The 55,184-nt window shown below is 64.0% G+C and carries 56 protein-coding genes, 3 tRNA genes and 1 pseudogene (1 of these 60 running past the window's edge); 46 read left to right on the top strand and 14 right to left on the bottom strand.

Translation table 11 applies throughout. The features are described from left to right. The 4 genes from JQ586_RS33135 to JQ586_RS33120 all read left to right on the top strand — a co-directional run. Positions 1-1,267, top strand: the 3' portion of a protein-coding gene (locus tag JQ586_RS33135) for an NAD(P)H-hydrate dehydratase (protein WP_212398839.1). 233 nt of this gene lie to the left of the window's left edge; only the last 1,267 of its 1,500 coding nucleotides appear in the window; its start codon lies off the left edge, out of view; it ends in the stop codon at positions 1,265-1,267. 19 nt (positions 1,268-1,286) lie between these two features. Continuing rightward, complete coding sequence (locus JQ586_RS33130) at positions 1,287-1,718, top strand: N-acetyltransferase (RefSeq protein WP_212398845.1); 432 nt, start codon at positions 1,287-1,289, stop codon at positions 1,716-1,718. Further along, a complete protein-coding gene (locus JQ586_RS33125) occupies positions 1,715-2,245 on the top strand; it encodes a GNAT family N-acetyltransferase (protein ID WP_212398838.1) in 531 nt (176 codons plus the stop codon). The genes JQ586_RS33130 and JQ586_RS33125 overlap by 4 nt, the downstream gene beginning before the upstream one ends. 893 nt (positions 2,246-3,138) lie before the next feature. Next, entirely contained in the window at positions 3,139-3,972 is an 834-nt protein-coding gene (locus JQ586_RS33120; RefSeq protein WP_212398837.1) for a tetratricopeptide repeat protein, read from the top strand. A gap of 27 nt (positions 3,973-3,999) precedes the next feature. Here the strand turns inward: JQ586_RS33120 and JQ586_RS33115 are convergent, their stop codons facing one another. The 3 genes from JQ586_RS33115 to JQ586_RS33105 form a co-directional block, all read right to left on the bottom strand. Then, positions 4,000-4,707, bottom strand: coding sequence for a hypothetical protein (locus tag JQ586_RS33115; RefSeq protein ID WP_212398836.1), 708 nt, complete (start codon positions 4,705-4,707; stop codon positions 4,000-4,002). Between the two features lie 108 nt (positions 4,708-4,815). Beyond that, the gene (locus tag JQ586_RS33110) at positions 4,816-5,901 is read right to left on the bottom strand and encodes an enolase C-terminal domain-like protein (RefSeq protein WP_212398835.1); all 1,086 of its coding nucleotides are present in this window, start codon (positions 5,899-5,901) and stop codon (positions 4,816-4,818) included. Positions 5,902-5,918: 17 nt separating this feature from the next. Continuing rightward, a complete protein-coding gene (locus JQ586_RS33105; protein WP_212398844.1) occupies positions 5,919-7,244 on the bottom strand; it encodes a multicopper oxidase domain-containing protein in 1,326 nt (441 codons plus the stop codon). A 135-nt stretch (positions 7,245-7,379) separates the two neighbouring features. Between JQ586_RS33105 and JQ586_RS33100 the strand changes: the two genes are divergently transcribed. The 5 genes from JQ586_RS33100 to lon all read left to right on the top strand — a co-directional run bounded on the left by JQ586_RS33100 (position 7,380) and on the right by lon (position 14,338). Beyond that, positions 7,380-7,464 (top strand) — tRNA-Leu (locus JQ586_RS33100). 167 nt (positions 7,465-7,631) lie between these two features. Beyond that, positions 7,632-8,993, top strand: a complete 1,362-nt coding sequence (gene tig / locus JQ586_RS33095; RefSeq protein ID WP_212398834.1) for a trigger factor — start codon at positions 7,632-7,634, stop codon at positions 8,991-8,993. Positions 8,994-9,243: 250 nt separating this feature from the next. After that, the gene (locus tag JQ586_RS33090; protein ID WP_076857756.1) at positions 9,244-9,879 is read left to right on the top strand and encodes an ATP-dependent Clp protease proteolytic subunit; all 636 of its coding nucleotides are present in this window, start codon (positions 9,244-9,246) and stop codon (positions 9,877-9,879) included. A 456-nt stretch (positions 9,880-10,335) separates the two neighbouring features. Further along, entirely contained in the window at positions 10,336-11,610 is a 1,275-nt protein-coding gene (clpX, locus tag JQ586_RS33085) for an ATP-dependent Clp protease ATP-binding subunit ClpX (protein ID WP_024515407.1), read from the top strand. A 301-nt stretch (positions 11,611-11,911) separates the two neighbouring features. Further along, complete coding sequence (lon, locus tag JQ586_RS33080; RefSeq protein WP_212398833.1) at positions 11,912-14,338, top strand: endopeptidase La; 2,427 nt, start codon at positions 11,912-11,914, stop codon at positions 14,336-14,338. A gap of 59 nt (positions 14,339-14,397) precedes the next feature. Here lon and JQ586_RS33075 read toward each other — a convergent pair whose 3' ends face one another. After that, positions 14,398-15,609 carry an MFS transporter gene (locus JQ586_RS33075; protein WP_212398832.1) on the bottom strand — a complete coding sequence of 404 codons (1,212 nt, stop codon included), beginning with the start codon at positions 15,607-15,609 and terminating at the stop codon, positions 14,398-14,400. A gap of 1 nt (position 15,610) precedes the next feature. Next, positions 15,611-16,279 carry a GntR family transcriptional regulator gene (locus JQ586_RS33070; protein WP_212398831.1) on the bottom strand — a complete coding sequence of 223 codons (669 nt, stop codon included), beginning with the start codon at positions 16,277-16,279 and terminating at the stop codon, positions 15,611-15,613. A 130-nt stretch (positions 16,280-16,409) separates the two neighbouring features. Here JQ586_RS33070 and JQ586_RS33065 point away from each other — a divergent pair, with 130 nt between their 5' ends. The 5 genes from JQ586_RS33065 (at position 16,410) to JQ586_RS33045 (ending at position 18,632) form a co-directional block, all read left to right on the top strand. Continuing rightward, positions 16,410-16,814 (top strand): GFA family protein, encoded by a 405-nt coding sequence (locus JQ586_RS33065; RefSeq protein WP_212398830.1) that lies wholly within the window; start codon positions 16,410-16,412, stop codon positions 16,812-16,814. A 56-nt stretch (positions 16,815-16,870) separates the two neighbouring features. Next, positions 16,871-16,945: transfer RNA gene (locus tag JQ586_RS33060), tRNA-Val, on the top strand. 202 nt (positions 16,946-17,147) lie between these two features. Then, positions 17,148-17,453: a hypothetical protein gene (locus JQ586_RS33055; protein ID WP_249148500.1), complete on the top strand. Its 306-nt coding sequence runs from the start codon at positions 17,148-17,150 to the stop codon at positions 17,451-17,453. Between the two features lie 16 nt (positions 17,454-17,469). Continuing rightward, positions 17,470-17,775: a YciI family protein gene (locus tag JQ586_RS33050; RefSeq protein ID WP_212398829.1), complete on the top strand. Its 306-nt coding sequence runs from the start codon at positions 17,470-17,472 to the stop codon at positions 17,773-17,775. Next, the gene (locus tag JQ586_RS33045; RefSeq protein WP_212398828.1) at positions 17,775-18,632 is read left to right on the top strand and encodes a class I SAM-dependent methyltransferase; all 858 of its coding nucleotides are present in this window, start codon (positions 17,775-17,777) and stop codon (positions 18,630-18,632) included. The genes JQ586_RS33050 and JQ586_RS33045 overlap by 1 nt, the downstream gene beginning before the upstream one ends. Positions 18,633-18,856: 224 nt before the next feature. On the opposite strand, the gene pepT is transcribed toward JQ586_RS33045, so the two are convergent. Beyond that, positions 18,857-20,113, bottom strand: coding sequence for a peptidase T (gene pepT, locus JQ586_RS33040; RefSeq protein ID WP_212398827.1), 1,257 nt, complete (start codon positions 20,111-20,113; stop codon positions 18,857-18,859). 133 nt (positions 20,114-20,246) lie between these two features. Next, positions 20,247-20,558: pseudogene (locus JQ586_RS33035) on the bottom strand (HU family DNA-binding protein); the annotation flags it as partial. A gap of 314 nt (positions 20,559-20,872) precedes the next feature. On the opposite strand from JQ586_RS33035, the gene JQ586_RS33030 reads away from it, so the two are divergent. From JQ586_RS33030 to JQ586_RS33020, 3 genes are all read left to right on the top strand, one after another. Next, a tRNA-Asp gene (locus JQ586_RS33030) sits at positions 20,873-20,949 on the top strand. Between the two features lie 510 nt (positions 20,950-21,459). After that, positions 21,460-21,723, top strand: a complete 264-nt coding sequence (locus tag JQ586_RS33025; RefSeq protein WP_212398825.1) for a hypothetical protein — start codon at positions 21,460-21,462, stop codon at positions 21,721-21,723. A gap of 995 nt (positions 21,724-22,718) precedes the next feature. Continuing rightward, complete coding sequence (locus JQ586_RS33020; protein WP_212398824.1) at positions 22,719-22,886, top strand: hypothetical protein; 168 nt, start codon at positions 22,719-22,721, stop codon at positions 22,884-22,886. Positions 22,887-22,916: 30 nt separating this feature from the next. Here JQ586_RS33020 and JQ586_RS33015 read toward each other — a convergent pair whose 3' ends face one another. Together JQ586_RS33015 and JQ586_RS33010 are read right to left on the bottom strand one after the other, a co-directional pair. Next, positions 22,917-23,132, bottom strand: coding sequence for a hypothetical protein (locus tag JQ586_RS33015; protein ID WP_212398823.1), 216 nt, complete (start codon positions 23,130-23,132; stop codon positions 22,917-22,919). A gap of 36 nt (positions 23,133-23,168) precedes the next feature. Next, positions 23,169-23,450, bottom strand: coding sequence for a hypothetical protein (locus JQ586_RS33010; protein WP_212398822.1), 282 nt, complete (start codon positions 23,448-23,450; stop codon positions 23,169-23,171). Between JQ586_RS33010 and JQ586_RS33005 the strand changes: the two genes are divergently transcribed. The 4 genes from JQ586_RS33005 to JQ586_RS32990 all read left to right on the top strand — a co-directional run bounded on the left by JQ586_RS33005 (position 23,449) and on the right by JQ586_RS32990 (position 27,217). After that, positions 23,449-23,694, top strand: a complete 246-nt coding sequence (locus JQ586_RS33005) for a hypothetical protein (RefSeq protein ID WP_212398821.1) — start codon at positions 23,449-23,451, stop codon at positions 23,692-23,694. The genes JQ586_RS33010 and JQ586_RS33005 overlap by 2 nt on opposite strands. A 424-nt stretch (positions 23,695-24,118) precedes the next feature. Continuing rightward, positions 24,119-24,295 carry a hypothetical protein gene (locus JQ586_RS33000; protein ID WP_212398820.1) on the top strand — a complete coding sequence of 59 codons (177 nt, stop codon included), beginning with the start codon at positions 24,119-24,121 and terminating at the stop codon, positions 24,293-24,295. Between the two features lie 1,439 nt (positions 24,296-25,734). Next, positions 25,735-25,926 (top strand): hypothetical protein, encoded by a 192-nt coding sequence (locus JQ586_RS32995; RefSeq protein WP_212398819.1) that lies wholly within the window; start codon positions 25,735-25,737, stop codon positions 25,924-25,926. 1,087 nt (positions 25,927-27,013) lie between these two features. Continuing rightward, positions 27,014-27,217, top strand: coding sequence for a hypothetical protein (locus JQ586_RS32990; RefSeq protein ID WP_212398818.1), 204 nt, complete (start codon positions 27,014-27,016; stop codon positions 27,215-27,217). A gap of 15 nt (positions 27,218-27,232) precedes the next feature. Here the strand turns inward: JQ586_RS32990 and JQ586_RS32985 are convergent, their stop codons facing one another. The 3 genes from JQ586_RS32985 to JQ586_RS32975 form a co-directional block, all read right to left on the bottom strand. Further along, positions 27,233-27,400: a hypothetical protein gene (locus tag JQ586_RS32985; protein WP_249148499.1), complete on the bottom strand. Its 168-nt coding sequence runs from the start codon at positions 27,398-27,400 to the stop codon at positions 27,233-27,235. A 33-nt stretch (positions 27,401-27,433) separates the two neighbouring features. Beyond that, complete coding sequence (locus JQ586_RS32980; protein ID WP_212398816.1) at positions 27,434-27,634, bottom strand: hypothetical protein; 201 nt, start codon at positions 27,632-27,634, stop codon at positions 27,434-27,436. 153 nt (positions 27,635-27,787) lie between these two features. Next, a complete protein-coding gene (locus JQ586_RS32975) occupies positions 27,788-27,988 on the bottom strand; it encodes a hypothetical protein (protein WP_212398815.1) in 201 nt (66 codons plus the stop codon). A 190-nt stretch (positions 27,989-28,178) separates the two neighbouring features. Here JQ586_RS32975 and JQ586_RS32970 point away from each other — a divergent pair, with 190 nt between their 5' ends. Both JQ586_RS32970 and JQ586_RS32965 read left to right on the top strand, forming a co-directional pair. Next, on the top strand, positions 28,179-29,201 hold the full coding sequence (locus JQ586_RS32970) for a TRAP transporter substrate-binding protein (RefSeq protein ID WP_249148498.1): 1,023 nt from the start codon (positions 28,179-28,181) through the stop codon (positions 29,199-29,201). A 127-nt stretch (positions 29,202-29,328) separates the two neighbouring features. Next, entirely contained in the window at positions 29,329-30,228 is a 900-nt protein-coding gene (locus JQ586_RS32965) for an alpha/beta fold hydrolase (RefSeq protein ID WP_212398814.1), read from the top strand. 4 nt (positions 30,229-30,232) lie between these two features. Here the strand turns inward: JQ586_RS32965 and JQ586_RS32960 are convergent, their stop codons facing one another. Both JQ586_RS32960 and JQ586_RS32955 read right to left on the bottom strand, forming a co-directional pair. Then, on the bottom strand, positions 30,233-31,528 hold the full coding sequence (locus JQ586_RS32960) for an MFS transporter (protein ID WP_212398813.1): 1,296 nt from the start codon (positions 31,526-31,528) through the stop codon (positions 30,233-30,235). Positions 31,529-31,570: 42 nt separating this feature from the next. Further along, positions 31,571-32,761, bottom strand: a complete 1,191-nt coding sequence (locus JQ586_RS32955) for an aromatic ring-hydroxylating dioxygenase subunit alpha (protein ID WP_212398812.1) — start codon at positions 32,759-32,761, stop codon at positions 31,571-31,573. Positions 32,762-32,888: 127 nt separating this feature from the next. On the opposite strand from JQ586_RS32955, the gene JQ586_RS32950 reads away from it, so the two are divergent. The 23 genes from JQ586_RS32950 to dapD all read left to right on the top strand — a co-directional run bounded on the left by JQ586_RS32950 (position 32,889) and on the right by dapD (position 54,689). Further along, complete coding sequence (locus JQ586_RS32950; RefSeq protein WP_212398811.1) at positions 32,889-33,404, top strand: MarR family winged helix-turn-helix transcriptional regulator; 516 nt, start codon at positions 32,889-32,891, stop codon at positions 33,402-33,404. Between the two features lie 214 nt (positions 33,405-33,618). Beyond that, positions 33,619-33,984 carry an NADH-quinone oxidoreductase subunit A gene (locus tag JQ586_RS32945; RefSeq protein WP_212398810.1) on the top strand — a complete coding sequence of 122 codons (366 nt, stop codon included), beginning with the start codon at positions 33,619-33,621 and terminating at the stop codon, positions 33,982-33,984. After that, positions 33,975-34,559 carry an NADH-quinone oxidoreductase subunit B family protein gene (locus JQ586_RS32940; protein WP_212398809.1) on the top strand — a complete coding sequence of 195 codons (585 nt, stop codon included), beginning with the start codon at positions 33,975-33,977 and terminating at the stop codon, positions 34,557-34,559. Before JQ586_RS32945 ends, JQ586_RS32940 begins: the two co-directional genes overlap by 10 nt. An 11-nt stretch (positions 34,560-34,570) precedes the next feature. Then, positions 34,571-35,188, top strand: coding sequence for an NADH-quinone oxidoreductase subunit C (locus tag JQ586_RS32935; RefSeq protein ID WP_212398808.1), 618 nt, complete (start codon positions 34,571-34,573; stop codon positions 35,186-35,188). Further along, positions 35,185-36,381 carry an NADH-quinone oxidoreductase subunit D gene (locus JQ586_RS32930; RefSeq protein ID WP_212398807.1) on the top strand — a complete coding sequence of 399 codons (1,197 nt, stop codon included), beginning with the start codon at positions 35,185-35,187 and terminating at the stop codon, positions 36,379-36,381. Before JQ586_RS32935 ends, JQ586_RS32930 begins: the two co-directional genes overlap by 4 nt. Positions 36,382-36,422: 41 nt before the next feature. Beyond that, complete coding sequence (gene nuoE, locus JQ586_RS32925) at positions 36,423-37,034, top strand: NADH-quinone oxidoreductase subunit NuoE (protein WP_212398806.1); 612 nt, start codon at positions 36,423-36,425, stop codon at positions 37,032-37,034. A 45-nt stretch (positions 37,035-37,079) separates the two neighbouring features. Next, positions 37,080-38,405 (top strand): NADH-quinone oxidoreductase subunit NuoF, encoded by a 1,326-nt coding sequence (gene nuoF, locus JQ586_RS32920; protein ID WP_212398805.1) that lies wholly within the window; start codon positions 37,080-37,082, stop codon positions 38,403-38,405. Positions 38,406-38,409: 4 nt separating this feature from the next. Beyond that, positions 38,410-40,485 (top strand): NADH-quinone oxidoreductase subunit NuoG, encoded by a 2,076-nt coding sequence (gene nuoG, locus JQ586_RS32915; RefSeq protein WP_212398804.1) that lies wholly within the window; start codon positions 38,410-38,412, stop codon positions 40,483-40,485. A gap of 10 nt (positions 40,486-40,495) precedes the next feature. Beyond that, the gene (gene nuoH, locus JQ586_RS32910; RefSeq protein WP_212398803.1) at positions 40,496-41,566 is read left to right on the top strand and encodes an NADH-quinone oxidoreductase subunit NuoH; all 1,071 of its coding nucleotides are present in this window, start codon (positions 40,496-40,498) and stop codon (positions 41,564-41,566) included. A gap of 7 nt (positions 41,567-41,573) precedes the next feature. After that, positions 41,574-42,068, top strand: coding sequence for an NADH-quinone oxidoreductase subunit NuoI (gene nuoI / locus JQ586_RS32905; RefSeq protein WP_212398802.1), 495 nt, complete (start codon positions 41,574-41,576; stop codon positions 42,066-42,068). Positions 42,069-42,077: 9 nt separating this feature from the next. Continuing rightward, positions 42,078-42,716 (top strand): NADH-quinone oxidoreductase subunit J, encoded by a 639-nt coding sequence (locus tag JQ586_RS32900; RefSeq protein WP_212398801.1) that lies wholly within the window; start codon positions 42,078-42,080, stop codon positions 42,714-42,716. Beyond that, positions 42,713-43,021 carry an NADH-quinone oxidoreductase subunit NuoK gene (gene nuoK, locus JQ586_RS32895; RefSeq protein WP_212398800.1) on the top strand — a complete coding sequence of 103 codons (309 nt, stop codon included), beginning with the start codon at positions 42,713-42,715 and terminating at the stop codon, positions 43,019-43,021. The genes JQ586_RS32900 and nuoK overlap by 4 nt, the downstream gene beginning before the upstream one ends. A gap of 7 nt (positions 43,022-43,028) precedes the next feature. Continuing rightward, the gene (gene nuoL / locus JQ586_RS32890; protein WP_212398799.1) at positions 43,029-45,116 is read left to right on the top strand and encodes an NADH-quinone oxidoreductase subunit L; all 2,088 of its coding nucleotides are present in this window, start codon (positions 43,029-43,031) and stop codon (positions 45,114-45,116) included. After that, positions 45,116-46,630, top strand: coding sequence for an NADH-quinone oxidoreductase subunit M (locus JQ586_RS32885; protein WP_212398798.1), 1,515 nt, complete (start codon positions 45,116-45,118; stop codon positions 46,628-46,630). The genes nuoL and JQ586_RS32885 overlap by 1 nt, the downstream gene beginning before the upstream one ends. Positions 46,631-46,641: 11 nt before the next feature. Beyond that, a complete protein-coding gene (nuoN, locus tag JQ586_RS32880; RefSeq protein ID WP_212398797.1) occupies positions 46,642-48,078 on the top strand; it encodes an NADH-quinone oxidoreductase subunit NuoN in 1,437 nt (478 codons plus the stop codon). A 61-nt stretch (positions 48,079-48,139) separates the two neighbouring features. Next, entirely contained in the window at positions 48,140-48,946 is an 807-nt protein-coding gene (locus JQ586_RS32875; RefSeq protein ID WP_212398796.1) for a biotin--[acetyl-CoA-carboxylase] ligase, read from the top strand. Further along, positions 48,946-50,616, top strand: coding sequence for a ribonuclease J (locus tag JQ586_RS32870; protein ID WP_212398795.1), 1,671 nt, complete (start codon positions 48,946-48,948; stop codon positions 50,614-50,616). Before JQ586_RS32875 ends, JQ586_RS32870 begins: the two co-directional genes overlap by 1 nt. Before the next feature lie 37 nt (positions 50,617-50,653). Then, positions 50,654-51,058: a methylmalonyl-CoA epimerase gene (gene mce / locus JQ586_RS32865; protein ID WP_212398794.1), complete on the top strand. Its 405-nt coding sequence runs from the start codon at positions 50,654-50,656 to the stop codon at positions 51,056-51,058. Between the two features lie 6 nt (positions 51,059-51,064). Further along, positions 51,065-51,340 carry a DUF1467 family protein gene (locus JQ586_RS32860; protein ID WP_212398793.1) on the top strand — a complete coding sequence of 92 codons (276 nt, stop codon included), beginning with the start codon at positions 51,065-51,067 and terminating at the stop codon, positions 51,338-51,340. Between the two features lie 27 nt (positions 51,341-51,367). Continuing rightward, on the top strand, positions 51,368-51,715 hold the full coding sequence (locus JQ586_RS32855) for a hypothetical protein (protein ID WP_212398792.1): 348 nt from the start codon (positions 51,368-51,370) through the stop codon (positions 51,713-51,715). Positions 51,716-51,755: 40 nt separating this feature from the next. After that, on the top strand, positions 51,756-53,060 hold the full coding sequence (gene mtnK, locus JQ586_RS32850) for an S-methyl-5-thioribose kinase (RefSeq protein WP_212398841.1): 1,305 nt from the start codon (positions 51,756-51,758) through the stop codon (positions 53,058-53,060). A 77-nt stretch (positions 53,061-53,137) separates the two neighbouring features. Continuing rightward, positions 53,138-53,272: a hypothetical protein gene (locus JQ586_RS41230; protein WP_283815509.1), complete on the top strand. Its 135-nt coding sequence runs from the start codon at positions 53,138-53,140 to the stop codon at positions 53,270-53,272. Between the two features lie 445 nt (positions 53,273-53,717). Then, a complete protein-coding gene (gene dapD, locus JQ586_RS32845) occupies positions 53,718-54,689 on the top strand; it encodes a 2,3,4,5-tetrahydropyridine-2,6-dicarboxylate N-succinyltransferase (protein WP_212398791.1) in 972 nt (323 codons plus the stop codon). Positions 54,690-55,184 lie beyond the last annotated feature (495 nt).

Raw genomic sequence — 55,184 nt, 5'->3', positions numbered from 1 at the left:
GCTGTGCGAGCGCGACAGCCTGCAGGGCGATGCGGCGCTGGCGGCGAAGGGCTGGAAGTTTCCGGTGCTGCCGTTCAACCCGCAGGCGCTCGGCAAGCCGGCGCTGATCATCGACGCGCTGCTCGGTGCCGGCCTCAACCGCGCGGTGAAGGGCGATCCGCTCGAGATGATTGCAGCCATGAACGCCAACGGCGCGCCGGTGCTGGCCGTCGACCTGCCGAGCGGCGTCAACGGCACGACCGGAGCCGTGATGGGCGCCGCCGTGCGGGCGACCGAGACCGTGACCTTCTTCCGCAAGAAGCCGGCGCATCTGCTGCTGCCGGGACGGATGCATTGCGGCCGGGTGCGGGTCGCCGATATCGGCATCGATCCGCAGGTGCTCGACGAGATCAAGCCACTGACCGCGGAGAATGTGCCGCACGCCTGGCGCTGGTCGTTTCCGGTGCCGCGGATCGACGGCCACAAATACGCGCGGGGGCATGCCGTGGTGGTCTCGGGCGATATCGCCTCGACCGGCGCGGCGCGGCTGGCGGCCCGCGGGGCGCTGCGCGCGGGCGCCGGGCTCGTGACACTGGCCTCGCCGCGCGACGCACTCGCGGTCAACGCCGCGGCGCTGACCGCGGTGATGGTGCGCCCGATCGACAATCCGATCCAGTTCGCCGAGCTGCTCGATGACAAGAGGCTCAATGCCTGCGTGATCGGCCCTGGTGCCGGCGTCAGCGCGCGCACCCGCGATATCGTCCACACGGCGCTTGACGCACGGCGCCACCTCGTGCTCGACGCCGACGCGCTGACGAGCTTTGCCGGGATGCAGGACCGGCTGTTCGACGCGACCAGGGCCGCCGATGGCCTCGGCGTGGTGCTGACGCCGCATGAGGGCGAGTTTCCGCGGCTGTTCAGCGATATCTCCAACAAGCATCCTGGCCGCTCCAAGCTCGAGCGCGTGCGCGCCGCGGCCGAGCGCTCCGGCGCGGTGGTGCTGCTCAAGGGGGCCGACACGGTGGTCGCATCGCCCGACGGCCGCGCCATGATCGCCGCCAATGCGCCGCCCTGGCTCGCCACCGCCGGCGCCGGCGACGTGCTGTCAGGCATCATCGCGGGCATGCTGGCGCAGGGCGTACCGGCCTTCGAGGCCGCCGGCATCGGCGTGTGGATGCATGGCGAGGCGGCGAGCGAGGCCGGCCCCGGCCTGATCGCCGAAGATCTCACCGAGGTGCTGCCCGCGGTGTTCCGCCGTCTCTATAACGAGTTCGGGATTGAGTATTAGGCAACTCGCACTGGACGACATGGACGCCGCCGCGCGCGTGCATCGCGCCGCCTTCGATCACGCGTTGCCATGGCTCGCCGGCCTGCATACGCCGGACGAGGATCGCTGGTTCTATCGCGAGCGGATGTTTGCGACGTGCATGCTGTGGGGCGCGTTTGCAGCTGATGTGATGACCGGCGTGATCGCGTTCCATGATGACTGGATCGAGCAGCTCTACGTGCTGCCATCAGCGCAGCACCACGGCATCGGCGGCGCGCTGCTGGAGGTCGCGAAGCGGCACTCCGACCGGTTGCAGCTCTGGACCTTCCAGCGCAACGCCGCCGCCCGCCGCTTCTACGAGGCGCGCGGCTTTCTGCTGGCCGAGGAGACCGATGGAGACCGCAACGAGGAGCAGGAGCCGGACGCGCGCTATCTCTGGACGCGCAATGGACGGCGAGGGGCGGGCGGATGATCGAAACGCCGCGGCTGCGATTGCATCGATGGGACGATCGGCATCGCGCTCCGTTCGCGGCGATGCATGCCGATCCGGAGGTGATGGCCGATCTGGGCGGGCCCATCGGCCCGCCCGAGAGCCAGGCGAAATTCGCGCGCTATGTCGCCGCCGAGCGCGATCACGGCGTGTCGCGATGGGCCGTCGAGGGGCGGGACGGTGCGTTCCTGGGCTATGCGGGCGTGATGCCCCGCTCGTCGAACGATCATCCGCTCGGCGCGCATTTCGAGGTCGGCTGGCGGTTCGTGCGCCTCGCATGGGGACAAGGCTACGCAACGGAAAGCGCTCGAGCCGCGCTGCTGCATGCCGTCGATCGGATCGGCATGCGCGAGATCCTGTCCTATGCGAGCCCGGACAACAAACGGTCGCAAGCCGTGATGGCGAGGCTCAATCTGATCCGCGATCCCGCGCGCGACTTCGTGACGCTGACCTCGCGCGGCGAAGCGTGGCGGGGACTGGTCTGGGTCGTGCCATCGCGCTTCTCGTAGCTCTGCACGTTGCAGGAGATCCAGGCCAACGCTGAATCGAAAAGGGTCACCACGCGAGTGACCCTTTCCTGCCGGTTGAAACAGGCTTGTAAAAACACATCCGTGAAAAAATGCTCTGCAAGTTATGGCAACGCCGGCAGAGATTGCATTACGACCATCGTCGCTCATTTGGGAGTCCGGACCAGTACGGTGTTCCTGCACCGGAACCAGCAGCACATCATGGCGACCGGAAGGAATCATCATCGCTATATTGGATGATCTATAACCGTTGGGGTGCGACGTTAACCTGTGTTACTGCCGGTTTCCTTGCGGCCGGCGTCGTGCCTGGCAACGTCGCTGGAAGTTCAAGGCCATGCGTCCGGGCACCTGGTTGGAAACAGCCTGAAACACAGGCTGCTGGCCTTGCTGCCAGCCAGGAGTCAACCCCGAATCATTCGTAATGATTTGGTCGTCCGACTGACATATGCTGCGTGCATTTCCACGCAGTGAGTTTGCCATGAAGTCCTTTTCTCAGACCCACACCACGGGACAATTGAAGTGGATCGCCATTGCCCGAGAACTTGCGTCTGGCGACCCGATCCGCTGTCCGTTTTGTGAGCTGGCGTACGTCCACGTGTTTGACAGCGCCAGGACGGAGACGACGATCGATAGCTGGGTGACCTGTCCGGCGTGCCACGAAGCAACCACCATCCGAACCGCAACATGAACCGATCTCGCTTCAGCCTTGTGGCGTTTGCGGCATAGGGCCGCGAGCGCGGCGCGGCGCGTCGCTGGAGCCATTTCCATCCCGATGGACTGGGAGGCAGGCTTTCACCCGCAATGGTTTGGGGTGGACGGTCGGTGGGGTGCAGGCTAAGGCTCATCGATCGTTTGCATCGCAAAGACATGACACCGTGAGTGGCAGACAGACCAGTTTCCTCGCCCAGGCCCTGCAACAAGGCGCCGGCGCGCTGCGCAGTCGGCGGTTCGACCTGGCCGAGCGGATCGCAGGCGACATCCTGAAGTCGAACCGCACCGACCGGAATGCGGTGCTGATCCTGGCGCACGCCCTGGTCGGGCAGGACCGGGCAGGCGAGGCGATCGCGCCGCTCGAAAGGATCGCACGCCGCAGCGATGACGGGGAAGTCGAGACGCTGCTTGGCGCGTTGCTCTGCAAGTCCGGACGCGCGGCGGACGGGATCGCGCAGTTGCGCCGGACGATCGCGCGTCGCCCGCCATATCTGCCTTCCTTTCAGGAACTCGCGGGTCAGCTGTCCAAAGCCGGTCAACTCGGCGAAGCCATCAGCGTCATCGAATCCGGCCTTGCCCTGGTTCCCGAGAGCGTCGATCTGAAGGTCGATCTGGGCCGGCTTCTTCACGAGAGCAACGAGTTCGCGAAGGCCCTGGAAGTCCTGACGATCGCTCGTGACGCCGCGCCGGGACGTCCGGACGTTCTGATCGAACTCGGGCGGGTCCTGATCCTCAGCGGCGACTACACGGCTGCCGCCGATGCGTTCCGCCACGTGCTCGCCCAGCGCCCGGACGACGGCTCGGTCCGCGCCTATCTCGCCACGTGCCTGCTCGAGCAGGGCGAGCGCGATGCCGGCGAGGCGGCTCTGCGCGCGGTCATGCGGGGCGGACCTCATTTGCTCGGACGAGCGGCCTTCGTGATGGCGGCGTCATCGCATGGCCGTTTCTTCTTCGACATGAGTGAGGCGACGAAGTTCCTGGGCGGGAAATCGACGTGAGCGGCTCCGGCGGAATCCCGTCGCCCCTCAGATCCTGAAATTTCTCCGGTAGAGATTGGGCTGCCGTCGCAGCTCCGACCGGAAATCGTTGACGCGCTTCTCGTCCTCCGCTGTGAAAGGAGACGACTGCGCGATCCAGTCGCCTCGCTTGACGGGAATGCATTGCGCGATCGGGGTCCCCTTGGGGAGGACACCGCTGAAACTCTTGTCGTGCCAGTACGCTGGAAAGTGCACCCAGGTGTCGGTGTAGACGTCGCAACTGACCAGCCCGCTCAGCGTGGTGAACGGCAGATCGAAGCGGTTGACGGGATGCGTGAAGTAGACGTCGTATCCTTCCGGCGCCTCGACGGTCCACAGATTGTGGAATTTCATGACGAAGCGGCCGGCTTCGAACAGCGGCGTGCCGGTGACCTGACCCGGATCGTGGAAGCCGATCGGCGAACGGGGAAACTCGACCGCGCCTCCGGGCGGGATGTCCTGGTCCCAGGTGATCTCGCCGTTCTCGACCCTCAGGTCGCAAACCAGCGGAATCAGGAAGCCCGAGGTCATCGCGTCGACGAAGGGCGGGCAGCGCTTGACGGTGTCCTCGTCGCGCAGATTGATCGAAGAGAAGGCCATCGCCGGCATCGCCTTGAGCCAGTCGGGGACACCCTGGGCGGCCGGTACGGGCGCCGGAATGAGCCCCTCGAGTTCTGCCGGGCAGCGAAATTTGAGCGTCAGTTTGTTGTCGGACATTGATCGTTCCAGCGCTCTGATCGGTAGTTGAGAAAGGCGCGTGTCAGCGTTAATCGCAGGCGCCTGCGTGCATGACAAGCGCCGGTCGGGGGTAGCAGGTTGTAGGTCCTAACTGACCAGATATTTCGTGATCGCCGGCTCGTTCCACTCGATGCCGAGCCCGGGACCGCGGGCGCTGACAGCGCCGTCGACGACCTCGGCAGGGTTCGCCAGGATCGTGCCTGCGAAGTCGAGGAATTCGAGCCAGTGCGCGGTCGGCGTAACCGCGAGCAGGTGGGAGCTGACCTCCGCGAACAGGTGGCTCGACATCGGGATCGACGCGGCGTCGGCCTGGCCCGCGACCTGGAGCCAGCCGGTGACGCCGCCGACCTTCATCACGTCGGGCATGATGAAGTCGGATGCGCCGGCCGCGATCGCCTCGGCAAAGCCGCGCGGAAACCACCAGTTCTCGCCGGCCTGGATCGGGGTCGGCGAGGCCTTGCGCACCCTGGCATGGCCGGACAGGTTTTCCTGCGGCACCGGCTCCTCGATCCAGTGCAGGCCGTAGGGCGCGAGCCGCGCAATGCGGCTGATGGCCTCGGCCGGATCGAGCGACTGGTTGAAGTCGATCATCAGCGCGATGTCGGGACCGAGCAGGGCGCGCACGCCCTTGACCACGCGCTCGTCATTGGCAGCGTCGCCGTCGCCGACCTTGATCTTGATGCCCTTGAATCCCTGGTCGAGTGATCGGCGCAGCGCGCGCTCGTCAGTCGCGGGATCGACCGCGCCGTAGCTGTCATACGCCTTGACCGGCTTGACCGAACCGCCGAGCAGCTCGGCCAGTGGCCGACCGGCTATTTGCCCGATCACGTCCCAATACGCCATGTCGAGGCCTGACACCGCCATGCCGACGAGGCCCTGCCAGCCGAGCAAGCGGAATTTCGCATCCATCGCCTTCATCAGGTCGAACGGCGCGACCGGCTTGCCGATCAACTCGCGGCCGATCTCTTCGATCAGATACACGAGAGGTTCAAGTGTCAGCCTGCTGTAGGCGAAGATGTAGGTGCGGCCGGTAACGCCTTGATCGGTCTCGACATCGATCAGGACCAGCGGACCGGAATCGATCACGCCGAAAGCGGTCTTAACAGGGCGCTTGAGCGGCACCACGACGCTTCGCGCCTTCACTCCGCGGATCGCTGCAACTGTCTGGCCCATGATGGTTTCCTCTCATGCTACTGGACACTGTACCATCGCAGAAGTCGCGGAGCGGCCCAATCGGTCGCCGCAGTCTCGATCAGATAGCGCCCCGGATATTCGGCGAGGAAGGCGATGCGCTGGGTCTGGCCGGGCTCTACCGCCAGCGTGTCGAGCCAGAAGGGCTTCCAGCCGTCATCGAGCCGGTCGAGCAGGCGGAAATGATGCCCGTGAAGGTGAAAGACGGTGGTGTCGGGCGCGCGGTTGATCAGGGCCAGCACCACGGGGCGGCCGGCCTTGACCTGGAACGCCGGCGCCGCCGATGGCTTGAACTCGGCCGCCTTCACCCAATCGGCAGACGCACCCAGCGCGAGTTCGATTCTGGCGGCGGCCTTGAGGTCGAGCTGTGCCGGCAGGTCGTTGCCGGGGAGCGGCGGGGCTGGCGCGAAGGGCGCGGGGCGAATCGCCGTGTCGGCCGAGACCGTCAACTTGCCAATGCCGCGGGCCTGCGTTCCGTCATGCAGCAGGATGGGGAAAGTCGTTCCGGCCGGCCCGACCGCATCGATAAAGACGTCGGTGCGATTTCCCGGCGCCAGCACCAGGGCACCGTTGCGGGCGGAAAACGGTTCAGCCGCCTGGCCGTCGATGGCCATCACCCGGACGTCGATGTTTTCCAGCTTCACGGCCAGCACGCTGCGCGGGCTGCCGTTGATAAAGCGGAGTCTGAGCCGGGTGTTGGCCGGAGCCGAAATCTCGAACGAGGTTTTGCCGTTAACTGTATGAATCGGCGTGGTATCTTTTGGGTCGGATCCCGGTGGAATCGCGCTCCCGTCAGCGCGCAGCCGCCACTCCTCGATCAAGAGGATCTCGTCGCGGTCGACCGCGACCGGCGAAGTGCCTGCAACGATCACGGGACGCGGCCGCACCGGCTTGTCGCCGCCTTCGCCCGGGAGGGCCAGGTCGCATAGGAAGGTTCCGGCGTGCCGCAGCGGGAGCTGGAAGCTGTCCTTTGCTCCGGCCGCGATCGGCATCCGGGAGGTCAGCGGCTCCGCCGCCGGGACACCATCGAGCCCGCGGCAATTCAGAGCCGCCGGCGCCGGCAGCTCGCTGTCGAAGGTCACATCGAGGGTCTCGCCGCGCCTGAAGCGAAGGTCGCCGCTGCCGAGTGACCAGACCGCGGTTTCGGGACCGCCCGGGCGCAGCGAAAGCCGCTCGGGTCTGGCCTCGAGCGTGACGGAGGTGCGCCCCTGAGCGAAGGCCGTGGCCGGGAGGACAGGACATAGCGCCGCGGCGCCGAGGCCGGCGATCAGGTCGCGTCGATTGAAGCGATTTATCGGGCTTGCCATCGGTCCGATGCGGACCATTTTCATTGGGGTCTGTCCAGCTGCGATGGGTCGCAGGCCGGTATGCAGAATCGGCCATTTTTTTGCTGCGAACCGGTGGGCCCATGTTATAAGCCCGCCGCCCGCGGCACCGCGGCCGGATTGGATGCTTTTCACGCGGGCGTGGCGGAACTGGTAGACGCGCTGGATTTAGGTTCCAGTGACGAAAGTTGTGGGGGTTCGAGTCCCTCCGCCCGCACCAAGCGCTTACCGCGTTTGCATGACGATTCCTTGGAGAACCTTGAGCCCCCTGGAGGGCCGCGGGTTCGCCGAACCACCGGCGTCAGGCTTTAACCGGCCGCACGTCGACTTGATTGAACACTGCCTCGGCCGCAAGGCTCGTGGCGAAAGCGGAAGAAGATTGACACCATGCAGGTCACCGAGACCCTCAACGAGGGACTGAAGCACGAATTCAAGATCAACGTCCCGGCATCCGATCTCGATGCCAAGGCGGATGCCAAGCTCGTCGATCTCAAGGACAAGGTCCGTCTCAACGGCTTCCGTCCGGGCAAGGTGCCGGTGGCGCACCTGAAGAAGGTGTACGGCCGGTCGGTGATGGCCGAGACCATCGACCAGACCATCAGCGACACCAACAAGAAGATCTTCGAGGATCACGGCTACCGCCTCGCGGGCGAGCCGAAGATCACGATGCCGACCGAGAAGAGCGAGGTCGACGAGTTGCTCTCGGGCAAGACCGATCTGACCTACACGGTCGCCTTCGAGGTCGTGCCGCAGATCCAGCTGGCGGACTTCAAGACCTTCTCTGTCGAGAAGCCGGTGGTCGACGTCTCCGACGCCGATGTCGACGAGGCCATCCTGCGTGTCGCCGAAGGCAGCCGTCCCTACAACGCCAAGTCCGAGGGTGCGAAGGCGGAAAAGGGTGACCGCGTCACCATCAACTTCAAGGGCACCATCAATGGTGAGCCGTTCGAGGGCGGCACCGGCGAGGGCATCCAGGTCATCATCGGCGCCGGCCAGTTCATCCCCGGCTTCGAGGACGAACTGATCGGCATCGGTGCGAACGAGACCCGCACGCTGAAGGTCGGCTTCCCGAAGAACTACCTCAATGACAAGCTCGCCGGCCAGCCGGCCGAGTTCGAGACCACCGCGACCCTGATCGAGGCGCCGGGCGAGGCCAAGATCGACGACGATTTCGCCAAGACGCTGGGCCTGGAATCGCTCGACAAGCTCAAGGAGCTCATGCGGGAGCGCCTGAAGGGTGAGTTCGCCGGCGCCACCCGCCAGCGCGTCAAGCGCGCGCTGCTCGATCGCCTCGACGAGAGCCACAGGTTCGAGGCTCCGCCGTCGCTGGTCGCCGAGGAGTTCAACCTGATGTGGACCTCGATCAAGGCCGAGATGGATTCCTCCGGCAAGACCTTTGCCGACGAGAACACCACCGAAGAGGCGGCCAAGGACGAGTACCAGAAGATCGCCGACCGCCGCGTCCGCCTCGGCCTCGTGCTGTCGGAGATCGGCGAGAAGAACAAGATCACCGTGACCGACGACGAGGTCTCGCGCGCCGTGATCGAACGCGCCCGCCAGGTGCCCGGCCGCGAGAAGGAAGTCTGGGACTACTACCGCAGCAACGCCCAGGCGCTGGCCCAGCTCCGCGCGCCGATCTACGAGGACAAGGTGGTCGACTTCATCCTGGAGCTTGCCAACGTGACCGAGAAGAAGGTCACCAAGGAAGAGCTGTTCAAGGATGAAGACGCCGAGAAAACTGCCGCTTAAACCCGGCACCTCGCGTTAATGATGAACTGCGAAAGCGTGGCCTGCGACGGACCTCCGTCGCTAGGCGCGCCGCCGCGAATCAGCTTGAACTCGGACCTTGTCATTTGGACCTGCCCAAATGGCTAGTCCCGGTCGGCTGGCGCCGGTCTTGCCGGCCGGAAATTGGCCTATATCTGGGTTGAGCTTTTCAAGTCGCCTAACCAGTTCGCCTAACCAAGTCCTGCATCACCCCTAACCCCTGGGTCTTCTCATGCGCGATCCCGTTGAAACCTACATGAACCTCGTGCCGATGGTCGTCGAGCAGACCAATCGCGGCGAACGCGCCTACGACATTTTCTCGCGCCTCCTGAAGGAGCGCATCATCTTCGTCACCGGTCCGGTGGAAGACGGCATGTCGACGCTGATCGTCGCGCAGCTGCTGTTCCTCGAGGCCGAGAACCCGAAGAAGGAAATCTCGATGTACATCAACTCGCCGGGCGGCGTGGTGACGTCGGGCCTCGCGATCTACGACACCATGCAGTTCATCCGCCCGCCGGTGTCGACGCTGTGCACGGGGCAGGCGGCCTCGATGGGCTCGCTGCTGCTGGCGGCTGGCGAAAAGGACATGCGCTTCACCCTGCCGAACTCGCGTATCATGGTGCACCAGCCCTCCGGCGGCTTCCAGGGCCAGGCCACCGACATCATGCTGCACGCGCAGGAGATCCTGAATCTCAAGAAGCGCCTCAACGAGATCTACGTGAAGCACACCGGCCAGACCTACAAGGCGATCGAGGATGCGCTGGAGCGCGACAAGTTCCTGACCGCCGAGGATGCCAAGGCCTTCGGCCTCGTCGACAAGGTGATCGACAAGCGTCCGGAAGACCCGGCATCGGCGAAGGCCGCCTAGGCGTTCCAGGCGTCCCAAACTGCGTCAAAAGGGGCGTCGACGTGACCTTCCACATTGACGCCTCACATAAGGGGCAAAAGCGGCTCAGGACTGGCCCACCGGTGCAGCGTACGGGGCAGCAGGTTCCGCTTTCGTGCTCATTGGCCGGCGTGGTAATCCCGCAACGATTGGCGGATTTCGACGCGTAATACACGTGCTAATGCTGGAAATCACGGTATTGTCACGGTCTTGAGCTGGCGGCCCGATTAGCGAATTCTTGATAGTCGGATGCCAGCATGGTTGGCTGTGACGCATCGGCTATGATCGCGGGAGATTCGAATAAACCGTGATTCGCACGGGCAGTACTGCGTAGGGTCTTTTTTGGTACGATATTTGCTCTATCTACCCTAAAGCCCGGTCTTGTGCCGGAATAGGGCGATCTGGCAAACGAGATCGAACGGCGGACGGAGATAATGAATGAGTAAGGTCGGCACGAGCGACTCCAAAAACACACTGTATTGCTCGTTCTGCGGCAAGAGCCAGCACGAAGTCCGCAAGCTGATTGCAGGACCGACCGTTTTCATCTGCGACGAATGCGTCGAACTCTGCATGGACATCATCCGTGAGGAGAACAAGTCCTCGCTGGTGAAGTCGCGCGACGGCATCCCGACGCCGAAGGAAATCTGCAAGGTGCTGGACGACTACGTGATCGGCCAGAGCCATGCCAAGAAGGTGCTGTCGGTTGCCGTCCACAATCACTACAAGCGGCTCAACCACCAGACCAAGCACAACGACGTCGAACTCGCGAAATCGAACATCCTGCTGATCGGTCCGACCGGTTCGGGCAAGACGCTGCTCGCGCAGACGCTGGCCCGCATCCTTGATGTTCCGTTTACCATGGCGGATGCGACAACGCTGACCGAAGCCGGTTATGTCGGCGAGGACGTCGAGAACATCATCCTGAAGCTGCTGCAGGCCGCCGACTACAATGTCGAGCGCGCGCAGCGCGGCATCGTCTATATCGACGAAATCGACAAGATCAGCCGCAAGTCGGACAATCCCTCGATCACCCGCGACGTGTCGGGCGAGGGCGTCCAGCAGGCGCTGCTGAAGATCATGGAAGGCACGGTGGCCTCGGTGCCTCCGCAGGGCGGCCGCAAGCATCCGCAGCAGGAGTTCCTGCAGGTGGATACCACCAACATCCTGTTCATCTGCGGCGGCGCCTTCTCCGGCCTCGAGAAGATCATTTCCGCACGGGGACGTTCGACCTCGATCGGCTTCGCGGCGCAGGTGCTCGCGCCCGAGGATCGCCGGACCGGCGAGATCTTCCGCCACGTCGAGCCCGAGGATCTCCTGAAATACGGACTGATCCCGGAATTTGTCGGCCGTCTGCCCGTCGTTGCGACGCTGGAAGACCTCGACGAGGCCTCGCTGAAGAAGATCCTGACCGATCCGAAGAACGCGCTGGTGAAACAGTACCAGCGGCTGTTCGAGATGGAGAACATCGAGCTGACCTTCGCCGACGAGGCGCTTGGCGCGGTCGCCCGCAAGGCGATCGAGCGCAAGACCGGCGCGCGTGGGCTGCGCTCGATCCTGGAGAGCATCCTGCTCGAGACCATGTTCGACCTTCCGGGGCTCGAAGGCGTCGAGGAAGTCGTGATCTCGCGCGAAGTGGTCGAGGGAACGGCCCGTCCGCTCTACATTTACGCGGATCGTTCCGACCGCGCCGTCGAGAGCAGCGCGAGCGCCTGACGGCGCCCGTCTCGACCCCTGTGAAAATGCACGGCTGCCGGGCGTCCCGGCGGCCGCTGTTGCATAGACACAACCCGCTGTTTCGCCTGAATTTACGGGCACTTCTCAGACTTGACACCCCTGTGCCCGATAGCCACCTAATGCTATCGGTGACCGGTCTCGTGCGTTGAGATTCGTCGCTTCACGATGCGGAATGAGCGGCTGCTGACGGCAATCTGATTCCGGATCATCAAGGCACCTTGTGGCGGTTGCGCAAGCAGGCGGGCTGCGGGCAAGGGGGCAAAACAAAAGGGAATAGGCCATGACGACTTCCAAACCCCGGCCATCGATCGTTCACGGCGAAAGCCATTCCTATCCGGTGCTGCCGCTCCGCGACATCGTTGTCTTCCCGCACATGATTGTGCCGCTGTTCGTCGGCCGCGAGAAATCGATCCGCGCGCTCGAAGAGGTGATGAAGAACGACGCGCTGATCATGCTCGCGACGCAGAAGAACGCGTCCGATGACGATCCGGCACCCGATGCCATTTACGAGACCGGTACGCTTGCCAGCGTCCTGCAACTGCTCAAGCTGCCCGACGGCACCGTGAAGGTGCTGGTCGAAGGCCTCGAGCGCGCGCGCGTCGAGAAATACTCCGAGCGGGCAGAATACTACGAGGCGACCGCAGTTGCGCTCGCCGACACCGACGCCAACTCGGTCGAGGCCGAGGCGCTGGCGCGTTCGGTGGTGTCCGACTTCGAAAGCTATGTGAAGCTGAACAAGAAGATCTCCGCCGAGGTCGTCGGCGTGGTCCAGGCGATCACCGATTTCGCCAAGCTCGGCGACACCGTCGCCTCGCACCTGGCCGTGAAGATCGCCGATCGCCAGGCCATCCTGGAAACGTTGTCCGTCACGCAGCGCCTGGAGAAGGTGCTCGGCCTGATGGAGAGCGAGATCTCGGTCCTGCAGGTCGAGAAGCGCATCCGCTCGCGCGTCAAGCGCCAGATGGAGAAGACGCAGCGCGAATACTACCTGAACGAGCAGATGAAGGCGATCCAGAAGGAGCTCGGCGACGACGAAGGTCGCGATGAGCTGGCCGATCTGGAGGAGAAGATCTCCAAGACCAAGCTTTCCAAGGAAGCGCGCGAGAAGGCCCAGCACGAATTGAAGAAGCTGCGCCAGATGTCGCCGATGTCCGCGGAAGCGACCGTGGTGCGCAACTACCTGGATTGGCTGCTGTCGATTCCGTGGGGCAAGAAGTCCAAGGTCAAGAAGGACCTCGAGGCCGCGCAGGCGGTGCTGGACTCCGATCACTACGGGCTCGAGAAGGTCAAGGACCGTATCGTCGAGTATCTCGCCGTGCAGTCGCGCGCCAACAAGCTGACCGGACCGATCCTGTGCCTGGTCGGGCCTCCCGGCGTCGGCAAGACCTCGCTCGGCAAGTCGATTGCGAAGGCCACGGGCCGCGAGTTCGTGCGCGTGTCGCTCGGCGGCGTGCGTGACGAGGCCGAGATCCGCGGTCATCGCCGCACCTATATCGGCTCGATGCCCGGCAAGATCATCCAGTCGATGCGCAAGGCGAAGACCTCGAACCCGTTGTTCCTGCTGGACGAGATCGACAAGATGGGCGCCGATTTCCGCGGCGATCCGTCGTCGGCGCTGCTCGAGGTTCTGGATCCCGAGCAGAACTCGACCTTCAACGACCACTATCTGGAGGTCGACTACGACCTGTCCAGCGTGATGTTCATCACGACCGCGAATACGCTGAATATTCCTGGCCCGCTGATGGACCGCATGGAGATCATCCGGATCGCCGGCTACACCGAGAACGAGAAGGTCGAGATCGCGCGCAAGCATCTGATCCCGTCAGCGATCTCAAAGCACGGCCTGGATTCCAAGGAATGGTCGATCGACGACGACGCCTTGCTGTTGATGATCCGCCGCTACACCCGCGAGGCGGGCGTGCGTAACCTGGAGCGTGAGCTCTCGACACTCGCCCGCAAGGCGGTGAAGGAGCTGATGATCTCCAAGAAGAAGTCGGTCAAGGTCACCGAGAAGAACATCGAAGAGTTCCTCGGCGTTCCGAAGTACCGCTTCGGCGAGATCGACAGCGAGGATCAGGTCGGCATCGTCACCGGGCTTGCCTGGACCGATGTCGGCGGCGAGCTGCTGACCATCGAAGGCGTGATGATGCCCGGCAAGGGCAGGATGACGGTCACGGGCAATCTGCGTGACGTGATGAAGGAATCGATCTCGGCGGCGGCGTCCTATGTCCGCTCGCGCGCGATCGTGTACGGCATCGAGCCGCCGCTGTTCGATCGCCGCGACATCCACGTCCACGTGCCTGAAGGCGCGACCCCGAAGGACGGTCCGTCGGCGGGCGTCGCGATGGCCACCGCGATCATCTCGGTCATGACCGGCATCCCGGTCCGCCACGATGTCGCGATGACCGGCGAGATCACGCTGCGCGGTCGCGTGCTGCCGATCGGCGGTCTGAAGGAGAAGCTCCTGGCTGCCGCGCGCGGCGGCATCAAGACGGTGCTGATCCCCGAGGACAACGCCAAGGATCTCACGGAGATTTCCGATGCGATCAAGGGCGGCATGGACATCATCCCGGTCTCGCGCCTGGATGAGGTCATCGCCCGGGCGCTGGTCCGTGTGCCGACGCCGATCGTCTGGGAAGAGGACACCAAGGTCGACGTCAAGCCCGACGCGTCCGATGAGGCGTCCGGCGGCCTGACGGCGCACTGAGCGAAGATCGACAGAGATGGAAAACGGCGCCTTCGGGCGCCGTTTTTGTTTTTGCGACGTCAGCGCTTCCGTTCGACCAGCCAATTGCCGATCGCGCCCAGCGCCATCAGCACGCTGGTCCCCAAAAACACCGCGCGCATGCCGATATGGCCGCCGACGAAACCGCCGGCCAGCGGCCCGATCACCTGGCCGGCATATTGCGCCGACACCGAATAACCCAGCATGCTGCCGGTGACGGCGTCTGGGACGTTATGCCTGATCACGCTCGCGATGCACGGCAACAGGCCACCGAGCGCAAGCCCCATCAGGAAGCGGAGCAGGATCAGTTGCCAGCCTGAGACCACGAAGGCCTGCGGGATCAGCAGAAGCGCCGAGACCGCAAGGCAGATGATGATGATCCGCCAGTGTCCGACGCGATCGGCGAGCTTGCCGAGATGGGACGACGACAACAGGCTGCCGAACGCCGCCGCCGACATCACGAGGCCGGCGACGAACGTCACCTGCGGCGCCTCGACCAGCTGTGCGACATAGACCGTGATGATCGGCTCGATCGACATGTTGGCGACCATCAAGAGCAGGCCCGTCACCCACATCGCCGCCACCGGTCGCTTGTCCGGTACGAGTGCCCAGCCGCCACGCGATTTGCCGCCGCGCGCTGCCTTCGGCGGCGCGCCTTCGCGGATCAGGAAGGTGGTTCCGAGGAAGGTGATGAAGATGACGCCGCCGATCAGGAAGAAGGTCGTGCGGATCCCGATCAGCGGCGGCAGCACGCCGCCGATCAGCGGGCCGACCAGGCTGCCGGCCATGATGCCCGCGGACAGCACTCCGATCGCCCAGCCGGACCGCGCCTTCGGCGTTTGTGCCGCGACCAGCACCGTCGAGCCCGAGGCGTAGCCGCCGAGCAGGCCGGTCAACAGGCGCAAGCCCACCAGCTCGTAGACGTTGTGCGCCATGCCGATCAGCGACATCGCAACTGCCATGCCGAGGCTGGCGCGGATCAGCATCAGCTTGCGGCCGTAACGGTCGGCGAGCCGTCCCCACAAGGGCGCGGTCAGCGCGGCGCTGAAGAAGGTTGCGCCATAGGCGACGCCTGACCACTGCACGATCGCGGCATGATCCGACACCCCAAGCTGCTCGACATAGAGCGGCAGGAACGGCAGCAGCAAAGTCATGCCGACGATCGTGGTGAACGAGCCGAACACGCAAACGATCAGGTTGCGCCTCCAGGGGCCGGCGTCCAGGGCGGCCTCGCGGTCGATGTGCGCGTCCATGTCAGCGCAGTCCGATCACGGCGAAACCGCGCGCCTTCAGGCCGCGGCGATCCTCGTCCAGCGAGCGGAGCAGGCGGTCGCGGGTGTCGCCGATATGGTCGGCGGCTTCGCGCGCGGCTGCGTCGGGCTGGTTGCCCGCGATGAATTTGAGGATGCGGCGATGCTCGCTCCAGGCCTGCTCGCGCGACGGCTCGGTCCACACCTCGAGCCAGCGCGCCCGTGACAGGCGGGTCATCGCCCCCTCGATCGCCTTGACGATGAACGGGTTGCCCGAGAGGCGCGCGATCTCGACATGGAAATCGGTGCCGACGCGGTGCCATTCCTCGCGTGGCGCACCGGCCTGGCAGGCATCCAGCATCGCTTCGACGGCGGCGATGTCGGCTTCGCTCGCCCGGGCGCAGGCCAGCCGCACCGCAGTCGTCTCCAGCGGCACGCGGAACTCGGCCAGCGCCTTGAGCTCGCCGAGGTCGATGGGAGCTACGATCCAGTTGCGCCCGTCGCGGCGGACCAGGTCTTCACCTTCGAGCCGCACCAGCGCGGCACGGATCGGCGTGCGCGAGCCCTCGAAACGGCTCTCCAGCCAACGCTCGGTCAGCCGCTCGCCGGGGCCGAGATCGAGCGAGAGGATCATCTCCCTGATCTGGTCGTGAATCTGGAGCATTTGGGACATTGGGGACTCGATGCGAGGATGGATGTGTCGGGCTAATATCCCAATTTGGTATCCCAAAAAAGCCAATTTTGGGATACCAAAAAGCATGGCAGCTGGGCGCCTTTCAGGTGACCGGGAAGGGAGGATCGCGATGCAGATCGACGGGCAATGTCACTGCGGCGCCGTGACCTATCGGGCGGACGTCGATCCCGAGCGGGTTTCGGTCTGCCACTGCACGGACTGCCAGGCGCTGACGGGATCGCCGTACCGGGTCACGGTGATCTGCGATGCCGCGCAGGTCCAGTTGAGCGGGCTGGCGCCGAAGATCTACGGCAAGACCGGCGACAACGGCCGGACCCGCTTCCAGCATTTTTGCGGCGATTGCGGTTCCCCGCTGTTCACCAGCGGAGAGGATGGCGGACCCGACGATTGGGGAATCCGCTGGGGCAGCATCCGCCAGCGCAGCCAATTGACGCCGCGCCGCCAGATCTGGTGCCGCTCGGCCGCACCCTGGATCGACAACCTCCGCGGATTGCCGGGGCGCGAGATGGATTGAAGTTCGGCGACCTTGCACCACGGGGGCAGGCGAGGCTAAAGAGGCGCGGCAGGTGCGGGCGGTTAGCTCAGCGGTAGAGCACTGGTTTTACACACCATTGGTCGGGAGTTCGATCCTCTCACCGCCCACCATCCTTCGCTCCTGTCGGGCTGCGGCTTGGCAGGCCAACCATCGCGGACTTTCACCACGAACACGCGTTGGCGGGGCGAAGGCGGACCGTTCCGTCAATCATCGCGCCGCGCCGGTCGCGCGTCATATCTTCGTCATCCTGCACGGGATTGGTACCGCCCTGATCGCAATGCTATTCTCGCCTGCAGAACCGGGAGCCTCTCAATGCGCAAAGTCGTCGTCGCCTTCATGTTTGCCGTCACCGCGGGAGCTGTCCTGATCGCCCGCCCCGTTCTGGCGCAGGATCACGTTCAGAAATATCGCGAGGAGGACAAGGAGAAGACGCCGGCGCAGGAGGAAGCCGACAAGCGGGCCCAGCGCGCCTATCAGCGTTCGCTCAATGCGGTTCCGGACCAGAAACCTGTCGACCCCTGGGGGATCGCCCGGCCCGAGAACAGCACGCCGAAGGCGGCACCCAAGAAGACTGCCGCACCGAAGCAGGCCAAGCCCAAGGACGCCGCCGCCAACTGATCCACGAGAGCGGCCGATGAAATATTACGTCTGCCGATTGACCGGTCCGCGTCCGACCTTTCCGCAGGACATCACGCCGGAAGAGGCCGTGATCATGCAGGCGCATACCGCCTATTGCGCCGAGTTGCTGCGGGCCGGCAAGGCGCTCGTGTTCGGGCCGGTGGCCGATCCCGCCGGAGCCTGGGGCCTCGGCGTCCTGCAACTGCCCGACGATGCCGATCCGCAAGACATCGTCGCCAACGATCCCACGATCAAAGCCAATGCCGGCTTCACCTACCAGGTGATGCCGATGCTGCGCGCAGCCACGAAAGAGACCTGCTGATGGAAGCCTCCCACGGTCACGAGCGGAACGCCGACCAGATTGCGTATTGGAACGGACCGGGCGGCCAGCGCTGGGCCGATCGCCAGGCGGTGCAGGACATTGTGCTGAAGCCGGTGCTCGACGTGCTGCTCGATCGCGCCAGGCCACGAGCGGGCGAGCATGTTCTCGATGTCGGCTGCGGTAGCGGTGCCTCGACGAAGGCGTTCGCGAGCAAGGTCGAGCGGTCCGGCCGCGTGCTCGGTATCGACGTCTCGGAGCCGATGCTGGAGCGCGCCCGGCAGTCGACGCCAAAAGAGGCGCCGGTCGACTACGCACTTGCGGACGCGACCATCTATCCGTTCGATCCGGCGAGCTTCGACCTGCTGGCATCGCGCTTCGGCGTGATGTTCTTCGCCGAGCCTGCGGTCTCCTTCGCCAATCTCCGCAAGGCCCTGAAGCCGACGGGACGGCTCGCCTTCGCCTGCTGGCAGGAGCCGCGCCAAAATCCCTTCTTCATGGCGCCGTTGCAGGCGGTCTACAAGCACGTGCCGAAGCTGCCGCAACTCGGGCCCGAGGATCCCGGACCGTTTTCGTTTGCCTCGGAAGCGCGGGTGAAGCGGATCCTCGGCGAAGCCGGATTTTCCGCCATCGCCATGGAGCCGAGCGCGCTCGAACTCGACATCGCGGTCGGTCGCGGCATCGACGCCGCCATCCAGGGCGCGCTCGAGATCGGCCCGGCCAGCCGCGCGCTGGACGGACATCCCGAGGACGTGCGGGCCGCCGCCGTCGCCTCGATGCGCGAGGCATTGTCGCACTATGCGAAGGGCGATTCCGTGTCGCTGCCGGCTGCGATCTGGATCGTGACGGCGCGGGCCTAGAGCATGATCCGGAAAAGTGTGTAGCGGTTTTCCCTCGCGACAAACGCGGAACGCGTTTGCGCGGAGATCATGCTCAAAACGAAGAACCAAAGCGCGATGACGATTCAGCCTCATCTCATCGCGCTTTAGTCACCGCGGCGTCATTGCGAGCGAAGCGACGCACAAAATTGCTTTGCAATCTTGTCGCGAGACCTCGCCATGAACGGTGAGGAGCCGGCTCTTCCTTACGCCCGCTCTTCCCAGATCATCGCCAGATGCACGATGGTCTGCACCGCCTTTTCCATGTCCTGCCGGCTGACCCATTCCAGCCGCGAATGGAAGGCGTGCTCGCCCGCAAAAATGTTGGGGCAGGGCAGGCCCATGAACGACAGCCGCGATCCGTCGGTGCCGCCGCGGATCGAGCTCTTCACCGGCTTGAGGCCGGCGCGCTGGATCGCCTCGATCGCGTAATCGACGATCTCGGGGTGACGATCGATCACCTCTTTCATGTTGCGATACTGCTGCTTGACCTCCATCCGCCAGGTCGAGCGCGGATAGGATTTCATGACGTCCTTCACGATCGTCTCGAGCAGCGCTTCCTTCTGCTTCAGGCCGTCCTCGGTGAAGTCGCGCACGATGAGGTCGATCCGCGCCTTTTCCAGCGCGCCCGAGATCGCGACCGGATGCAGAAAGCCTTCCTTGCCTTCTGTGGTCTCCGGAGAGCAGGTGTCCTTCGGCAGGCGATCGACGATCGCGGCCGCAATCTTGATCGCGTGCTCCATCTTGCCCTTGGCAAAGCCGGGATGGGTCGCGACGCCTTCGATGGTGATGCTGGCACCGTCGGCGGAGAAGGTCTCGTCCTCGATATGGCCGGCGCTCTCGCCATCCATGGTGTAGCCGAAATCGGCTTCGAGTTTCCTGATGTCGACCTTGTCGACGCCGCGGCCGATCTCCTCGTCCGGCGTGAACAGGATCTTGATGGTGCCGTGCTTGACCTGCGGATTGGTGACCAGGAAATGCGCGGCATCCATGATCTCGGCGAGGCCGGCCTTGTTGTCGGCCCCGAGCAGCGTGGTGCCATCTGACGTGACGATGTCATGGCCGATCTGGTCCGCCAGCGCCTCGTGCTCGGCGGCGCGGATCACCTGCGAAGGGTCGCCGGGCAGCACGATGTCGCCTCCGCGATAGTTGCTCACGATCTGCGGCTTGACGTCCTTGCCGGTGCAGTCGGGCGAGGTGTCCATGTGCGAGCAGAAGCAGATCACCGGCACTTTCTTGTCGGTGTTGGCCGGGATCGTCGCGTAGACGTAGCCGTGCTCGTCGAGATGGGCGTCCGATATCCCGATCGCCTGCAACTCGCTGACCAGGACGCGGCCGAGATTCTTCTGCTTTTCGGTGGACGGGCAGGTCGGCGAATCCGGATCCGACTGGGTGTCGATCACGACATAGCGCAGCAAGCGCTCGGTGACGGTGTGCTTGAAATCGAGGACCGGTGCCAGCATGAAGACCGCGCAAGGTAAGGGAAGGGTCTGATTCAATCAGAACACAGGCCCGCGGTTTCTAAAAACAAAAAGCGCCGTCCCGGAGCCGCGTCGCGAGCCGGAATGGCGCTTCTTTTGGCCGGATGCCGGGCGCCTAGACGGCTTCCTTGAGCTCCTTTGCGGCGCGGAAGGCGACCTTCTTGCTCGCCTTGATATGGATCTGCTCGCCGGTCGCGGGGTTGCGGCCCATACGGGCGGCGCGCTTGCGGACCTGGAGGATGCCGAGGCCGACGATGCGGATGCGCTCGCCCTTCTTCAGGTGCTTGGTGATCCGGGTGACCATGTCGGTCAGGATCGCCTCGGCCTGCTTCTTGGACAGCTCCTGGTCCTCGGCGATGGCCGCCGCAAGGTGCTTCAGCGTGATGGTCGCCGGGGTCGCTGCTTTCTTCGCCATGTGTGGCCCTCCTTGTTGCTGATTGGCTGGGGTGGCGCTTTCGCGCGAATGGCGTGCCGTTCGCGCCGGGAAACACGTCCGGATGAGTCCCGAAACGGCCGGTTCTGACAAGGGCAGCCGTCACGCCGGTGTCAGGAACCCGGACGTAGCAGGCCTTATTCGATTCGGGGCTTTGCTGACTACGCTGTTTTGCCTGAAAACAGGCCACAAGTCGCACCGGCGGCACAAAATCGCCAGTCCCGCGCTGACATCGGCAACCTCCTTGACTAACGGGATGCGGGCCTTTATGCCCTCGGTCCTGCGCGGATCAGTCCTGATCGGCATCCGCGGGAGTAGCTCAGTTGGTTAGAGCGCCGCCCTGTCACGGCGGAGGCCGCGGGTTCGAGTCCCGTCTCTCGCGCCATCATTTCAATGGCTTAGCGCTTCTCCCATCATTCAACGTGTCGCAAGGGGCATCGCTGCGACACTTTTGCATACCCTCGTTCCGGGCACCTCGTTCCGGGCACTTCGCGCCAGAGCGGAGTTGGAATAGGGGCGGGCGGCGATATGCCGATCGCCCGCCCCAACGGCCCTGTCGCGCCAACACGGCTCACAGCACACCGCCGCAGGTCCAGAACAGCGGCGTGGCGCCGAACAATTCGGCGCCGCAGTGGAGCCGAGCGCCACTCATGCTCAGCGAGGTAGGTTGCGTGTCGGCGCGACTGCCGAGCAAATGCGGATGGAATCTTCTGCAACTTATGGGTGAGGCGGCGTTGATCGGAGGAAGCGTGAGCAGCAGCCGACGCCGAGCTTGACGCGCCGACGACGTTCGGCGGCGCGTCGAACGTATGCTGGGTGTGGACTCTTAGAAGCTTGCGTAGGCGTTTCGAAATGCTATGGCGCCTGCCAGTGACCGCGGTCGCGCGCGGACTGCATGGCCGTCGTTTCCGCTCTGCACGATCCACTGACCGTTTTGCTGCCCTACGATCTTGCCGACGTGGTGCCGCCAAACGACGATTGTGCCGATCGATGGGCCACCTGCGTTGGTGCCGTATCGAGCCCACGATCTTGCGAGATTGAACTGCGGGCCCGGATCACCGCCGACTTGAGTGCGCATGTACCATCCGCACCAAGCCGCTGGACGGCCTGCATGTGCGTAATGTCGATGATGACGGTAACTGTGGGCTTCGGCGGATGAAGTGAAGGCTGAAAGCACGGCAATCGCCGCCAGCAATTTACGCATTACACTGTCCTTCTAGTTCGTTGAGAAATATCCTTGTCAGGGGGAGACGCAGCGAAATCTGCGATGAGCTTTGCGAAGCGGCCGCTTGGGTCCGACGACGCTAGGAGTGGCGGGGGGACATGGCCCGCTTCGGTGTTTAAGAAATCGCCTATGGCCAAAATATGGCGAGGTTGCGCGTGCGGCGAGGGCGATTAATCCATGTTAAGGGCGTCAACGCGAGCTGGACTGGTGGCGATCTGAAGACGTACATGCCTTGGCGCCGCGACGTTGCCCTGCGTGGGACGGAAAGCACGATCAGCTTCGGCGGGGTGACGCTTGCGATCGTCGCCGGCCATTGCATCGCAGGCTGGAGTTGGCGATGGCGTGCGACGTACGGGATCGCTGCGCAATCCGGCGATGCGGAATAGGTCCCGTCCTTCAACCGAGGACGGCGTACCATCACCAAAGAGGCGCGCTGCGTTGCGACGCGCTGAACGAAACGTCACGTCTATCGGGTTCACAATCTGGCGGCCGAGATCGCTTGGGTCGGATGCGCTCCGATCCCGTTGCCGCGTCATGAAGAACTGGCCATGAACCTTTGGCCGCTTCATGCCGACTAATACGCGTCAGGATTTTGCCGTTTCCTTCCTGGGGCTAGCAACCGCCGTCCGCGACAGATTTAAGCGGGCGGCGTTTTTGCATCCGAAACTTCCAAAAAATCGGCCCCCGCGCCCCGGGGAGAGCACTGAGGCCAGATCATTGTCCCACTCCTGTCAGAGTGGATGGCTAACAACGGCAATTGCCAGTTGTTCCCGGCTATACATGTGCATGTCAGGGGAATTGTTGGCCGGCTTGCTGTGTCTTGATTTGTCCAGTGTTCGGACAGTGCCGGGCCTGCTTGCGGCTGGCGGAGCGCCAACTTGCTCTCCATATCTCCACCGGGTGGGCTAGCCGGGATCGCGGAGGTACCGATGGCGAACCCTATGGAACTCAAAGCTCGCGCCGCCATGTTTGAAAGGCGGGCCGATGACGCCCAGGATCCTATCTCCCGTGCTCACTACAGGGAGATGGCCGCGCATTATCGGGCTCTCGCGGTCGAGCATTCGCGCATTCGCGAAGGCGCCGAGGAGGAGGCCTAGGGCGCACCGCCGCGGCTCTTGCGGGCTCGCCTATCCTTGCGCGGCGCGTTGCTTGTTTGCCTGTTCCTCGACAACGGCCTCGGTTTCCTCCAACCCCTTCTCGTAATTGCCCGCCAACCTCTCGATGCTGTCGGCCCACATCCTCAGCATCGAGACCTGAAAGCGCATGATTGGCCTCAGGGCATTCATGCCGAATGCCGTCGCTGCAGTGATGCGCGTCGTTGCGTTCTTGATATCGTCTGCCATGCTGTCTGTTCCGTCTGCTCTGTTGTTTTTCCGAGGCTACGCATCGCCCTGCGGGCGTCGCGCTTCCAAATGCTTGGCCAAGGCTTGATCTGCCGCGATCCTCGCGCCTCGCTCATCACGCAACTCATCCAGTTTTTCCAGGTAAGCGACTGCCGCGATTTGCAAGAGATCGAAATCATATTGACCGGTGTCACGAACGTTGGCGACGTAGCGATAGAGGGCTGAACGCCTGCTGTCGTCCTCGCCAATGCTGCTGTGAACCAGCAAGTAGTTCCTCCAGGCGAACGCGCATGCGCCGTCTATGGCGTGAGAATTCATGGGCACCTCCCTAATGCCAAAGAAAGACTGGCGCGCCGTTTCGTTCCGCGAATTCTCAGATGTAATGCTGTTCCGCAACGGCCCTGCAAAACAAGGCGGCGAGAACATCGACGTTCTCGCCAAGGGCAGCGCGAACAAGAATGCGGCCCGCGAAGAAGGTTTCGACAACAGCCGTTCGCGAGAACAACCTCAGGCTCGGCATTCCGCCCGTAGATTGACGGAATTTACGCAGTTGCAGTCATGATGTTAGAGAGCCTGATGAAATGGGGGCTCATATGATTCTGGTGCAGGTCGTCCTTTTCATCACAGCGGGCGCATCTCTGTTCGGCCTGGCTATTTATCTTCTGGGTGATCAGATCACGAGCAGACGTTGATCTGGCGGCTGGCAACTGAGTTGCCTTCAGGAGCTTCCGGGCATGACACCGGAAGATTGACGCGTCGGCCCGCATTTTGCGAAGCAGCCCAAAAGGCGGTCCCGCGGACCGCAATTGCATGTGAATATCGGGTGTTCGGCCAAACAAGGGATTGGTCAATCGTACAGCGCGGCGCTATCGTCGTCCCGGTTCGTATTGCTGCTAGTATTGCTGCGTTGCGCCCTGGCTGGAACCCAATTGAGCTGAAGGACGTTGAGTCCTCGTAGCTCAGGGCAGGGACAACCCGGAGTCATCATGTCAACCGTGCAGGCCATTGCATTGGGAGCCATGCTAGCTTGGACCCCATCGCTCGTCATCCTGGCGTTCCTGTTGTGGGATATTCCTGAACGGGAGGACGATGAGCTTCCTTTCCAAGGGCGCCACACCCCGTCCAAAGCAGCCACCGCGTTTCACAGCGAAGACGCGCGGTAACGCCGATCCCAACTGGCGATCGTCAAGAAGATCCTGTGTATCTCCCGGTGAGCGCCTGTGTTCACGGGGAGGGTCTCCGGAATCGTACGGGCGCGATTTTCATCGCATCGCAAGTGGCGTGAGGCTTTAATCACCGCATCTTAGTACGTGCTCATATTTGCGAATTGCCCGGCGCACTACTGCCGGGCTTTTCGTTTGTGCCCAGCCCCTGATCGTAGATCGTCGGCCGCGATCCAGGCGCACCGGCAAGCGCTAACCCTGGTCCCGCGAGGTGAGACGAAGCGCGTCGCCGCGTCTAGCCCGATGACCCAAGGAAGGCCTTGATAGGTCCCAAAGCGTCAATAGCCGGAATGCCCTCGTAGGCTCGGTCGTTCGAACACCAGGGATATGGCAAGGCCGCGAGCCAACGCATTATCGGATCGGCAGTCTCGGCAGGAAGCACGCACATGACCTCTATGTCGATCGCGAGCTTTTTCACGCGCTTGTCGACGTCGGAATTGAAATGCCAGTTGTATCGTCCACATCCAACGCGAACGGCGCCTCCATGCTTCGCCGACATTCCGACCAGCCAATCGCAACGGAAGCGTCGAAGGTAGTCTGAACCAGGTCGTGAGAGGCAAAACGTGCGCACATCCGCGTATTGATCTCCGAAGCTTGTCACCAAAACCCGAGTAACCTCGTCCAATCCGTTTGCTGAGTCTGGAAATGAAATGGCGTCCGTTTTCACAGCCATTTCCAATCGGCAGTCCTCCGCGAATGCATCCTTCATCAATTGCGGGCGGTTGCGATCCTTCGCCAGGATGTACGTGCCGATCGCATCGGCAGCGTGGGCCGGTTCATTGGGTTTCCTTCATTGGCGCGCAGATCGGCCCTGCGATGCCCTATCTTCGGGTTAGCCGAATTTGCTGTTCTGCAGTCAAGTCCATCCGAAGCTTGGCAATGGCTTCGAGATTTGCCTCGCATGCAAGGCACGACGTGTGTCTCGCGCGCAACGTCAAAAGAGTTCCGTCGAGGACCGGTCGTTTTTGCACTTCACACCGTGGCGAATCCTCGGTCTAGTCTTCCTGAACCTGGGGCGACTAATATTATTTTCTGAGACGTACATTTGAGATCAGGTTCAAGAGGCCGCTGACCAGCGCCAGCGGCCTCTTCATTGTTCCAGATTGCAAAGGTGGTGTCCGATGCCGATCCAGGTGTGGACCATTGCCGCGTCGATCGGCTGGACAGCGGTCGTAGGCGCGATGTTGCTCTACATGCTTTTCGGTCCAAGCTGACGGAGCAGCGCCAGAGATCCGCTCGGCCGCCGATCCCTGCGGCTCACGCGCGTTGCAAGGTCAGCTCGATAGGAACGAGCCCTCACGCCGATCGTTCTTACGTCAGCCGGTCGAGGCTACCAACCAATTCTGCCGTTCCAACCGTCATCAGGCGTGATGCCAACCATGGACGAGGCGCTGAAAAACTACGTGGCCTTTGCGGTTGATGCGGCGGGCGTATCGCGCGCGACCTACGAATTTAACGGCCGAGACGATACGGAGGCGCGCACGCGAGCCGAAAACTATTTGGCCATCCACGATATCGTCGAACTCTGGCATGGTCACAGGCGCATCGCTCGTCTTCAGCGCACGACATGAACGTGAAACCGGATTTTGCACCAATCGAGCTCTGGTTGCTCGCATTGTATGCGGTGATCGGGTTCGGATGGGGGCACTCGCAAGAGCCAGGCTCGTAGCTGGAAGCACCGGGGCTGCGTCGAGCTACTGCGCCGGTTTGGAAGAGGCGCGCAAAAGCAGATTTCCTGAGTGGGATGATTTTGGTTAGCCGGTCGGATGTCCCGTCCGTGTTGGCGACGGACGGCGATTGTTGCGAGGCGGCGAGTCAGGGAGCTCCGGCAACGGTGTCATTTGGCGGGCCTCGTGATCCCGCTGATCGTCCGGCTTATCTCGATCCGTCTCCAATTGGCGGCGGCTGATCAACCGCCCAACCAGCCCGGCAATGACCAGCAAAGCGCCGGCCACGATCAACCAGTGTGGCAGTCCCAGTGATGCAATCGTGGTCTTGATTATATCCACTGTGCAGTCGCCATAACCGGCCTGTTGCCCGCCGAGCCCCATCGGCGGGGTCTTCAGGTATTACAGTATTCTGTGATGCCTGTAATGTGCGTGATGCCTGTGCCAGTGAGATCTCAGTTTGGTGTCATTGGCTGTTGCGCCGGGATTTGCGAAGGCCGGGCTGCTGGCCACGCCCTGCGCGCTCTTGGTGGCTTGTGAGGCTCCGCCGCCTCCGCTTCCGGCGCCTCCACCGCCACCCGCCTGCGCGGACGCAACAGCAATTGATCCAAGCATAAACGCGGCCGCCAAAGCGACCCCTGCGATTTTCATGTGGGCGTTCCTCCTGTTGAGCCTACTGGCAACAGGCGGCGTCGACCGGCGTTCCTAACCTCAAGACGACCCGCGTGGCGGTGTTCCTGTAAGGAGTTTCATATTTGGCCGACGTGCTGGTGGCACCAGCCGGGGTGGCTTCCGCCAGCGAACGCTTCCGTGGTCGATCTGGGTCGGGTCTCGAATACCTCCGGGAGAATTATCCACAGGATGTCCACAGGGTTGCCAGCACCCCCGAGGCTCCGATTAACCTGTCTTATAGCGGAGGTCACGGTGGCATCATTTTCTGCAGGTAGGGATTGATCTGGCGCGCAAGCGTCTCCAGGAACGGGAGGCGTCGATGGAAGCAAATCGAAAGATTGCAAGGGTGCTCGCGCACGAGCAAAACATCGCGCACTATCAAGACTTGCTTCGCACCAAGCTGAGCGACGTCGAGATGCGTTTCATTGAACGGCGCATGTCCGAAGAGCGGTTTGCCATTGAAATGCTGAGGTTCATGAGCCGCGACGAACTGCCGCCACGCTCCCGTCAAACCGCCGTCTGAGCGGCCGGCGCCACATCACGCGAAGAACGCCGCGATCGCGTTGAGGTCGGACTGGACCGGAGTACCGCCGCACAGGTTGGCGTCGATGACGCGGCGGCAGGCGTCGACCGTTTGGGTGTCGCCCAACTCATTGGCCGCCTCGAGGATCGACCACACGGTCTCGATCGGGACGTCGCCGGACACGGCTCCTGAACCTGACGGCATTCGAGGGCCCGGCTAGAATTCGAACAGGTCGCTTCCGCGCCGCGCCAGGACGTGCAGGTCGGCCACCGTGCCGCGCACAGCGCTGCAGTGGCGACACACGATCGGGGTGTCGTCGGAGGCATGCACAGGATCGGTCGGCTTGATCGACAGGCTGCCGCAATCGGTGCAGACGATCTTGAAGCCGGTTGAAACGGTTTGCTCTTGCAAATTCATTGTGGCCTACGCCTCTGTTGACGCTGACCTTAGGGAACAATTTTTAAAACTGGGGTCTCAGAGTCGCTTGCAATCGAATAGCCGCTTTAGGCTGGCGTTAAGAGATCACGTTGAGGGGCTGTCCGGCAAGTGCAGGATCGGCCCCGAAGCGTCTTAGCGAACGGCCGAGGTCTCCGACGACGTGATCGCGACCGGCTTGCCGGCCTTGATGACGTGGGTCTGGGCGGTTTCAGTGAAGTCCGAATTGGTCCGGGCCGAGATGCCGAAAGCCGCAACCGCGATGCCGGCCACGAGCGCAACGACCACGATCTTGAGGTGGGTCGCGCGATCAGCTGAATGGATCGAGTGGTTCATCGTCGCCTCCGGGCGTCTGTGCGCCATTTGTTGAGGAGAGTGGTAAGCCCGATCTGTTTCCGGATCGTTTCGCGGGTTCCCCAAAATGGTTTCGTCGAGCGGGTGGTTGGTTTCGCGGCGCCTTGCGCCGGTCGGCGGCAGCGTCGAGACTATCGGCAGGCGCGGGGACACGTTCGGGAGAAAAACAATAATGAAAACAACGAATCTGACCCGCAGGGGCCTCCTTGGCGCGGGTACCGGCGTGCTCGCCGCCGGCCTTCTTGGTAAACAAGCCCGTGCCGGCGCGGAGTTCGATTTCAAGCTCGGTGTCAACACGCCGGAAACCCATCCCCTCACCATCCGCCTGACCGAGGCCACCAGGGCGATCGCCGCGCAGTCGTCCGGGCGGGTCAACATCACCGTGTTCGCCAACAGCCAACTCGGCGGCGACCCGGAAATGCTGTCGCAGGTCCGGGCTGGCGGCATCGACCTGCTGGCTGCCCCGAGCATGACGTTGTCGACGCTGGTGCCGCTGTCGGGCCTGCCCAGCATCGGCTTCGCGTTCCAGTCCTACGACCAGGTCTGGGCGGCGATGGACGGCGGCGTCGGCGACCTCGTCCGCGACGCGATCGCCAGGACCGGCGTGGTGCCGATGAAGAAGGCCTGGGACAACGGCTTCCGCCAGATCACCTCGTCCTCGAGCCGGCAGCTCAACAGCGTCGACGACCTCAAGGGTTTCAAGATCCGCGTGCCGGTGACCGCGCTTCTGACGTCGCTGTTCTCCGGCCTCGGTGCCTTGCCGTCGAGCATCTCCTACAGCGAGCTCTATTCGGCGCTGCAGACCCACATCGTCGAGGGGCAGGAGAATCCCCTGGCGCAGGTCTCGACCGGAAAGCTCTACGAGGTGCAGAAATATTGCGCACTGTCGAACCATTGCTGGAGCGGCTACTGGGTGCTCGGCAACCGCCGCGCGATGGCGGGCCTGCCGCCGGATCTGTTCGAGATCATCAATGCCGCGTTCGACGCGGCGGCGCTGAAGGAGCGCGCCGACCTTGTCGCGATGGATCGCTCATTGCAGGCCGAACTCACGGACAAGGGCATGATCTTCAGCACGCCCGATCCCGTGCAGTTCAGGGCTGCGCTTGTGAGGGCCGGCTTCTACACGCAGTGGCAGAAGACTTACGGCGCCGATGCCTGGGCGACGCTGGAGAAATACACGGGCAAGCTGGCCTGACGAAGGCGATCGAGACGTCGCGCGCTCGATTACCTTCCGCGTAATCGCCCGCACGATGGTCCTTTGCGATGATCAAGGACGTCGGCAACGACAGTGTTGCCGGATGATCCGCAAAGGAGACGCGCAGATGAACCGTCGAACCGTCCTCGAAGCAACGTTGCTCGGCACCGCTCTTGCGGCCGCGCCGGCCGCAGCGCAAGCGATACAGCAGCCGGCGCGTTCATCACGCGCGACGGCGAAAGACGGCACCTCGCTGTTCGTGCAGGATTGGGGCTCCGGCCGGCCGGTGCTGTTCCTTGCCGCCTGGACGTTCAATTCCAGCGTCTGGGGCAGCCATATCGTTGCGCTCAACGCAAGGGGTTACCGCTGTGTCGCGCCGGACAGGCGCGGGCATGGCCGCTCCGACATGCCGATGACCGGCTATGATCTGGAGACGCTGACCGATGATGTCGCCGAGGTGATCGAGCAACGCGACCTTCGCGACGTCACGCTGGTGGCGCATTCGATGGGCTCGATCGAGGCGGTCAACTACCTTGCGCGCCACGGCTCGGATCGGATCGCCCGGCTCGTCCTCGTCGCGCCGACGACACCGTTCCTGCTGCAGACCGAAGACAATCCCGACGCGGTGCCGAAGCCGATGATCGATGCGCAGAACGACGCCATCGCGCAGGACTTCCCGAAATGGATGGCCGCCAACGAGGCGCCGTTCTTCATGCCCGACACGTCCGAGGTGACGCGGGCCTGGATCCGCGAGATGATGCTGAGCGTGCCGCTGCCGGTCGCATTGGCCTGCCGCAGGACCATCTCCTTCGCCGACCTGCGCGCGGCGGCGGCCAGGATCGACCGTCCGACCCTGATCGTGCACGGCGACAGGGACGCCAGTGCGCCGCTCCCGCTGACCGGCGCCAGGACGGCGAAGCTGATCAGCGGCAGCAGGCTCAACGTCTATGAGGGCGCGCCGCACGCGCTGCCGCTGACGCATGCCGGGCAGCTGCTGTCCGATATGCTCGCCTTCATGACGAGCTGAGTTGCTACGAACTCGCGCGCGCGATGTCGGACCGGATCGCGCGCGCCGCGCAGACGAAGAGGAGGGCGCCGAGCGTGGTGGTCGCGGCGGCCGACAGCAGCGAATAGCGCACCGCGTCAGTGCCGTAGTTGCCCTTCAGCGCGTCGTTGATCATGCCGACGGCAAGCGGGCCGATGCCCTGGCCGAAGCAGGTGGCGGTGAGCAGCACGATCGCGGACGCCAGCGCCCGCATGCTGGGCTTTGCGACCGTCTGGGCGATCGCGAAGATCGGGCCGAGATGAAAGCCGACCAGGAACGAGGTCAGCGCCAGGGTCGCGACCATCAGCGTGAAGCTTTGCGTCAGCATGCACAGCGCGAAGACCGGGCCGGCGAGGCCGGACATGATCGCCGGCGCCCATAATTTCCAGCGGTCGTCGCGGCGGCTGATCCTTGCCACGACGAGGCCGCCGGTCAGTGTGCCGGCCATGCCGGCGAGGCCCTTGAAGGTGCCGGCATAGGTGCCGATCTCGGCGCTTGTCAGATGATGGATGCGCGCCAGGAACGGCGGGATCCACACCGCGGTGGCGTAGTTCGTGTAGGTGGTCAGGCAGAAGCCGACCAGCACGATGACGAAGCTCGGCTGCGAGAACAGGAAGCGCAGCGTCGGGACGATCGGCTCGGCCTTGAAGGTCTCGGCCATTGCGCCCCGCCGCGGCTCGGAGATGGTGAGCCACAGGATTGCGGCGAGCGCCACGCCGGGAAGGCCGGCGGTGAAGAAGGCCATCCGCCAGCCATAGTGCTGGTTGACATAGCCGCCGATGAAATAGCCGAGGAACACGCCGAGATAGGTGCCGATGGCATAGATTCCGAGCGCGCGCGGCCGTTCGTTCTTGTCGAAGAGATCGGCGATCAGGGATTGCGACGCCGGGGTGCCGGCGGATTCGCCGAGGCCGACCCCGATCCGCGCCAGTGCCAGCGTGGTGACGCTGGAGGCCATGCCGCAAAGATAGGTCATCGCGCTCCAGAACGCGAACGCCACGGCGACGATGTTGCGGCGGTTCATGCGATCGGCCATCCGCGCAATGGGAATGCCGAGCAGCGAATAGAACAGCACGAAGCCGAAGCCCGCCAAAAGTCCCATCGTGGTGTCGCTGAGCGTGAACTCCTTCTTGATGGGCTCGATCAGGACATTGAAGATCGTCCGGTCGAGGAAATTGAGCGCGTAGATGATCGTGAGCAGGCCGAGCACGTAATAGCGCCGGGCGGACGGGCGTGCGGCGGCCTCTGCCTGCACGCCGGCCTGCGGTGCGAGATCGACCATGGCGTTTCCCCGATCTGTTCTTGCTTGTTTCGAGGGCGTGCGTCACGCCTCGCGGATGTAATTCCCGGCCTCGAATTCGACCGGCTTCGCGTCGGCGTCGAACGACACGCCGATGGGGTCGCGGCCCGCGGCCACCGCCTCGAGCTGGTCGGAGAGCATGCGGCGGATCATCAGGATGCCGCGGTCGCTCTGGCCGAAATGCTCCTCGGAATGAACGGTCTGCGCGCCCTGGCCGACCTGCGCCTCGTAGTCACCAGGGAATTGCTGGTGCTCCCGCTCGGTCATGTCCCACCAGAACTTGCCGTTGAACTTCGAGCGCATGCGTCCGATGTCGCCCGCATTCCTGACGCGGCCGGCGACGTAGATGCGGAACGAGGTGTCGTCGATCGGCAGGGTCCAGCCGATCGATTCCACACGCGCGAACTGCGCGACGCGGGGATTGGGCACCACGCGGAGCGTGGGGAGGGCGGCCTCGGTGACGCGGTAGAACACACGGCCGTCGTCCTGCTTGCGGATCGAGCGCACGGCGACGCCGCGCGGCGACATCTCGAACTTCACCTCCGGCATCGAGGCCATCATGTTGGTGAATTGCGGCCCGCTGAATGAGCCGTGCAGCACCGGCACGTGATAGGGATCGACCACGTTCTCGAAATGCTGCAGCCAGTTGCAGGGGATCACGGCCGGGCCGCCGCCGCCGATCGAGGAATCGTCGGCCTCGACGAATTCGCCGTCGTCCATGGTCTCGAGGCATTCGTAGCGCGGCAGAACGGGCCTTTTCCCTGCCGGACCCATATAGGCGAAGATCAGGCCGTAGCGCTCCTCAACCGGATACCAGGGTTGGCGCACCTTGTCCCTGAACAGGCCGCCGTCCGGCTCGCAGGGCTGCTCGAGGCAGTGGCCTTCGGTGTCGAATTTCCATCCATGGTAGCAGCAGCGGATGCCGTCTTCCTCGACCTTGCCATAATAAAGCGTGGTGCCGCGGTGACAGCAGCGGGCATGCAGGAGCCCGACCCGTCCATGCCTGTCGCGGAACAGGATCAAATCCTCGCCGAGCGCGCGCACTTTTCTGGGGATATCGGTGGCATCGGCGACGAGGCCGACCGGGTGCCAGTAGCGGCGCAGCAGTTCGCCCATCGGCGTTCCCCGGACGACCGAGGTCAGCTCCGTCCGCGTCGCCGACGGCTTCATGGCGTAGGCGGTGCCGAGATCGCGATCGCGCTGGCTGATGGTCATGCCGTTTCCTCCTGCGACGGGCCAATACCCGGCCGTCTTGTGTTGACTTAGTCAACGATAGATCGATGACATTGTCAACGATATCGGTTAGCTTGGCAGCGCACGGCTTTGTTGGCAGAGGTGGGTCATGAACGAGAAGCTGAAGACCGCGAGGCCCCTGCCGGCGGACATCGTCGTCGATAGCGGGCTGGCGCCGATCACCGCGATGATGTCGTCGCGGCTGATGGTGCTGGCGAACCTGCTCAAGCGCGGTGCGATCCTGCGCTACAAGCGGCTCGCCGGGCTGTCCTCGGTCGAGTTCGGCCTGGTCGCCTCGCTCGGCCGGCGGCCGCCGATGAGCGTGGTGCGGCTGGCGGAGGCCGTCGGCATGGACAAGGGGCAGATCAGCCGGGCGCTTGCCGAACTCGTCGCGCGCAAGCTGGTCGCCAAGGCCGTCAATCCGCGTGACAACCGGGAAACATTGGTCTCGCTGACCAAGGCCGGGCTCGCCGCTCACGACGTGATCGTGGCAGGCGCGCAGGAGCGCAACCGCCGCCTGCTGGAACAGCTGACATCGCAGGAGCTTGAGCAGCTGCTCGGCCAGATCGACCGGCTGACCGCGACCGCGGCCCACATGCTCGCTGCCGAAAAGGAGCTGGGCTGATATGGGATCAGTGCACGGCACCAGGGCGCTCCCGCAGCGTTGCCCCAACGAGGCAGGCGCGTCGCCGGATCGGGCCGAGAGGCCGCCGCAATGGCGGTAAAAGCGTCAAAATAGCTTGTCTTGCGCCCCCTGTTGCGCTGCGCTAAAGCCTCAAGAACAATTCCAATCAACGAATCTGCGGCTTATCCGAACCCGCAGCGAGAAGGCCTCGCCGATGACCGGCATCCTGCAGAATTACCTCCCGCTCGTGGTCTTTGTCGGGGTCGCCAGCCTGATCGGGCTGGCGCTCCTGATCGCGCCGTTCCTGGTCGCGTTCCAGTCGCCGGACCCGGAAAAGCTGTCCGCCTATGAATGCGGATTCAACGCATTTGACGACGCCCGCATGAAGTTCGACGTCCGCTTCTATCTGGTGGCGATCCTCTTCATCATCTTCGACCTCGAAGTGGCGTTCCTGTTCCCCTGGGCGGTGGCGTTCGGAAAGCTCGGCGCCGCCGGGTTCTGGTCGATGATGGTGTTCCTGGCCGTGCTGACGGTCGGATTTGCTTATGAATGGAAGAAAGGCGCGCTCGAATGGGATTGAGCTCCGCACCCTCGCAGCCGGCGATCGCGCAGGCGCCGACGGGCATCCTCGATCCGTCGACCGGCAAGCCGGTCGGCGCAAATGATCCGTTCTTCCTCGAGGTCAACCACGAACTGTCCGACAAGGGCTTCTTCGTGGCGGCCGCCGACGATCTCATCACCTGGGCGCGCACCGGCTCCCTGATGTGGATGACCTTCGGTCTCGCCTGCTGCGCAGTCGAGATGATGCAGGTGTCGATGCCACGCTACGACGTCGAGCGCTTCGGCTTTGCGCCGCGTGCCTCGCCGCGGCAGTCCGACGTGATGATCGTCGCGGGCACCCTGACCAACAAGATGGCGCCCGCGCTGCGCAAGGTCTACGACCAGATGCCGGAGCCGCGCTATGTCATCTCGATGGGCTCCTGCGCCAATGGCGGCGGCTACTACCACTATTCCTACTCGGTGGTGCGCGGCTGCGATCGCATCGTTCCGATCGACATCTACGTGCCGGGCTGCCCGCCCACGGCGGAAGCACTGCTATACGGCGTGCTGCTGTTGCAGAAGAAGATCCGCCGCATCGGCACCATCGAACGCTAAGGTTCTACGTCATGGACGACGGCAAGCTCGACGCCCTTGGGCAGACGATCGTGAGCGCGCTTCCGGGCGCGGCGGTCGCGCACTCGGTCGCGTTCAACCAACTCACCATCGATGTCGAGATCGGCAGGATCATCGATGTCGTCACCTTCCTGCGTGACGACCCCAACTGCCGCTTCGTCAACATCACCGACGTGACCGCGGTCGACTATCCCGGCCGCGAGAAGCGCTTCGACGTGGTCTATCATCTGCTGTCGCCGGTGCTGAACACGCGCATCCGCCTGCGCGGCGAGGCCGACGAGACCACGCAGGTGCCCTCGATCATCAGCGTCCTGCCGGGCGCCGACTGGTTCGAGCGCGAGACCTACGATCTCTACGGCGTGATCTTCACCGGCCATCCCGACATGCGGCGCCTGCTGACCGACTACGGTTTCGACGGCCACCCGCTGCGCAAGGATTTCCCGCTCACAGGCTTCGTCGAGGTCCGCTACGACGACCAGGAGAAGCGGGTGGTGTACGAGCCGGTCAGGCTCAACCAGGAATTCCGCAAGTTCGATTTCCTCTCGCCCTGGGAAGGCGCGGACTATCCGCTGCCCGGTGACGAGAAGGCCAAGGCGGAGCCGAAGCCATGAATGAACAGCCGCAAAACCTTCGCAACTTCACCATCAATTTCGGGCCGCAGCATCCTGCCGCTCACGGCGTCTTGCGTCTCGTGCTCGAGCTCGACGGCGAAGTCGTCGAGCGCGTCGATCCGCATATCGGCCTCTTGCACCGCGGCACCGAGAAGCTGATCGAGCACAAGACCTATCTGCAGGCGATTCCGTATTTCGACCGGCTCGACTACGTCGCGCCGATGAACCAGGAGCACGCATTCTGCCTCGCGGCGGAGAAGCTGCTCGGCATCACCGTACCGCGCCGCGGCCAATTGATCCGCGTGCTCTATTGCGAGATCGGCCGGATCCTCTCCCATCTGCTCAACGTCACGACGCAGGCGATGGACGTCGGCGCGCTGACCCCGCCGCTGTGGGGCTTCGAGGAGCGCGAGAAGCTGATGGTGTTCTACGAGCGTGCCTCCGGCTCACGCATGCACGCGGCGTTCTTCCGCGTCGGCGGCGTGCACCAGGACCTGCCGCCGAAGCTGATCGACGACATCGAGGCGTGGTGCGATCCGTTCCTCCAGGTGGTCCAGGACCTCGACACGCTGCTCACCGGCAACCGTATCTTCAAGCAGCGTAACGTCGACATCGGCGTGGTGCCGCTCAAGGAGGCCTGGGAGTGGGGCTTCTCCGGCGTGATGGTGCGCGGCTCGGGTGCCGCGTGGGACCTGCGCAAGTCGCAGCCCTATGAGTGCTACGCCGAGATGGATTTCGACGTTCCGATCGGCAAGAACGGCGACTGTTTCGACCGCTATCTGATCCGCATGGAAGAGATGCGCCAGTCGGTGCGGATCATGAAGCAGTGCATCGAGAAACTGAAGGCGCCCGACGGGCAGGGGCCGGTCGTGGTCGAGGACAACAAGATCGCGCCACCGCGCCGCGGCGAGATGAAGCGCTCGATGGAAGCCCTCATCCACCACTTCAAGCTCTACACCGAGGGCGTGCACGTGCCGGCCGGCGAGGTCTACGCCGCGGTCGAGGCGCCGAAGGGCGAGTTCGGCGTCTATCTCGTCGCCGACGGCTCCAACAAGCCCTACAAGTGCAAGATCCGCGCGCCGGGCTTTGCCCACCTCCAGGCGATGGATCACATCTGCCGTGGTCATCTGCTCGCCGACGTTTCCGCCATCCTCGGCTCGCTCGACATCGTGTTCGGTGAAGTCGACCGGTGATGATGTCAGCATCCGCACCGCGTGCAATGAGAGTTTGAACGATGTCCGTCCGCCGCCTTGCCCCGAAGGAACTGCAACCCGCGAGCTTCACGTTCACGGACGAGAATCTCGCTTGGGCGAAGAAGGAAATCACGAAATATCCGCCCGGCCGCCAGGCCTCGGCGGCGATCGCGATCCTCTGGCGCGTCCAGGAGCAGCACGACGGCTGGGTTTCGGAGGCTGCGATCCGCGCCGTTGCCGACCTCCTGGAGATGCCGCACATCCGCATGCTGGAGATCGCAACCTTCTACACCATGTTCCAGCTCTCGCCGGTCGGCAAGAAGGCGCATGTGCAGGTCTGCGGCACCACGCCGTGCCGGCTGCGCGGCGCTGCCGACCTGATCGAGGTGTGCCAGCATCGCATCCATCACGATCCGTTCCAGCTGTCGAGGGACGGCAACTTCTCGTGGGAGGAGGTCGAGTGCCTCGGCGCCTGCGTGAACGCACCGATGGTCCTGATCTGGAAGGACACCTATGAGGACCTGACCAAGGAGAGCTTCGGCAAGGTGCTCGACGGCTTTGCCGCCGGCAATCCGCCGAAGCCCGGCCCGCAGATCGACCGCCAGTTCTCGGCGCCGGCCGGTGGACCGACCACGCTGAAGGAAACCACCTGATGCGTTACTCCCAACTCAACCGTTGATGCTCGGAAAGTTTTGAGAATGCTCGCCGACAAGGATCGCATCTTCAAGAACCTCTACGGCCTCCATGACTGGGGGCTCGAGGGCGCGCGCCGCCGCGGTGCCTGGGACGGCACCAAGGGGATCATCGACAAGGGCCGCGACTGGATCATCAACGAGATGAAGGCGTCCGGCCTGCGCGGCCGCGGCGGAGCCGGCTTTCCGACCGGCATGAAGTGGTCCTTCATGCCGAAGGAATCCAAGGATGGCCGCCCGAGCTACCTCGTCGTCAACGCCGACGAGTCCGAGCCCGGCACCTGCAAGGACCGCGAGATCATGCGGCATGATCCGCATCTCCTCGTCGAGGGCTGCCTGCTCGCGAGCTTCGCGATGGGCGCGCAAGCCTGCTACATCTATGTCCGCGGCGAGTTCATCCGCGAGCGCGAGCATCTGCAGGCCGCGATCGACCAGGCCTATGACGCCAGGCTGATCGGCAAGGACAATGTCAACGGCTGGCCGTTCGACCTTTACGTCGCCCATGGTGCCGGCGCCTATATCTGCGGCGAGGAAACCGCGCTGCTCGAGAGCCTCGAAGGCAAGAAGGGCCAGCCGCGGCTGAAGCCGCCGTTCCCGGCCAATGTCGGTCTCTATGGCTGTCCGACCACCGTGAACAACGTCGAGTCGATCGCGGTCGCGCCCGACATCCTGCGCCGCGGCGCTGCCTGGTTCGCCAGCATCGGCCGGCCCAACAATGTCGGCACCAAGCTGTTCTGCGTCTCCGGCCATGTCGAGCGTCCCTGCAACGTCGAAGAGGCGATGGGCATTCCGTTCAGGGAGCTGATCGACAAGCATTGCGGCGGCATCCGCGGCGGCTGGGGCAATCTGAAGGCGGTCATCCCCGGCGGTTCGTCGGTGCGCATGGTGCCGGCCGAGCAGATCATCGACACGCCGATGGATTTCGACAGCCTGAGCAAGCTGCGCTCCGGCCTCGGCACCGCGGCCGTGATCGTGATGGACAAGTCGACCGACCTGATCCGGGCGATCGCGCGCATCTCCTATTTCTACAAGCATGAGAGCTGCGGCCAGTGCACGCCGTGCCGCGAGGGTACGGGGTGGATGTGGCGGGTGCTGACCCGCATGGCCGAGGGCCGCGCCCACAAGCGCGAGATCGACATGCTGCTCGAGGTGACCAAGCAGGTCGAAGGTCACACCATCTGCGCGCTCGGCGACGCCGCCGCCTGGCCGATCCAGGGCCTGATCGCGCATTTCCGTCACGAAATTGAAGAGCGCATCGACCAGTATTCGCACAAGGCCGATCTCGACGATCAGGGCGTGCGTGATCCCGTGCACATGGTCGCGGCGGAGTAGAGACATGACCAAGATCATCATCGATGGCAAAGAGATCGATGTGCCGCCGGAGTACACGCTGCTGCAGGCGTGCGAGGCGGCCGGCGCCGAGATTCCGCGCTTCTGCTATCACGAGCGGCTGTCGATCGCCGGCAATTGCCGGATGTGCCTCGTCGAGGTGAAGGGCGGCCCGAAGCCGGTGGCGAGCTGCGCCTGGGGTGTGCGCGACTGCCGTCCGGGCCCGAAGGGCGAGCCGCCGGAAATCTCGACCCGTTCACCGATGGTGAAGAAGGCGCGCGAAGGCGTGATGGAGTTCCTGCTGATCAACCATCCGCTGGACTGCCCGATCTGCGACCAGGGCGGCGAGTGCGATCTGCAGGACCAGGCGATGGGCTATGGTGTCGACACCAGCCGCTTCGCCGAGAACAAGCGGGCGGTCGAGGACAAGTATCTCGGCGCGCTGGTCAAGACCTCGATGAACCGCTGCATCCAGTGCACGCGCTGCGTCCGCTTCTCCGCCGAGGTGTGCGGCGCGCCGGAAATGGGTGCGACCGGCCGCGGCGAGGACATGGAGATCACCACCTATCTGGAGTCCGCGCTCTCCTCGGAGCTGCAGGGCAATCTCGTCGACATCTGCCCGGTCGGCGCGCTGACCTCGAAGCCCTATGCTTTCGCGGCGAGGCCCTGGGAACTCGGCAAGACGCAGTCGGTCGATGTCATGGACGGCGTCGGATCCGCGATCCGCGTCGACACCCGCGGCCGCGAGGTGATGCGCATCCTGCCGCGCATCAACGAGGCTGTTAACGAGGAGTGGATCTCCGACAAGACGCGCCACGTCGTCGATGGCCTGCGCACGCAGCGCCTCGACCGACCCTATGTGCGCGAGAACGGCCAGCTCAAGCAGGCCTCGTGGCAGGAAGCGTTTGCCGCGATCGCCGCCAGGACCGGCCGCAGCGACGGCAAGCGGATCGGCGCCATCGCCGGCGATCTCGCCGCGGTCGAGGAGATGTTTGCGCTGAAGGAGCTGCTTGCGAAGTTCGGCTCGGCCAATCTGGCTGTGCAGGGCGGCGACGCCTTCGATCCGAAGGCCGGCCGCGGCTCGTACATCTTCAACCCGGCGATTACAGGGATCGACCAGGCCGATGCGCTGCTGATCATCGGCTCGCATCCGCGCAAGGAAGCGGCCGTGCTGAATGCGCGGATCCGCAAGCGGTGGCGGAGCGGCGGGCTCAAGGTCGGCCTGATCGGCGCCAAGGCGGAATTCACCTATCCCCACGACTATCTCGGCGCCGGCACCGACACGCTGGCCGATCTCGTCGCCGGCAAGCATTCCTTCGCTGACGTGCTCAAGAACGCCAAGCATCCGATCATCCTGGTCGGCGCCGGTGCCTATACACGGCATGACGGTGCCGCGGTGCTGGCCCAGGCGGCCAAGCTCGCCGTCGATGTCGGAGCGCTCAAGGACGGCTGGAACGGCTTTGCGGTGTTGCAGGACACGGCCTCGCGCGCCGGCGCGCTGGACATCGGCTTTGCCGCCTCGGCCGGCAGCCTGACGGCGCCGCAGATGACCACGTTCGGCACGCTCGACGTGCTGTTCCTGCTCGGCGCCGACGAGGTCACCGTGCCGGACGGCACCTTCGTCGTCTACATCGGCACCCATGGCGACCGCGGCGCGCATCGTGCCGACGTCATCCTGCCGGCCGCCGCCTACACCGAGAAGTCCGGCATCTTCGTCAACACCGAGGGGCGGGTGCAGATGGCAAGCCGCGCCGCGTTCCCGCCGGGCGAGGCCCGCGAGGACTGGGCGATCATCCGCGCGCTGTCCGACGTGCTCGGCAGGAAGCTGCCGTTCGACTCGCTGCAGGCGCTGCGCCAGGCGATCTTCAGGGCGCATCCGCATCTGATGCGGCTCGACCAGATCGAGGCCGGCACGGCCGACCAGGTCAAGGCGCTGGCGGGCAAGGGCGGCAGCGTCGACAAGGCGGCGTTCAAGGCGACAGTCGAGGATTTCTATCTGACCAACCCGATCGCGCGGGCCTCTGCCGTGATGGCGGAATGCTCGCGGCTGGCGTCGGGCCGAATGCTGACGGCAGCGGAGTGAGCGTGACCTGATGGCTGAATTCTTCGCAAGCTCGTTCTGGACCGGCTTCCTCTGGCCGCTGATCATCATGGTCGCGGAGAGCCTGCTGGTGCTGGTCGTGCTCCTGATCGCGATCGCCTACATCCTGCTCGCCGACCGCAAGATCTGGGCGGCGGTGCAGATCCGCCGCGGCCCCAACGTGGTCGGGCCGTTCGGACTGCTGCAATCCTTCGCCGATCTGCTGAAGTTCGTGCTGAAGGAGCCGACCATCCCTGACAGCGCCAACAAGGGCGTGTTCCTGCTGGCGCCACTGGTGTCCTGCATCCTGGCGCTCGCCGCCTGGGCCGTGATCCCGATGGATCTCGGCTGGGTGATCTCGGACATCAATGTCGGCGTCCTCTACATCTTCGCGATCTCCTCGCTGTCGGTCTACGGCATCATCATGGCCGGCTGGTCGTCGAACTCGAAATATCCGTTCCTGGCCGCGCTGCGCTCGGCGGCGCAGATGGTGTCCTACGAGGTCTCGATCGGCTTCGTGATCATCACGGTGCTGCTCTGCGTCGGCTCGCTGAACCTGTCGGCCGTGGTGGAGGCGCAGAACACCCGAGGGATCGGCAGCCTGATCGGCCTGCCGCAGCTCACCATCCTGAACTGGTATGTCTGGCCGCTGTTCCCGATGTTCGTGGTGTTCTACGTCTCGTCGCTGGCGGAAACCAACCGTCCGCCGTTCGACCTCGTGGAAGCCGAATCCGAACTGGTCGCGGGCTTCATGACCGAATACGGCTCGACGCCGTATCTGCTGTTCATGCTCGGCGAGTATGTCGCGATCACCACGATGTGCGCGCTGGCGACGATCATGTTCCTGGGCGGCTGGCTGCCGCCGGTGGCGCTGCCGCCGTTCACCTGGATCCCGGGCATCGTGTGGTTCGCCCTGAAGGTGTTCTTCATGTTCTTCCTGTTCGCGATGGCGAAGGCGATCGTGCCGCGCTACCGCTACGATCAACTGATGCGGCTCGGCTGGAAGGTGTTCCTGCCGCTGTCGCTGGCGATGGTGGTGATCGTGGCCGCTGTGCTGCAATTCGCCGGCATCGCGCCGAAGTGAGGCCGTCATGAGTGTCAATGTCAACGCAACCGCCCGCTCGCTGCTCCTGTCGGAATTCGTATCGGCGTTCGTCCTCGCCATGCGCTATTTCTTCAAGCCGAAGCCGACGCTGAACTATCCCTTCGAGAAGGGCCCGATCTCGCCGCGCTTCCGCGGCGAGCACGCGTTGCGCCGCTATCCGAACGGCGAGGAACGCTGCATCGCCTGCAAGCTTTGCGAGGCGATCTGCCCCGCGCAGGCGATCACGATCGAGGCCGGTCCGCGCCGCAACGACGGCACCCGCCGCACCGTGCGCTACGACATCGACATGGTGAAGTGCATCTATTGCGGGCTGTGCCAGGAGGCTTGCCCGGTGGACGCCATCGTCGAGGGCCCGAATTTCGAGTTCGCGACCGAGACCCGCGAGGAGCTGTTCTATGACAAGGCCAAGCTGCTCGCCAATGGCGACCGCTGGGAGCGCGAGATTGCGAAGTCGATCGCGCTCGACGCGCCGTACCGGTGAGGTGAGGGCATGATCCTTCCGGCGCTGTTCTTCTATCTGTTTGCCACCGTCTGCGTGGCGTCGGCGGTCATGGTGATCGTCTCGCGCAATCCCGTGCACTCCGTGCTGTTCCTGATCCTGGCGTTCGTCAACGCCGCCGGGCTGTTCATCCTGATGGGCGCCGAATTCCTCGGCATGATGCTGATCGTGGTCTATGTCGGCGCGGTCGCGGTGCTGTTCCTGTTCGTGATCATGATGCTCGACGTCGATTTCGTCGAGCTGCGCGAGGGCTTCATCCAGTACCTGCCGATCGGAATCGTGATCGGCGGCATCTTCATGTTCGAGCTCTTGCTCGTGGTCGGCGCCTGGGTGATCAACCCGAAGGTCGCCAAGACCATCACGGCGGCGATCCCGACCAATGTCAGCAACACCGAGGCGCTCGGCCTCGTGCTCTATACGAAGTACGTCTATTACTTCCAGCTCGCGGGCATGGTGCTGCTGGTTGCGATGATCGGCGCCATCGTGCTGACGCTGCGCCACAAGGCGAAGGTCAAGCGGCAGAACATCAACGTGCAGAACGCGCGCACGCCCGAACTGGCGATGGCGCTGCGCAAGGTGGCGTCGGGGCAGGGCCTTCAGGACGCCGACGCGGCGGAGTGGGTGAAATGACGATCGGGCTCGGGCACTATCTGGCGGTCGGCGCGATCCTGTTCACGCTCGGGATCCTCGGCATCTTCCTCAACCGCAAGAACATCATCGTCATCCTGATGTCGATCGAACTGATCCTGCTCTCGGTCAACATCAACCTGGTGGCTTTCTCGACCTTCCTCGGCGACATCGTGGGCCAGGTGTTTGCGCTCCTGGTGCTGACGGTGGCCGCGGCCGAGGCCGCGATCGGCCTCGCCGTGCTGGTGACCTATTTCCGCAACCGCGGCTCGATCGCGGTTGAAGACGTCAATCTGATGAAGGGCTAGTCCAGCAATGATACAGGCAATCGTTTTCCTGCCTCTGCTGGGCGCCATCCTCGCAGGGATCATCTCGCTGGCCGGTGCGCATGCGCGCAACCCGAGCGGCGATACCGTCGATCACCACGACGACGCGCACGGCGACGCCCATGCAGCCGTCGCTCACGACGATCACGGGCATGACGATCACGCCCATGACGATCATGGCCACGATGACCACCACGTCTCCGAGCCGGCCGCGGCCGGCTCGCGGCTGGCCGAACTGATCACCACCGGCCTGCTGTTCGTGTCGGCGGCACTGTCCTGGTTCACGCTGGTCGATGTCGGCTTCATGCACCACGACGCCCGTGTCGTGCTGCTGCCCTGGATCAACTCTGGCGACCTCCAGGTGTCCTGGACCCTGCGGGTCGACACGCTGACCGCCGTCATGCTGGTCGTGGTCAACACGGTGTCCTCGCTGGTCCACCTCTATTCCATCGGCTACATGGACGAGGATCCGTACCGGCCGCGCTTCTTCGGCTATCTCTCGCTGTTCACCTTCGCGATGCTGATGCTGGTGACGGCCGACAATTTGGTGCAGCTGTTCTTCGGCTGGGAGGGCGTGGGCCTCGCGAGCTATCTGCTGATCGGCTTCTGGTACCAGAAGCCGTCGGCGAATGCCGCCGCGATCAAGGCCTTCGTGGTCAACCGCGTCGGCGATTTCGGCTTCGCGCTCGGCATCTTCGCGGTCTTCGCGCTGATCGGCTCGACCGACTTCGAGACCATCTTCCATGCCGCGCCGGGCCTCACCGGCAAGACCATCGACTTCTTCGGCTGGCAGGCCGACGCAATGACCCTGACCTGCTGCCTGCTGTTCATGGGCGCGATGGGCAAGTCGGCGCAGTTCCTGCTGCACACCTGGTTGCCGGACGCGATGGAAGGCCCGACCCCGGTGTCGGCGCTGATCCACGCCGCGACCATGGTGACCGCCGGCGTCTTCATGGTGGCGCGGCTGTCGCCGCTGTTCGAGCTGTCACCGACCGCGCAGGCGGTGGTGATGTTCTTCGGAGCGACCACGGCGTTCTTCGCCGCAACCGTCGGCCTCGTGCAGAACGACATCAAGCGGATCGTCGCCTATTCGACCTGTTCGCAGCTCGGCTACATGTTCGTGGCGATGGGAGCGGGGGCCTATTCGGTCGGCATGTTCCATCTGTTCACTCACGCCTTCTTCAAGGCGCTGCTGTTCCTGGGGTCGGGCTCGGTTATCTATGCGATGCATCACGAGCAGGACATCCGCAACATGGGCGGCCTGTGGCGCAAGATCCCGTACACGTTTGCGGTGATGTGCGTCGGCACGCTGGCGCTGACCGGCTTCCCGCTGTTCGCCGGCTACTTCTCCAAGGATGCGATCATCGAGTCGGCCTATGCCGCGCACAACCCGTTCGCGGTCTACGCCTACCTCTTGACGGTCGCGGCCGCCGGCCTGACCTCGTTCTATTCGTGGCGCCTGATCTTCAAGACCTTCTTCGGCGAGCCGCACGACCAGGAGCATTACGAGGCGGCGCATGAGAGCCCGATGTGGATGCTTGTCCCGATCGGCGTGCTCGCGGCGGGCTCGATCCTTTCCGGTTTCCCGTTCAAGGAGCTGTTCGTCAGCCCGCACGGCGTCGAGGAGTTCTTCCGCGAATCCGTCAAGATGAACCCGCATATCCTCGAAGGCATGGAGGAGATTCCGGGCTGGCTCGCGCCGCTGCCGACCGTGATGATGGTGCTCGGCCTGTTCGTCTCCTACATGTTCTACATCCGCAGGCCGTATCTGCCGGTCGAACTCGCGAAGCAGCAGCCGATGCTGTACCAGTTCCTGCTCAACAAATGGTACTTCGACGAGCTGTACGACCTGATCTTCGTGCGCCCCGCCAAGTGGATCGGCTACCAGCTCTGGAAGAAGGGCGACGGCTTCGTCATCGACGGGTTGGGTCCCGACGGCGTCTCGGCCCGCGTGCTCGACGTCACCCGCAACGTCGTCAAGTTGCAGACCGGCTACCTCTATCACTACGCCTTCGCGATGCTGATCGGGGCCGCCGGATTGATCACCTGGTTCATGTTCGGCTTGGGAGGCCAGTAATGACAACCTGGCCAATCCTATCCGTCGTCACCTTCCTGCCGGCCTTCGGCGCCATCCTGATCTATCTGATGGCTCGGGGCGGTGATGAGACCGCCAGCAAAACGGCACGCTGGACCGCGTTCTGGGTCACGGTTGTGACCTTCGCGGCCTCGCTGATCCTCGTCGCGCGCTTCGACCCGGCCTCGAGCGACTTCCAGTTCGTCGAGAAGACGTCCTGGCTCGCCACCGGCATCAACTATCACATGGGCATCGACGGCATTTCGCTGCCGCTGATCATCCTGACCACCGCGATCATGCCGTTCTGCATCATCGCGAGCTGGAAGGCGATCACGAGCCGCGTCAGCGAATACATGATGGCGTTCCTGATCCTGGAAACGCTGATGGTCGGCACCTTCTCGGCGCTCGACCTCGTGCTGTTCTATCTGTTCTTCGAGGGTGGCCTGATCCCGATGTTCCTGATCATCGGCGTCTGGGGCGGTCCGCGGCGGGTCTATGCCTCGTTCAAGTTCTTCCTCTACACGCTGCTCGGCTCGGTGCTGATGCTGCTCGCCATCATGGCGCTGTACTGGAACGCCGGCACCACCGACATCCCGACCCTGATGCACACCGCGGTGCCGCGCGGACTGCAGACCTGGGCGTGGCTGGCCTTCTTCGCCTCGTTCGCGGTGAAGATGCCGATGTGGCCGGTGCACACCTGGCTGCCCGACGCGCACGTCGAGGCGCCGACCGCGGGCTCGGTGATCCTGGCCGCGATCCTGCTGAAGATGGGCGGCTACGGCTTCCTGCGCTTCTCGTTGCCGATGTTCCCGCTGGCCTCGCACGACTTCGCGCCGTTCGTGTTCACGCTCTCGGTCATCGCCATCATCTACACCTCGCTGGTGGCGCTGATGCAGGAGGACATGAAGAAGCTGATCGCGTACTCCTCGGTCGCGCATATGGGCTTCGTCACCATGGGCATCTTCGCGGTGACGACGCAGGGCGTCGCCGGCGGCATGTTCCAGATGATCTCGCACGGCATCGTCTCGGGCGCGCTGTTCCTCTGCGTCGGCATCGTCTACGACCGCATGCACACCCGCGAGATCGCGGCCTATGGCGGCCTCGTCAACCGGATGCCGCTCTATGCGCTGGTGTTCATGGTCTTCACCATGGCCAATGTCGGTCTGCCCGGCACCTCCGGCTTCATCGGCGAGTTCATGACGCTGCTCGGCACCTTCAAGGTGTCGCTGCCGACGGTGTTCTTCGCCACCACGGGCGTGATCCTGTCGGCGGGCTATGCGCTCTGGCTCTACCGCAAGATCGTGTTCGGGGCGCTGGTCAAGCCGGCACTGATGAGCATGAAGGATCTCACCTACCGCGAATGCCTGACGCTGTTCCCGCTGGTCGCGCTGACCATCCTGTTCGGTGTCTATCCGAAGCCGGTGCTCGACATGTCGGCGGCCTCGGTGCAGCAGATCGTCAACAATTACAATACCGCCGTGACTGCCGTGAAGGCAGCGTCGTTGGTCGTCCAATAAGGCCTCAGCCCATGAGCTTTTCCAGTGCAGGTTATCAGTTGCAGCCGGTGCTGCCGGAGCTGGTGCTCGCGGTCGGCGCGATGGTGCTGTTGATGATCGGAGCCTATCGCGGGCAGGGAACGACCCGGCTCGTCGCGGCGCTTGCGGTCTGTCTCCTGGTCCTGACCGGCGTGCTGGAGCTGTGGCTGCCGGCCGGCAAGCTCATCACCTTCGGCGGCAGCTTCATCGTCGACGACTTCGCCCGCTTCCTGAAGATCCTGGCCCTGATCGGCTCGGGTGCGACACTGATCCTGGCGACGGAATTCCTGTCCCAGCCCTCGAACCGCAATTTCGAGTTCGCCATCCTGGTGCTGCTGTCGACGCTCGGCATGCTGGTGCTGATCTCGGCCGGCGACCTGATCTCGCTCTATCTCGGCCTCGAGCTGATGAGCCTTGCGCTTTACGTCGTGGCGGCGAGCCAGCGCGACAACGCCAAGTCCAGCGAGGCCGGCCTGAAGTATTTCGTCCTCGGCGCTCTGTCGTCGGGCATGCTGCTCTACGGCGCTTCGCTTATCTACGGCTTCACCGGCACCGTCAGCTTCGCCGGCATTGCCGCGGCCGCGACCACGGGCAGCGTGGGCATCGTGTTCGGCCTGGTCTTCCTGCTCGCCGGACTCTGCTTCAAGGTCTCGGCGGTGCCATTCCACATGTGGACGCCCGACGTCTATGAGGGCGCGCCGACGCCGGTGACGGCATTCTTCGCCTCCGCCCCGAAGGTCGCGGCACTCGCGGTGTTCACGCGTGCGACGTTGACCGCATTCCCCGGCATCGTGACGCAGTGGCAGCAGATCCTGGTGTTCGTTTCGATCGCCTCGATGGCGCTCGGCTCGTTCGCGGCGATCGGCCAGACCAACATCAAGCGGCTGATGGCCTACTCGTCGATCGGCCACATGGGCTTTGCCCTGGTCGGCCTTGCGTCCGGCACGGTCGAGGGTGCGCAGGGCGTGCTGGTCTACATCGCGATCTATGTCGCGATGACGCTTGCCTCGTTCTCGATCATCCTCGCCATGAAGCGCGACGGCCACGCGGTCGAGCAGATCAGCGATTTTGCCGGCCTTTCGCGCACCAACCCGCTGCTCGCCTTCTTCTTCGCGATGGTGCTGTTCTCGCTGGCCGGCGTGCCGCCGCTCGCGGGCTTCTTCGCCAAGTGGTACGTGTTCGTCGCCGCGATCAAGGCCAATCTGTTCACGCTCGCGGTGATCGGCGTGGTGACCAGCGTGGTGGGCGCGTTCTACTATCTGTCGATCGTCAAGGTGATGTATTTCGATCAGCCGCTCGGCAAGCTCGACCCGATGCGGATCGAGTTGCGCACCGTCCTGGCGTTTGCCGGTATCTTCACCGTCTTCTACTGGGCCTATCCCGGCCCGCTGGTCAGCGCCGCCTCGGCCGCTGCGAAATCGCTGTTCTGATGCGCGTGATTCCGGACAGTGGAGGCTGGCTTTCGCAACGGATCATGCGCATAACCTCGGTATGACCTTCACGCTCGGACCCCGAGCCATAGCGGCGGGCTTCAAGCTCGCCGCCTTCGACCGGATCGGCTCGACCAATGCTGAGGCGCTCGCGCGCGCCCGCGACGGCGAGCGGGATCCGACGTGGTTCGTGACGCCGGAGCAGACGGCGGGACGGGGACGGCGGCAGCGCGCCTGGGTCGCGCCGCGCGGCAATCTTGCCAGCACTGTGCTCGAGGTGATCGACGTTGCGCCGGCAGTCGCAGCGATGCTGGGCTTTGCGGCCGGCCTCGCTCTGGAGGCCGCGCTCCGGAAGGTCAGCATCGAGGCTGCGCTGCGGCTCGGCCCGGGCAGCCCGAAATACACCCTGAAATGGCCGAATGACGTGCTGGCCGACGGCAAGAAGCTCTCGGGCATCCTGCTGGAGGCCGAGGCGGTCGGCGACCGCCTCGCCGTCGTCGTCGGGATCGGCACCAATGTCGTGGCCGCGCCCGAGGGCACACCGACACCGGCGGTGTCGCTTGCCGCCCTCGGCGTCCAGATCGCGGCCGAGGAGCTGTTTACCGCGCTGTCGGACGCCTGGGTCGAGTTTCGCGGCATCTGGGACAATGGTCGCGGCTTCACCGATCTGCGCCGGCTCTGGCTCGAACGGGCCGCCGGCCTTGGCGAGAAGGTGGCGGTCCAGACCGGCACCACGGCGCTGGAAGGCACCTTCGACACCATCGACGATGCCGGCTGCCTGATCGTCCGCACCGCCGATGGCCGGCGCATGCCCGTGACCGCCGGCGAAGTCTATTTCGGCAGCGCCGCATCCGTGAGGGCCGGCTGATGGCGCGCCCGGACGAATTGACCTTTGCGCCGCTCGGCGGCGTCGGTGAGATCGGCATGAACCTGTCGATCTACGGCCTCGGCAACCGTCATCAGCGGGCGTGGCTTGCGGTCGATCTCGGCGTCTCCTTCGGCGACGAGGAGCATCTGCCGGGCATCGACCTGATCATGCCCGACATCCGCTTCCTCGAGAAGGAACGCAACAATCTGATGGGCCTGGTGCTGACCCACGCCCACGAGGACCATTTCGGCGCCATCATCGATCTCTGGCCGAAGCTCGGTTGCCCGATCTACGCGACACAGTTCAGCGCCGCGCTGTTCGAGGCCAAATGCGCCGCCGAGCGCAATCCGCCAAAGATCCCGATCACCGTGATCCGATCGGGCGGCCGCGTCGACATCGGCCCGTTCAACGTCGAATTCATCCCGGTCGCGCACTCGATTCCGGAATCGCACGCGCTCGCGATCAAGACCGATGTCGGCACCGTGCTGCACACCGGCGACTGGAAGATCGATCCGACCCCGCTGGTCGGCCTGCCGACCGACGAACGGCGGCTGCGCGAGTTGGGCGATGCCGGCGTGCTGGCGCTGGTCGGCGATTCCACCAATGCGGTGCGCGACGGCCGCTCGCCATCGGAAACAGAGGTTGCCGCCACCATCAAGAAGCTGGTCGGGGCGGCCAAGGGCCGGGTCGCGGTCACCACTTTTGCCTCGAATGTCGGGCGCGTGAAGGCCGTAGCCGATGCCGCGATGGCGGCGGACCGCGAGGTGGTGGTGGTTGGCCGCGCCATGGAGCGGGTGGTCCAGGTGGCGCGCGAATGCGGCTATCTCGACAGCCGGCAGAAATTCCGCAGCCTCGACGTCTACGGCCATCTTCCGCCGGACAAGGTGCTGGCGCTGTGCACCGGTAGCCAGGGCGAGCCGCGCGCCGCGCTGGCGCGGATTGCCAATGACGATCATCCGCAGGTGACGCTCAACAAGGGCGACACCGTGATCTTCTCGTCCCGCACCATTCCGGGCAACGAGAAGGCGGTCGGCGGCATCATCAACGGGCTGGTGACCCAGGGCGTCGAGGTCATCACCGACCGCGACCATCTGGTGCACGTCTCCGGCCATCCGCGCCGCGACGAATTGCGCGACATGATCTCCTGGGTGCGGCCGCAGCTCCTGATCCCCGTGCATGGCGAGGCGCTGCACCTTTCCGAGCATGCCAAGCTGGCGCGCGCCACTGGTGTGCCGAAGGTCTTGACCTGTCGCAATGGCGACCTGGTCAGGCTCGGCCCCGGGGAGCCCGGCATCATCGACGAACTGCCGGCCGGGCGGCTCTACAAGGATGGAACCATCCTCGAGGACGCCAAGTCGCGCGCCGTGGTGGAACGGCGGCGGATGGCCTTTGCCGGTTGCGCCTTCGTCGCCATCGCGATGACCGAGCAGGGCGAACTCGCCGACGATCCCGAGGTTGATCTCGTCGGCATGCCGGAGAAGAATGCGGCAGGCGAATTGCTCGACGACATCGTGTTCGATGTGGTGGTATCGACCGTCGAGGGCCTGCCGCGGCCGCGACGGCGCGATCCGGATGCCCTCGCGGAATCGGTGCGTCGCGCGGTGCGGGCGGCGCTGAACGAGCAATGGGGCAAGAAGCCGATCTGCCTCGTGCACGTTCTGACGGTCTGACGCGCACCTCGCGAGCAAAATGACAGGGGAGAGAAGCATGCTGGGCCGGCTCAATCACGTCGCGATCGCGGTCAAGGACGCCAAAAAGGCCGCGAAGATCTACGGCTCAGCCTTCAATGCCGAGATTTCCGACGCCGTGCCGCTGCCGGAACATGGCGTGATCACCGTGTTCGTGACGCTGCCGAACACCAAGATCGAGTTCATCGAGCCGCTCGGCGACGCCTCGCCGATCGCCAAGTTCGTCGAGCGCAACGCCGACGGCGGCATCCACCACGTCTGCTACGACGTCCCCGACATCATCGCGGCCCGCGACCGGCTGATCGCCGACGGCGCGCGGGTGCTCGGCGACGGCCAGCCGAAGACCGGCGCCCACGGCAAGCCGGTGCTGTTCTTCCACCCCAAGGACTTCTCCGGCGCCCTGGTCGAGATCGAGCAGGCCTGAGGCCGCATGGCGTACCAGATCTCCACCTCCCTTGCGATCTACTTCGTCCTCTGGTGGGTCGTGCTGTTCCTGACGCTGCCGTTCGGCGTGCGCAGCCAGCAGGAGGAGGGCGTCGGTGCGCCCGGCACCGATCCCGGTGCGCCGGTGCTGGCGCGGATGGGACGCAAGCTGCTCTGGACCACGCTGCTCTCGGCCGTGATCTTCGCGATCGGAATGTGGGCTTACTATGCCGGCTATCTCTCGATCGAGCGGCTGTCGAAATTGATGGGGATGCCGTTCTAGAAGCGTCAGGTATTTTGGGGGAGACGAATGAATTTTCAGCGGATCGCGATCGTCCTTTTCGTGCTGCTCGCCGCCGGCCTCGCCGGATCGTTCTACATCTCCTGGAAGCTCTTCACCCGGCTCCGCACCGTGCAGGCCTTTGTCGAGAGCTCGGTCTTCGCCGACGCGGTCGCGGCCTGCGAGCAGGCCAAGAGCACCACGCCGTTCAAATGGAACGGCGGCCAGAAGACCGCGGTGATCGGCTTGAACTCGGTCAAGGTCGACAAGGACATCATCAGCGCGAGCTACACGCTGGTCGCGGACAGTGTCTACTGCGACTATGATCCGATCAGGAAGAAGGCCGACATCGGCTCGAATTTCCTGGAACGGGAGTGAGGATCAACCTCGCCTCGGGACGTGTGAGGAGATGACCAAGATGGACCTGCAGGCGCAACCGACCTCCGGGCAGAGCCCTTATCGAATCCTGCGGGAAGCCGACCTCAGGGGTTACCTCGCCGGACTGCCCGCCATCGTCTCGCAACTCGGCGGCGCGGCGGGTGACTGGTCCATCAGCGAGGTCGGCGACGGCAATCTCAACCTCGTCTTCATCGTCAAGGGACCGCGCGGCGGGATCGCGGTCAAGCAGGCACTGCCCTATGTGCGCCTGGTCGGCGAGAGCTGGCCGCTGCCGCTATCGCGCGCCCATTACGAGCATTTGGCGCTGGTGCACCAGGCGCGGCTGGCACCGAGGCTCGTGCCCGCCGTGCTGCATCATGACGGGCCGCTGGCGCTCACCGCGATGGAGCTGCTCGAGCCGCACATCATCATGCGCAAGGGCCTGATCGGCGCTGTCGGCTATCCACGCTTCGTCGAGGATATCTCGACCTTCCTGGCGCAGACGCTGTTCTTCTCGTCCGATCTGGCGCTCTCGGCCGCAGAGAAGAAGGATGGGATCGCGGCATTCGCCGGTAACCATGCGCTATGCAAGATCACCGAGGACCTGATCTTCACCGATCCCTACCGGATCGCCGAGCAGAACCGCTGGACCGCGCCCTGGCTCGATGCCACCGCCGCCGCCTTCCGCGGGGACCTCGATCTGCATGTCGCGATCTCCAGGCTGAAGCTGAAATTCATGGCAAGCCCTGAGGCGCTTGTTCATGGCGACCTGCACACCGGCTCGATCATGGTGACCGAGAGCGAGACCAAGGTGATCGATCCCGAATTCGCATTCTACGGTCCGATGGGCTTCGATATCGGCGCGGTCATCGGCAATCTCATCATGGCCTTCCTTGCCTCCGCCGGCCATGAACGCTCACCCGGCGAGCGGGCCTCGTTCGAGGCCTGGGTGCTCGAGGCGGTCGAGGGCGTCTGGAACGAGTTCTCCAGGAAATTCCTGGTGCTGTGGCGCAGCGAGGCGAAAGGCGACGGCTATCCGGCATCCCTGTTCGCGGGCGAAGCAGGCGCCGCGCGTCTGGAGGCCGAGCGGCAGGCCTACATGGCACGTCTGTTCCAGGACACGGTCGGCTTCGCCGCGGCGAAGATCATCCGCCGCATCCTTGGCCTCGCACACAACATCGATTTCGAATGGATCGCAGACGAGAAGCAGCGCGCGATCTGCGAGGCGCGCAGTCTCAAGCTCGCGCGCAACATGATGCTGGAGACGCCGTCCTACACGACGATCGGCGCGGTCACCTACGCCGCGCGCGAACTGCGGCATTGGCAGCCGGATTTTGCGAGATAGACGCGGAATATCGATAGTCGTGCACGGTAAGCCGCGGCGGCATTGACTAGCTTTCGGGTGGACGCACGAAACAGAGAATGCCGGCCTCAGGCGTGAAACAGACCACGGCGCGGTTCGTCGGGTTTTCGGTCTTGTCGATGATCCTGTTCGACGGGACCCGCAGCCAGAATGGAGACGACATCTTCCAGCGACCGTCGATCAATACCTCATAGCCGTCCCGGTCCTGTCGGAACTCTACCGTTCGGCAATCCGCAATCGAGCAGCACGGCGCACCGGTGCCTGGTTGCTTCAGGCTTTCAAACCATGGGACAAGCGCGGGATTCGGGTTATCGGGGGGTGCTGCTGCCGCGGCCTGACTTAGAGCAAGTCCGACTGCAACGGCGATTTTCCCGCGAATTCCCCTGCCAGTCTTCCGATGTGCCGTCGATGCAGACACAGGCGTAACCCTCCGCTGCCCACCAGGAGATTAGCGCCGGCGCGGCCGGGCTTGTTCGAAAATCTTGACATTGCTGCAGTGCATGACCGGGAAGTGGCCGTCAGCGATCGTTCGGCCCGCGCATCATGACCCAAACCGGGCGTGTTTGAGATCCGGAAGTTGCCATTTCTACGAGAACTCGCGTATGCACTACGTGCAGGACGGTAGCGTGAGAAATTAGAATGACGATGGAACTGAAGGGCGCGAGCGGCGAGGGATTTGCGACAATTACCGCTGATGGTCGCGTGTTGGATTCCTGGTTTCTTCGGCTGGGCCTGGTCGTGGAGGCCGACAAGGCGGCAACGGTGCGGCTGACGAGTGACGAGATCAACAGATCGCTGGGCGAGTCGGCAGACGGATATGCGCGACACGACGACATCCGCAATGTCGACATCGTTTCCATTCGTACAGAAATCGACTCCCTTGCATCTGCGCCGACTGATGTGCACGACGCATATCTTCGACTCCATCTACTGAGCCACCGGCTCGTCCAGCCCAATTGCCTGAACCTTGAAGGAATTTTCGGTCTTTTACCTAACGTTGCCTGGACGACACTCGGTCCCTGTGAATGCTCTCAAGTAGCGGAAGCGCGGCTCGCAGCGCGAAAGCGTGCTGTCGCGTTTGAGGTGGCAGGCGTGGACAAGTTTCCGCGCATGACTGACTATGTGACGCCTGCCGACGTGAGAATTGCAGATGCGGACCGTGTAAGGCTTGGAGCTTACCTCGCTCCGGGCACAACCGTCATGCATGAAGGCTTTTGCAATTTCAATGCGGGTACGCTGGGTCCCTGCATGGTGGAAGGCCGGATCAGCGCCGGTGTCGTTGTGGGAAGCGGCAGCGACGTTGGAGGCGGAGCGTCGATCATGGGCACTCTGTCCGGAGGAGGGAAAGAGAGGATTACGGTTGGTGAGCGCTGCCTGATCGGAGCCAACGCCGGTATCGGCATTTCCTTGGGTGACGATTGTATCGTCGAAGCGGGCTGTTACGTCACGGCAGGCGCGCGCATCCGTCTGGAAGATGGCCGAGTGCTGAAAGCTAAGGAACTCTCGGGCCAGAAGGGTCTTCTTTTTCGTCGTAATTCCCAGAGCGGCGCTCTAGAGGCAACCAGGCGTACACCGAATTGGGACGGCCTCAATTCGCAACTTCACAGCTAGGCATTCACTCGCGAAGTCGTTGGCAACAATTTTGGCGCGCCAGTGATGTCGCCGTCTGGCGCATAACAAGAGGTCTCTTCGACCATTGCCAACGGCAACCTGTTAGCCAGCCGACGGCGCCCCTGCCACTGATTTGCCCGACGGCGCAAGCCCTCGCGGTGAAAATATTTCGGTTTATCAGTATGGTCGACTCGGTGTATGAGTTCTCTCGTCTCACCCGCTCGAGGGGCGCTCGCGATCGTCACGAACGTGGTGGTGGGATGCGGTGGACGTTGCGTGCGTGACTGACGAGAGCGCATGTAGCGGACGGCGAAATCGTGCAGGCCTGACGCCCTGGTGGCAGGTGTCCTCTCGTGAAGCGTGCGCAAGCATCTTTGCGAAAGCGGTGACAAAAGAGCCCAGTCTCGCCGGGGAGAGCACGTATAAGCCGTAACCCATCGCGCAGGGAAAGCCGGGTTGTTCCCGGTTACACCTGTGGTCCTACCCCCGTGCTTT

The sequence above is a fragment of the Bradyrhizobium jicamae genome, from assembly GCF_018130215.1.
GTDB classification, from domain to species: domain Bacteria; phylum Pseudomonadota; class Alphaproteobacteria; order Rhizobiales; family Xanthobacteraceae; genus Bradyrhizobium; species Bradyrhizobium jicamae_A.
This window is presented reverse-complemented; position numbering and strand designations above follow the sequence as displayed.

What these genes read in the sequence shown, in the direction of transcription:
- JQ586_RS33115 (WP_212398836.1), bottom strand. Translation starts at nt 4,707, where the DNA reads ATGTCCGACAACAAACTGACGCTCAAATTTCGCTGCCCGGCAGAACTC.
- JQ586_RS33065 (WP_212398830.1), top strand. Translation starts at nt 16,410, where the DNA reads ATGCAGATCGACGGGCAATGTCACTGCGGCGCCGTGACCTATCGGGCG.
- JQ586_RS32930 (WP_212398807.1), top strand. Translation starts at nt 35,185, where the DNA reads ATGAATGAACAGCCGCAAAACCTTCGCAACTTCACCATCAATTTCGGG.
- JQ586_RS32855 (WP_212398792.1), top strand. Translation starts at nt 51,368, where the DNA reads ATGAATTTTCAGCGGATCGCGATCGTCCTTTTCGTGCTGCTCGCCGCC.
- nuoL (WP_212398799.1), top strand. Translation starts at nt 43,029, where the DNA reads ATGATACAGGCAATCGTTTTCCTGCCTCTGCTGGGCGCCATCCTCGCA.
- JQ586_RS33130 (WP_212398845.1), top strand. Translation starts at nt 1,287, where the DNA reads ATGGACGCCGCCGCGCGCGTGCATCGCGCCGCCTTCGATCACGCGTTG.
- mtnK (WP_212398841.1), top strand. Translation starts at nt 51,756, where the DNA reads ATGGACCTGCAGGCGCAACCGACCTCCGGGCAGAGCCCTTATCGAATC.
- nuoK (WP_212398800.1), top strand. Translation starts at nt 42,713, where the DNA reads ATGACGATCGGGCTCGGGCACTATCTGGCGGTCGGCGCGATCCTGTTC.
- pepT (WP_212398827.1), bottom strand. Translation starts at nt 20,113, where the DNA reads ATGCTGGCACCGGTCCTCGATTTCAAGCACACCGTCACCGAGCGCTTG.
- JQ586_RS33020 (WP_212398824.1), top strand. Translation starts at nt 22,719, where the DNA reads ATGGCGAACCCTATGGAACTCAAAGCTCGCGCCGCCATGTTTGAAAGG.
- JQ586_RS32885 (WP_212398798.1), top strand. Translation starts at nt 45,116, where the DNA reads ATGACAACCTGGCCAATCCTATCCGTCGTCACCTTCCTGCCGGCCTTC.
- JQ586_RS41230 (WP_283815509.1), top strand. Translation starts at nt 53,138, where the DNA reads ATGCCGGCCTCAGGCGTGAAACAGACCACGGCGCGGTTCGTCGGGTTT.
- JQ586_RS33010 (WP_212398822.1), bottom strand. Translation starts at nt 23,450, where the DNA reads ATGAATTCTCACGCCATAGACGGCGCATGCGCGTTCGCCTGGAGGAAC.
- JQ586_RS32975 (WP_212398815.1), bottom strand. Translation starts at nt 27,988, where the DNA reads ATGAACCACTCGATCCATTCAGCTGATCGCGCGACCCACCTCAAGATC.
- JQ586_RS33015 (WP_212398823.1), bottom strand. Translation starts at nt 23,132, where the DNA reads ATGGCAGACGATATCAAGAACGCAACGACGCGCATCACTGCAGCGACG.
- JQ586_RS32935 (WP_212398808.1), top strand. Translation starts at nt 34,571, where the DNA reads ATGGACGACGGCAAGCTCGACGCCCTTGGGCAGACGATCGTGAGCGCG.
- JQ586_RS33050 (WP_212398829.1), top strand. Translation starts at nt 17,470, where the DNA reads ATGAAATATTACGTCTGCCGATTGACCGGTCCGCGTCCGACCTTTCCG.
- dapD (WP_212398791.1), top strand. Translation starts at nt 53,718, where the DNA reads ATGACGATGGAACTGAAGGGCGCGAGCGGCGAGGGATTTGCGACAATT.
- JQ586_RS32960 (WP_212398813.1), bottom strand. Translation starts at nt 31,528, where the DNA reads ATGGTCGATCTCGCACCGCAGGCCGGCGTGCAGGCAGAGGCCGCCGCA.
- nuoN (WP_212398797.1), top strand. Translation starts at nt 46,642, where the DNA reads ATGAGCTTTTCCAGTGCAGGTTATCAGTTGCAGCCGGTGCTGCCGGAG.
- nuoG (WP_212398804.1), top strand. Translation starts at nt 38,410, where the DNA reads ATGACCAAGATCATCATCGATGGCAAAGAGATCGATGTGCCGCCGGAG.
- JQ586_RS33125 (WP_212398838.1), top strand. Translation starts at nt 1,715, where the DNA reads ATGATCGAAACGCCGCGGCTGCGATTGCATCGATGGGACGATCGGCAT.
- JQ586_RS33005 (WP_212398821.1), top strand. Translation starts at nt 23,449, where the DNA reads ATGGGCACCTCCCTAATGCCAAAGAAAGACTGGCGCGCCGTTTCGTTC.
- clpX (WP_024515407.1), top strand. Translation starts at nt 10,336, where the DNA reads ATGAGTAAGGTCGGCACGAGCGACTCCAAAAACACACTGTATTGCTCG.
- JQ586_RS33000 (WP_212398820.1), top strand. Translation starts at nt 24,119, where the DNA reads ATGTCAACCGTGCAGGCCATTGCATTGGGAGCCATGCTAGCTTGGACC.
- nuoE (WP_212398806.1), top strand. Translation starts at nt 36,423, where the DNA reads ATGTCCGTCCGCCGCCTTGCCCCGAAGGAACTGCAACCCGCGAGCTTC.
- JQ586_RS33110 (WP_212398835.1), bottom strand. Translation starts at nt 5,901, where the DNA reads ATGGGCCAGACAGTTGCAGCGATCCGCGGAGTGAAGGCGCGAAGCGTC.
- JQ586_RS32945 (WP_212398810.1), top strand. Translation starts at nt 33,619, where the DNA reads ATGACCGGCATCCTGCAGAATTACCTCCCGCTCGTGGTCTTTGTCGGG.
- nuoH (WP_212398803.1), top strand. Translation starts at nt 40,496, where the DNA reads ATGGCTGAATTCTTCGCAAGCTCGTTCTGGACCGGCTTCCTCTGGCCG.
- JQ586_RS33090 (WP_076857756.1), top strand. Translation starts at nt 9,244, where the DNA reads ATGCGCGATCCCGTTGAAACCTACATGAACCTCGTGCCGATGGTCGTC.
- mce (WP_212398794.1), top strand. Translation starts at nt 50,654, where the DNA reads ATGCTGGGCCGGCTCAATCACGTCGCGATCGCGGTCAAGGACGCCAAA.
- JQ586_RS32940 (WP_212398809.1), top strand. Translation starts at nt 33,975, where the DNA reads ATGGGATTGAGCTCCGCACCCTCGCAGCCGGCGATCGCGCAGGCGCCG.
- JQ586_RS32900 (WP_212398801.1), top strand. Translation starts at nt 42,078, where the DNA reads ATGATCCTTCCGGCGCTGTTCTTCTATCTGTTTGCCACCGTCTGCGTG.
- JQ586_RS32950 (WP_212398811.1), top strand. Translation starts at nt 32,889, where the DNA reads ATGAACGAGAAGCTGAAGACCGCGAGGCCCCTGCCGGCGGACATCGTC.
- JQ586_RS33075 (WP_212398832.1), bottom strand. Translation starts at nt 15,609, where the DNA reads ATGGACGCGCACATCGACCGCGAGGCCGCCCTGGACGCCGGCCCCTGG.
- lon (WP_212398833.1), top strand. Translation starts at nt 11,912, where the DNA reads ATGACGACTTCCAAACCCCGGCCATCGATCGTTCACGGCGAAAGCCAT.
- JQ586_RS32870 (WP_212398795.1), top strand. Translation starts at nt 48,946, where the DNA reads ATGGCGCGCCCGGACGAATTGACCTTTGCGCCGCTCGGCGGCGTCGGT.
- JQ586_RS32965 (WP_212398814.1), top strand. Translation starts at nt 29,329, where the DNA reads ATGAACCGTCGAACCGTCCTCGAAGCAACGTTGCTCGGCACCGCTCTT.
- JQ586_RS33025 (WP_212398825.1), top strand. Translation starts at nt 21,460, where the DNA reads ATGGCCGTCGTTTCCGCTCTGCACGATCCACTGACCGTTTTGCTGCCC.
- JQ586_RS33105 (WP_212398844.1), bottom strand. Translation starts at nt 7,244, where the DNA reads ATGGTCCGCATCGGACCGATGGCAAGCCCGATAAATCGCTTCAATCGA.
- JQ586_RS32860 (WP_212398793.1), top strand. Translation starts at nt 51,065, where the DNA reads ATGGCGTACCAGATCTCCACCTCCCTTGCGATCTACTTCGTCCTCTGG.
- JQ586_RS32955 (WP_212398812.1), bottom strand. Translation starts at nt 32,761, where the DNA reads ATGACCATCAGCCAGCGCGATCGCGATCTCGGCACCGCCTACGCCATG.
- JQ586_RS32980 (WP_212398816.1), bottom strand. Translation starts at nt 27,634, where the DNA reads ATGAATTTGCAAGAGCAAACCGTTTCAACCGGCTTCAAGATCGTCTGC.
- JQ586_RS33045 (WP_212398828.1), top strand. Translation starts at nt 17,775, where the DNA reads ATGGAAGCCTCCCACGGTCACGAGCGGAACGCCGACCAGATTGCGTAT.
- JQ586_RS32875 (WP_212398796.1), top strand. Translation starts at nt 48,140, where the DNA reads ATGACCTTCACGCTCGGACCCCGAGCCATAGCGGCGGGCTTCAAGCTC.
- tig (WP_212398834.1), top strand. Translation starts at nt 7,632, where the DNA reads ATGCAGGTCACCGAGACCCTCAACGAGGGACTGAAGCACGAATTCAAG.
- nuoF (WP_212398805.1), top strand. Translation starts at nt 37,080, where the DNA reads ATGCTCGCCGACAAGGATCGCATCTTCAAGAACCTCTACGGCCTCCAT.
- JQ586_RS32995 (WP_212398819.1), top strand. Translation starts at nt 25,735, where the DNA reads ATGGACGAGGCGCTGAAAAACTACGTGGCCTTTGCGGTTGATGCGGCG.
- JQ586_RS32990 (WP_212398818.1), top strand. Translation starts at nt 27,014, where the DNA reads ATGGAAGCAAATCGAAAGATTGCAAGGGTGCTCGCGCACGAGCAAAAC.
- JQ586_RS33070 (WP_212398831.1), bottom strand. Translation starts at nt 16,279, where the DNA reads ATGTCCCAAATGCTCCAGATTCACGACCAGATCAGGGAGATGATCCTC.
- nuoI (WP_212398802.1), top strand. Translation starts at nt 41,574, where the DNA reads ATGAGTGTCAATGTCAACGCAACCGCCCGCTCGCTGCTCCTGTCGGAA.
- JQ586_RS33055 (WP_249148500.1), top strand. Translation starts at nt 17,148, where the DNA reads ATGCGCAAAGTCGTCGTCGCCTTCATGTTTGCCGTCACCGCGGGAGCT.
- JQ586_RS32970 (WP_249148498.1), top strand. Translation starts at nt 28,179, where the DNA reads ATGAAAACAACGAATCTGACCCGCAGGGGCCTCCTTGGCGCGGGTACC.